Raw genomic sequence first — 57671 nt, forward strand, 5'->3', positions numbered from 1 at the left:
ATGGATGACAATTTAATGATGATATGGCAGAAATGCCTTCAGTTTATGCGTGATAACCTGAACGCAGCTGAAGACAATTCTGACCTGAAAAAACTTGAAAAATCTTTCGATATGTTATTCGATAAGGTTCAGCCGCTTTCATTAGTGGCAAACAACCTTACGCTGATCGTACCGAGCGATTTTTACAAGGAATATATAGAGGACAACTACCTGTCCTTACTTTCAGCTGCCCTGAAGAAAAATATTGGAAAAGGAGTGAAATTATGGTATTCTGTGATGGAAAACAGACCAAAAGGTGAAGAAAAACCAGTTACCATGAACATCAAGGGACAAAGTGTTCCTACTCCGAAAACACAGGAAACAATGCCACAAGGATTCTCTGCTAATATCGTGAACCCTTTTGTCGTTCCTGGAATTAGAAAAGTAAATATAGATTCTAACCTTAAGCCTGACTATTCTTTTGATAGTTATGTAGAAGGAGAAAGTAATAAATTTGCAGCTACTGTAGCCAGATCCATTGCAAAAAGACCTGGAGCAACTGCCTTCAACCCGTTATTCTTATATGGAGGTTACGGAGTTGGAAAAACCCACCTGGGACAGGCAGTGGGACTTGAAGTAAAAAACCAGTTCCCTGATAAAGTAGTTCTTTATCTGTCTTCTGAAAAGTTTATCCAGCAGTTTATCTCTGCTGCCAAAGCGCACAAGCAGACTGAATTTGCGAATTTCTATCAAATGGTAGATGTACTGATTATTGATGATATTCAGTTCTTATCAGGAAAATCAGCTACACAGGATAGTTTCTTCCATATTTTTGATCATTTGCATCAGAACGGAAAACAGATTATCCTTACTTCAGATAAAGCGCCTGCTGATATTATGGATATTCAGGACAGAATTGTTTCCCGTTTCAAATGGGGACTTTCTGCAGAAATCAAATCGCCGGATCTGTCTACAAGAAGACAAATCATTGAAGATAAACTAAGCAGAGACGGAATCGTTCTTCCGGGAGATATGCTTGACTTCCTTGCTGTAGAAACGAAAACCAATGTAAGAGAACTTATCGGGGTAATCAACTCTGTGATCGCTTACTCTACAGTATATAAGAGAGACCTGAGTCTTGAATTGTTAAAAGAAACGATCAACAGAATTGCTGCTAATCAGAAAAAGATCATCAATATTCCTTACATCCAGGAAGTTGTATGTGATTATTTCGGAATCAAAAAAGAACAATTACTGTCAAAAACAAGAAAAAGAGAGATTGCATTACCAAGACAACTTGCCATGTATTTCTCTAAAGAATTCACCAATTCTACCTTTACAAAAATAGGTGAAGAAATGGGAGGGAAAGACCACTCTACAGTAATGTATGCTTGTGATACCATCAAAGACGTATCGAAAATTGATAAAGAAATCAAAAAGTACGTAAAAGACCTTACAGAAAGAATCAAACAATAATAGTTTTGACCAGAAATAAATAAGAAATGAAGGATAGTTTTATTCTTCATTTTTTATTTAGTTTTGTTGTGACAAAAGACTCTTTTTAAATAGATAGAATATGAAAATATTAATGGTTTGTCTGGGAAATATATGCAGAAGTCCTCTGGCAGAAGGGATTATGAAAACGAAGTTGCCGGAAGATTTTGTAGTAGACTCAGCCGGAACTATTTCAATGCATGAAGGGGAACATCCCGACAAAAGAGCCATTAAAACCGCCGCGAATCATAATATTGATATTTCAAAACAGAGATCAAGACCTATCACCAGAAAAGATTTTGAATCCTTTGATAAGATCTACTGCATGGATATTGATGTATTTGAAGATGTGGTTTCCAAAACCAGAAACGAAGAAGAACGTCAGAAAGTATCTTTGTTTTTAGAAGTATTGGGAAATCATGAAAATGCTGAGGTTCCGGACCCTTATTGGGGAGATATGAGCGATTTTGAAAAGGTCTTTCAGCTTTTGGATAAGGGATGTGATGCTATTAAAAACCAAATACCCAAATCATAATCATGAAAAAACTACTGTTACTGCTTCTTGTAAGTTTTAATTTCTCTTTTGCCCAGACTAAAGATGAAACAGAGATCCGTAAAGTAATGGATGACTTTATGGGGTGTATTAAAACCAGAGATGAAGCCAAATATCTCTCTTTATTTCAGGAACCCGTACTTTGGACCGGAATTTACAAAGACAGGACGCAGGCTAAACGTCTTGAGAAAAATCCTAAGGCAGACTACTACTTTGCAGATGACTATAAAACTTTTATCAAAAGTTTTAAAGATGATAAATCTGAAGAGAAATTTGATAATATTAAGATCGTGGAAGATGGAGCAATAGCTTCTGCTAATTTCGATTACAGTTTTTGGTACGACGGTAAAATGGAAAACTGGGGAAAGGAGATTTGGACACTGATGAAGATCAACGGAACCTGGAAGATCACTTCCGTTACCTTTTCTATGGATCTTACAAAATATTTCCCACAACCTTCATTAAACGAAAGAACTAAAAAATAATACAATGCTTTTTTTACTCCCTGCTTACTTATCAGAAAATACTTCTATCAACCACTTTTCGCCTGTTCTGAAAGATTATATCATGCAGACAGACTATTTCTTCGTGGAAAATGAAAAAACGGCCCGAAAGGTTGTTAAATTTTTTGCTCCGGAAAAGAAGCAGGCTGATCTGAAGTTATTTTTATTGGACAAATACACGGAAAATGCGGACATCAAAGAAGCTCAGGAGCTGATGCTGAAAGGGCAGGACTTCGGATTGTTATCAGAAGCGGGATTGCCTTGTATTGCTGATCCTGGAAACCTGATCGTTAAATGGTGTCATGAGAAAAATATTCGGGTGGTCCCTGTTTCAGGACCTTCATCCATTATTTTAGCCTTGATTTCGAGTGGATTCAACGGGCAGGAGTTCACCTTTAATGGTTATCTTCCTATTGATAAAGGAGAGAAAAAGAAACATATCATGAATCTTGAAAGCCTTGTTCAGAAAACCGGATATTCACAGATTTTCATGGAAACACCTTATAGAAACAATCAGCTTTTTGAAGACCTGTGTAAGTTTTTATCACCCAATACCAAGTTGTGTATTGCGGCCAATATCAACGATCCGGAACATGAATTCATCAAGACAAAATCTATAAAAGACTGGCAGAAACAGAAGCCGGAACTTCATAAAATTCCTGCGGTATTTGTACTTGGGAAATAGTAACATATGGCAAAATTGCCGTGATATAGCTATTTCACTTAAAATATTTAACAGCTCTTAACAAGACTATTGCATTATTCTTGTTTTTAAAACTATACTGAAAACAGTTTAAATGTTGATAATGCAGTGAAAACCCGGGCATCAAAGATGCCCGGGTTTTCATATATTAATTTTTATTTTTCTTGCCAGATTTCCATTTCCTCCAAAAGAAAATAATAAATGGAATGATTAAAAAGAATGGCCAAAGAGAGACTATTCCGAGCATAAAGCTTACAAAACTGTTCCAGCCTTCCGTTACCGAATCTACAAACCGGCTTCCAAAACCTATTTTTGAGGTGGCTGAACTTCTCACTTTCTCTTTATATAAATTTAAATTCAGAGTACTGTAATTCACCCGATCATCAATAAAACGAAGTCGGCCTTCTGCCACATCAATTTCATCTTCAAGCTCGCGGATTTTTTCCTGAATTTCAAGCATATCTTTAGTCGTAGCAGCACTTTTAAGCATGTCCCTATACTTTTCGAGATAGATTTTTTTGTTGGCCAGCTTTATCGATACATCAGTATACTCTTCCGTGACATCATTGGATGAAATATTTTTGGATAAAACAGAACCTATTCCATCAGAAAATGAACTGATAAGAGCATCGAAATTTTTATGAGGGACTCTGATGATCAGGTTAAGATTATCATCCATATCCGTATTTTGAAAATCCTCTTTCTGAATATAAGCATTGTTTTTCTTTAAGATATCATTCACCTGGCGCTGAGCTTTTTTAACATCACCCACCTGAATTTTCATATCACCGTTTTTGATGATTTTTCTGGAAATAGTGTCGGTTTTCTTAGAGGTAGAAGGCCCTTTGCTAGATTTGTGTTCGTCTGGAATCAGTTTTTCAGATAGAGAAGGAGGTGGAGATACAGGAGCATACGCTTTATCTTCAGTAATAACTTCCATCAGATCGGCTTTCACTTCTTGTTTGGCCACTCCTGATTTATTACAATTGATAAGAATAAGACCTGATAAAAGGAGAATAATGTTTTTCATGGGATAGTTTTTTTATGGATATGATCAAAAAGTGTGCTCAAAAGTGGTGCTATTTTAGATTTATTTGAATTTTTTAAATAAAATATTAAAACACAGGCAGAAAATCAAAAATTAAATCAAAAGATCTCAAAAACGGCCCGGAAAATTGTTGAAACAGTAAATTATTTCTATTTTTAATTCATGAAAAAAAGTCTTTTAGCATTTATGTTTTCTCCATTTCTGATGTATGCCCAGGAAGTTCCGAAACTTACAGACGAAATGGCGATGAAATTATCCGATAAACCTCTTCACTGTATCAATCAGGAATATCCGAATAAAACAGCGCATATCATCAATAATGCAGGCGAAGTTCCTTTAACTCCAAAAGACCTACACCCTAGTTTTTATGGGTGTTTTGACTGGCACAGCTCTGTTCATGGACATTGGATGCTCACAAGACTTTTGAAAACAAAACCCAATCTCTCCAATGCCAAAGAGATTGAAAAAATACTGGATGAATCTTTCCAGAAGGATAAATTGAAAACAGAAGCTGACTATTTTACAAAATATCAGCTAACAGGAACTTTTGAGAGAACTTATGGCTGGGCATGGATCTTAAAACTGGACGAAGAGCTTACCAACTGGGACCATCCGAAAGCTAAAATATGGCACGAAAATCTGAAACCACTAACTGATCAGATTCTGAAGTCCTGGAAAACGTACCTTCCAAAGCAAACCTACCCAAACAGAACCGGAGTTCACCCTAATACGGCATTTGCAATGTCTTTTGCCATAGATTGGGCAAGAACAAATAAAGACAAAGAATTTGAAGACCAGCTGATGGAAAAGGCTAAATATTTCTTTTTAAAAGAACAGAAAACACCTGCTTATCTGGAACCGGACGGATCGGATTTCTTTTCGCCAAGTCTTGAAATTGCCGATCTGATGCGCAGAGTTCTTCCTCAAAAAGAATTTGTACAATGGCTGAATGCTTTCTACGAAAAAAGAAGTCTGGAAAATGTTGAAAAAATTCCGGTGGTAAGTGATCTTAGCGATTATCAGACCGTTCACCTTGTGGGTTTATCATTTTCAAAAGCATGGTGTATGAAAGGAATTTCCAATGCACTTCCTGTCAATCATCCACTGAAAAAAGATTTCAGGAAAACAGCAGACGTATTTCTTGCCAATGGATTGCCATTGCTTTTCCAGGGGAATTACGGTGGAGATCACTGGCTGGCCAGTTTTGCAGTATACGCTTTGGAAGATTAATATCTGATTCCTGTTTTTTTAAGAATAAAACCTAACAGCCAGATTGGGCCTATAAGCAGAAATTGAAGATCTTTGAGGAAAGACGGCTTTTGTCCTTCTATTTTATGACCTATCAACTGAAAAATCCAGGTAATAACGAATACAGAAAGGTAAACGATCCATGATTGCTTACCGAAACTGATATTGGTCAGATAGATAAAATGCTCCATAATGAGTATAATGACAGCCATCACAATAGCGATCAAAAGAGAAAGTCTGATATAGAAAAAAGTAATAAGAGCAATCACAATAAGGCTGATGATACTGACGCATCCGAAATAGGAAGCGCAGAAATGAGGCGAGGGAATGAGGGATGCAAAACCCAGAATTGTCCAAAAGATTAAAGGCACACAAATCCAGTGAATCAACTTATTGGTAGCGTTTCTATGGCTTTTACTGTATTCTGCAAATAATAGATCAACCTTTCTCATACTGACAGGAAATTGGATTGATGCTAAAATAATAAAATTTTGTAATCACTGGTAAGATTGCTTACATTTGTCTTATGTCTGCCTTAGAAAAGTTCGGAGTTGATATTTTTACGGAACGTAATATTTTCGAGCGAATAGCTGTTGGTAAGCCTTTTCGTCCAGATAATCCTGCCTTTATCTTTATTAAATCAGGAACGATAAAACTCCGGCAGCACTTCAGTGATCTGGAAGTTTCTGCTAATATGTTTATGGTAACCGATCCCCAAACTATTTACGAAGTGGTGGGAGTAACCGATGATTTTCAGTCGAGAATGGTTTCCTATAAAAGAGAATTTATTTCTGCTTTATCCTTGAAATTTAACCGCTTGATTACCTATCGTTATTTCAGGCAACAGATGAATAAAGGAGTCCCTTTTCCTGAAGATGAAATGGAAGTAGTCTGGAAAAGTGTCAATTTTCTGAAATATATCCTGGATTCCGAAACGGAAATGCTGTATAAGAAAGAAATGGTAGAGCATCTTTTCTCTGTTTTCTGCTATCAGATGGCCGGGATTATTTCCAAGGAAGACAATAGCTCTATGAATCAGATGTCAAGACAGGAAGAGATTGTATTTGTCTTTCTTACTGATCTTGCAGAGCATCACCTTACAGAAAAAACCGTTGAGTTTTATGCCGAACGGCAGTCGATTACAACCAGACATCTGTCTTCTGTAGTGAAGACTATCACAGGTAAATCTGCAAGTCAGATCATCGCCCTAATTGTGATTAATGAGGCAAAAGTACTCTTAAACTCTTCCAGTAAACCTGTTTCGGAGGTTTCTGCTATTCTCGGATTTAGCGATCAATACTCGTTTTCTCACTTTTTTAAGAAACATCTGGAGGTAAGTCCTACACAGTACAGACATCTGTTCGAAAGCTAAAATCTTACATTTGAACATCTTTTTCCAAAAATCAAACATTTGATTGATTTTGTTGTTGCCCTAACTTTGCATCTGTAAAACAAGGTAAAATGACAAAGAAAATAAAAACAGCACTATCAGTTTTGATAGCCGCTTTTCCCGCGCTGTTTTTTTCACAACAGATCAAGCAGATGACCGCAGGTGAGGTGGCGGAACTCGCTGTTCAGAACCATCAGCAGCTCAAAGTGTCTGCACAGAATATTGATATTGCAAAACAAAACACGAATGTTGTTAAACTTCAAAAACTGCCCACTATTACAGCTTCTACAAGCCAGTTCTATTTAGGGGATGCAGTAGCAATTGACAAAGATTTTTCAAATTCTACAAAAGTTCCGATGCCGCATTACGGAAGTTCATATGCTGTACAGGCTACACAGCTGATCTTCAAAGGAGGATTGGTGAATAAGTCTGTTGAAATGGCAGGACTTCGTGAGCAGCTTTCTGAACTGGATTTAGAGAAAAATAAGCAGGATGTAAAATTTTTGGTAATTTCCAATTATCTGGATATCTATAAAACGATGAACCAGGAAGAGGTATTTCAGAATAATAAAAAACTGGCGCAGGAACGTCTTAAAAATATTCAAAAATTCTATCAGCAGGGAATGGTGACCAGAAACGAAGTGATTCGTGGAGAACTGGCTATCAAAAATCTGGATCAGGGAATTCTGACACTTTCCAACAATAAGAAAATCCTTAATTATAATTTAAATATTGCTTTAGGTTTATCCTCGGATACAGAAATTATTCCTACAGAAAACTTGGAAAATAAAGAATCGGGGATAGGCATGGATTATTATACAGACCTTGCTCATGAGAAAAACCCATTGGTTAAATCTGCTCAAAAAAACATTGCTGTTGCAGATAAAAACATTGAGATCATAAAAACCGATAATGCACCTACTGTAGCTGGATTTGGAGGTTATACCCTGCAAAGACCGATTACCACCAGAAATCCTGTTTTGGATATGTATTCCGGAGGATGGCAGACAGGAGTTTCTTTGAGCTATAATATCGATACACTCTTTAAAACAAAAGAAAAAGTAAAATTAGGTGAACTGCAAAAGAACCAAGCGAATGATGCCATGACTCTGGTACAGCAGAATGTAGATATGGGAGTGAATGCAGCCTATACAAAATATCAGGAAGCCATCCAGCAGGCAGATATTCTGAATGATTCCAAAAGACTCGCAGAAGAAAACTACAAGATTACGGAAGCCAAATATCTGAATCAACTGGCGGTACAGGCAGAAATGATAGATGCCCAGAACCAGAAACTGCAGTCGGAGCTAGATTATGCCAATGCTGAAATCAATGTTTTGTATCAGTATTATAACCTTTTGAAATCTACAGGAACACTTTAATTTTTAAAACTGAAAATCAACAATGGAAAACAAGGAACAAACCACTCAAAATACAACACCAACTCCTGCTGCAGCAAGCGTAGAGAATAAAAAAAAGAAAAATAAAACCAATAAAATCAGAGCTATTATCTCCAATATTATTGTCTTTCTGGTCATTGGATTTGGATTATTCTGGCTGGTACGCAATTATTTCCATATCGGAAGTAAAACCTATACAGAAGCCGCACAGGTAGAAGAATTTATCAATCCTATTAATACGAGAGTTTCCGCTTATATCAAAGAAATTAAATTCATCGAACATCAGCATGTTAAAAAAGGAGATACCCTGGTTATTCTGGATGACCGTGAAATTATTACCCAGTTGGGACAGGCTGAAGCCGCCTATCAGAATGCTATGGCACAAAAAACGGCAACGAGTTCTTCTGTGAATACCGTTTCCAACAATATCAATGTGATGCAGTCTAATATTGCAGGAGCAAAAGCCAGATTATGGAACGCAGAACAGAACTTAAACAGATACAGAAATCTTTTGGCAGCTGAAGCAGTTACAAGACAGCAATACGATCAGGTAAAAACAGAATATGATGCACAAAAGGCGGCTTATGAAACGCTTGTGAATCAAAAACAGTCGGCAAATCTTTCCACCACTGAAGTGAAAAGTAAACTGGGAATTAATGATGCCGAGATCAAAAGAACGAAATCTGCATTGGATATGGCGAAGATCAATCTTTCCTATACAGTGATTACCGCACCTTATGACGGCGTAATGGGAAGAAGAACTATTTCTGAAGGTCAGCTGATTCAGCCGGGGCAGCAGGTGGCAACCATTGTTCTGAATGGTCAGAAATGGGTAACAGCCAACTTCCTGGAAAGCCAGATGCCAAATATTAAAATTGGTGAGAAAATATCCATGACAGCCGATGCTTTAGGAGGTAAAACATTTGAAGGAATAGTGACTGCTGTTTCAGCCGCTACCGGATCAAGATACTCAAGTGTGCCAACAGATAATTCTACCGGAAATTTCATTAAAGTACAGCAGAGAATTCCTGTAAGAATAGAGTTTACAGCTTCCAACAAAAAAGAAGATCTGGATAAACTGAGCGCAGGAATGAACATGAATGTGAATATTAATAAAGACTAAAAGATGGAAGATATCAGATTCCGGACATATGCTGAGGAAAATTAAGGTTAATGTTGAAAGTCTGCCATCTGATATCTGAAATCTGTTACCTAAAAAATCATGTACAACAAAGGATTATATAGCGATTGGGTACCGAAACCCGTACAGCTGCTGCTGATTGTATTGCTGCTTGCAGTGGTAATGCCTATCGGTGGGGTTTATACAGGAAATATCAGCTATCTGACAGGAGGTACCGGTGCCATGACAGAATACTTCATGTGGGCCAACTATGCTACAACAATAGGAATGGGGGCCTGTATGCCCATTGTTCTCAGAATGAAAATGAGGTTCAAAGTAAGAGACAAGATGGTAGCTTTACTGGTTATTCTCGCATTTCTGAACTTTGTGAATGCAACGACCCTGCAGCCTATGATTTTTGTATTTACTTCTCTGCTTATAGGGTTTATGAAAATGATGATCACGATAGAACTGTTTCTTCCACTGATGATGATGATCGGAAACAGAGGAATGTTTTATGGTCTGTTCTATACATTTGTTTTGGTGATGAACCAGGTCGCGACTTATTATGCCGCTGAAGTGGCCGTTTCTTATAACTGGCAGCAGTTTTATATTCTGACATCGGTTTTATGTATGATATTGGCGCTTATCCACTGGATTTTTATGCATGATAAATATTTTGCCCTGAAAGTCCCATTACATTATATCGACTGGCTGAGTATTCTGCTTTTTATCTCCACATTCATGTTTTCAGCCTATGTATTTTCTTTCGGGAAACAGCAGGACTGGCTGAATTCAAAGAATATTGTCAATGCAAGTATTGCTGCTTTTACAAGTTTTGCATTACTTACCATTCGTCAGTTGACGCTGAAGAGACCTTATCTTTCATTTAAAATATTTGCAAAGAACAATGTACAGCACGGTTTGTTTATGTTGATCTGGCTGGGAATGTTTTTAGGAACGGCATCTATTCAGAATACTTTTGCGGTAGGAGTGCTGGGATATGACTCGGTGACAAATGCGAGACTGAGTATGCTGATGATTCCTGGTATTATTCTGGCAGGAGTGATTGCCGTATTTTGGTTTAAAAAAGAGAAACCACTGAAAATGTTCATCTTTTCAGGATTTGCAGCGATGATGGGTTATGCAATTATCATGTACTTTTCCATGGTACTGGAATTCAGTTATGACAACTGGTATCTGCCGATGTTTCTGAAAGGATACGGAATGTGTGCATTATTTATCTCAGTATGGTTTTATACGTTGGATAAACTTGAAATGGATGATATGCTGGCTGCGATCGGGCTTGTTCTGGTTTGGAGAACTTTCCTTGCGGTAGGTCTTTTTTCAGCAATTTATTCATGGTTTCAGTACCATTTTCAGGTGATTGCCATAGGAGATTTGGCTGTTTATATAGATGGGATGACGATTACACCTCAGAATGTTGCTTCCAATATGAAAGTAATTCAACTGAATGCCATTATTATAGCAGGTAAAAAATTGTTCGGATACATTATTTTGGCTGGTCTTGGTGTATTGATATATGTTCTTACTCATCATTTTGGACGAGAACGTTTCCAGTATTTAAGATTTATCAGAGTTCTTGGCGGTAAATCAGTTATTGCAAGAAGAAGACTTCGTGAAAGGAAAAAATTATTAGAAGAAATAAAAGATGCTGCAGGACCTGCGGTATAAAAGAAACCTTGTTTTTCACTAGTAAAATCCTGGTCCTTCGTTGGGTCGGGATTTTACGTTTTTAAGAAGATGTCGAATTTTAAACTTTTTTGAAACATTAAGATTGTATTAAGGTGTTTAGAGTATTAAGATGAGCTTCGCATTAAGCTTAAAGATCAGAATGATTTATCTTAACTATACTTTATTCCTTCTTCCTTCTTAATGGGTTTTATATATATCCAGATTTATAAAACTTTTCTGTAAAAAGATATTTACCATCATAAAATAAGGGAAAATCTCATATTTCATTATTTTTATTCTTTCTAAATAAGAATTATCTTTGTGAGATTATAAAACTTTGAAGTAGAAAGAATGAAAAAGCAGTATGCATTCATAGGTCTTTTGGTTTCGGGAGTGATGATTTCCCAGACAGTGAAAGATTCTATTGCCTCTAAAGGTATTGAAGATGTGGTGATTGTAGCCTCCAGAAAACCTACAAAAATCTCTGAAGTTCCGGGAACCGTTTGGGTAGTACAGAAAGAAAAGATTCAGGAACAGGCTAAAAGCGGAGTTCCCATCAAAGAAATGTTATCGATTCTTATTCCCTCTATGGATATCGGTCCACAGGGAAGAACCAACTACGGACAGAATATGAGAGGGCGTTCAGCGCTGGTAATGATCGATGGGGTTTCTCTGAACAGCATCCGTGCAATAAGCCGTCAGCTAGATGCCATCGATCCATTTAATATTGAAAGAATTGAAGTTCTTTCAGGAGCAAGCTCAATTTATGGGGGAAATGCTACCGGAGGAATTATCAATATCATTACAAAAACACCTTCCAAAAAAGGAATCAGTGGAGAAACAGAACTGGGAGTACGTACAGGTTTTATGGGGAAGGACGACCATGATTTCCGTGCCGCTCAATCCATTGCTGCCAAGGGTGATAAGTTCTTCGGAAGGCTAGGAGTTGCTTATCAGCAGAACGGAGGTGTGTATGGAGCAGATCAGAAACAGCTTTTTACAGATATTACACAAACCGACCTTCAATACAACCAGTCGATTGACATTTTGGCTACAGGAGGATATCAGTTTAACAATAAACATAAAATAACAGCTTCCCTTCAGTATTACAATTCTAAATTTAATGGGGACAGAAGTTTATTTTTAGGTGAGAATTTAAGTGCTTTCACTACCAAAAATTCATCCCTGCTCCAAATGAGAGATGGTTTCTCATCTGACAAAAATGTAGGTACAGAGCGTTATATGGCAACAGTAGCTTATAATGCAAATGGAATTTTGGGAGGGCAGGACCTTTATGTACAGCTGGCAACCCGTGGTGAAAAATTAGGATTCTATCCATTCCCTGGAAATGTTACGTTACAGACAGGAAGAATACCGTATATGTCCTCTTCACAGCAGGATACTTATTATTCCGGGATTAAAGCTTTACTATCCAAATCATGGCGTGGATTAAACGTTACCTACGGAGCAGATTTTGATTTTGAGAAATTTGAAGGAACACAATCTGTTTACGATATTGCCAAAACAATGTCGAGCGGAGGTCTGATCAATGAGACAAAATACAGCCTAGGAAGATATCCAACCAACCATTCACAAAGCTATGCAGGATATGTTCAGGCAAAATATAATATCCTTCCAAAACTACAATTGAATGCAGGAATCCGTTATCAGCATATCAACGTAAAAATGGATGATTTTGTCGGTTCCGAACAACAGACACAGGTTGCGATGGGATACGGAATTTCAGCATCTGCAATTCCGGGTGGTGAAAGTTCTTATAATGTGACATTGGCCAATGCAGGATTATTATATAAATTCAATGAGCAGCACCAGGTTTGGGGAACTTTTTCCCAGGGAGCAAGTTTAGCCGATCCTGCCAAGTTTTATGGAATCGGGCAATATAAACTTGTGGGAACCAACTGGGATGTTGTATCAAGTATCAATGTTAAAGAACAGCCGCTGCAGGCGATCAAAACCAATCAGTTTGAAGTAGGATACCGTATAAACAAAGGAGGTTTAAGAGCCCAGGTTGCCGGATTCCTGAGTACTTCTGATAAAACGGTTGCCGTAGATAAAAAGACCTTCCAGATTCTCGTGAATGATTTGAAATTAAGAAACATGGGAATTGAAGCTGAGGTTTCTTATTCCTTAAGCAACGGAGTTTATTTCGGAGCAAGCGGACTTTTGATCAAATCTGAAGTAGATAATAAAGGAGAATGGCAGAAACAGGAGATTTATAATGCTTCTCCTTCAAAATTGGTAACCTATATCGGGTATAATATTAAAAACTGGTCATTCAGATTCCAGTCGTTACAGAATTTCAAGCAGAAAGACGAGCTTAATAATGTTGTTGAAGGCTACAATACTTCAGACCTGATGATGGGATACCGATTTAACTGGGGTAAATTCAATTTAGGGATCCAGAATTTGTTTAATACAGATTATCAGACCATTTGGAGCAAGCGTTCCCAGGTATTATATTCTACCTACGGACTTCCGGAATTGTTTAATTATAAAGGAAGAGGAAGAACATTCAACCTTTCTTACACTTTTGAATTTTAAAAGTACGTTTAAGGTTTAAATGCCTTGATCTGAAAATATATTGTATTTAAAATCCGGTTTCTGATACTCATTGGAAAACCGGATTTTAAATATGAATCTTTGATTCAATCCGTAATAAAACTAATTCGTTACCCGTACTAAAAAATTTTGAACTTTGCACCCCGAAAACTTATCTTTGTACTTATGAAAGATTTAATGGGCAGAGCGATCTGGGATTATTACCACAATGAAAATCCGGAGGATCTGCAGACTGAAACATCAATTTCTGAGCTGGATGAACTTCCGGTAGAATATTTATTCCGAGATTTTGAAGACATGAATGATATTGAGCAGAAAGCACTGGAATTATCCGAAGGAAAAGTTCTGGATATCGGAGCTGGAGCAGGTTCTCATTCTTTATATCTTCAGAATGAAAGAAATCTTGAGGTAACCGCATTGGATATTTCACCCAAATCTGTTGAAGTCTGCCAGCTGAGAGGCATTAAAAAAGCAGTTTGTAAAAATATGCTTGACTTTTCCGGAGAGACTTTTGATACGGTTTTATTATTGATGAACGGTACCGGTGTTTTTGAAAGCCTTGCGAAAATTGATACCTACCTTCAGAAATTATACTCTTTACTAAATAAAGGAGGACAAGTTTTGATCGACAGTACAGACATCCTTTATATGTTTGACCGCGATAAAGATGGAGGAGTGTATATTCCTGCGGGAGGATATTACGGAGAACTGGAATATGTAGTGCATTATAAAGGGGAATCCGAAGAACCGATTACATGGTTGTATCTTGATTTTAATACGTTAAAAAATGCTGCCACAAATAATGGTTTCAAAATAGAAAGAGTGTTGAGAGATGAAGATTGTTATTTAGCGAAGCTTACTAAGAGATAACCAGAAAACCATTCGGGGTAACTGATGATAATTGCTAACATTATCAGACTAATAATACCTGGCAAGATATACGGAGCTGCTCTATAGGGTAGCTTTTTTGGTGTAAACAAAACCCAGAATACCAGTAAAATTAAAGCACCTACAGCAGCCATGAAAAATTCCGGACTTTTTCTATAAGTAAAAAAACCTTGTGTACTTTCCTTATATATGAGAGGAACTAAAAAATTCTGAATAGGCAAAAAGACAATTCCGAAAATAAATGTTAGAATTGCTGCTCCATGCTTTTTAAGCTTAATAAAATTCAGTCCTAACAATAAAGCTCCTGGAATAGTTCCCAAAAGTCCTCCAACAAGTAAAATAAGGTCTCTCGGAAAAAGTTTAATAGCATTCGTATCTTCAGTAATATGATCTTTCCAAATTTCACGTTCTTCTGTAAATTTTGCTTCTTCAGCTTCTTGTTTACGCTGAATCAATTGCTGAACAGTTTCCTTTTCCTGTTCACTAAAAACACGTCCTCTTTCTTCCAGAATTTCAAAAGCTGCCTGAACGGCTTCCGGAACAAAGCGGTTGCCTTCTTTTAAATATCCCTCTAATTCCTGATTGGAAAGCTTTCTTAAAACATTTTTATTGACCATAAGCTGTATATAAAAGAAAGGCTGCTTCTAGTGAAACAGCCTGTGATCTTTATAATAAGGTTAATTATCCGATCTCAATCCCGTTTTCAACATTGCTGTCGTCCGGTGTTACGAAAGATAATTTTCCGTCTGGTTTTGTTGTTAATAATAACATTCCCTGAGATTCAATTCCTCTGATTTTTCTTGGAGCAAGGTTTAATAAGATCATTACCTGCTTACCGATTACTTCTTCAGGAGTGAAACTCTCTGCAATCCCGGAAACAACAGTTCTTACATCTACTCCTGTATCTACAGTAAGCTTTAGTAATTTATCTGCTTTTTCTACTTTTTCAGCTTCTGTAATGGTTGCTGTTCTAAGGTCTATTTTAGTAAAGTCATCAAACGTGATCTCTTCTTTCATAGGGTTTGCGTTAGGGTTTGTCTTTTTATTGTTTTGTTTTGTGTTTTCCAGCTTTTGGATTTGAGCTTCAATGACATCGTCTTCAATTTTTGAGAAAAGAAGGGATGATTCATTGATTTTATGACCTGTTTCAATTAATACTGATTGGTTTTCAATCGCATTCCAGTCTTTCTTCTCAACGTTGAACATGTTCAATAGCTTTTCAGAGCTGAAAGGCATAAAAGGTTCACATAACTGAGCTAATGCAACAGCTATTTGTGCTCCAACGAATAAAGATTGAGCCGCTTTTTCAGGATTATCTTTAATCGTTTTCCAAGGCTCTTCAGTCTGAAGATACTGGTTTCCAAAACGGGCGAGATTCATTAATGCTGTTAACGAATTTCTGAACTCATAATTTTCAAGGAATCCGGAAATTTCTTTTGCAGACTTACTTATTTCATTCAGTTCAGGGCTGTTTATATCTCCTTGTGGAACAACTCCATCGTAATATTTATGAATAAGAACTGCAACTCTGTTGATGAAGTTTCCGAAGATACCTACCAACTCAGAATTATTCTTAGTCTGGAAATCCTTCCATGTAAAGTTATTATCTTTTGTTTCCGGAGCCGATGAAAGAAGAGCATATCTTAAAACATCCTGTTGTCCAGGGAAGTCTTCTACATATTCATGAGCCCATACCGCCCAATTTCTTGACGTTGAGATCTTATCGTTCTCAAGGTTCAGGAATTCAAAAGCAGGAACATTTTTAGGCATAATATAATCTCCGTGAGCTTTCATCATGGCCGGGAAAATAATACAGTGGAATACAATATTATCCTTTCCGATAAAGTGTACAAGGTCACTGTTTTCGCTCTGCCAGTAATCTTTCCAGTCTTTTCCGTTCTTCTCAGCCCATTCTTTGGTGAAAGAAATATACCCGATTGGAGCATCAAACCAAACATACAAAACTTTTCCTTCAGCATTCGGAAGGGGAACCGGAACACCCCAGTTCAGGTCTCTGGTCATGGCACGAGGCTTAAGGCCGTCATTCAACCATGATTTAACCTGTCCGTATACATTAGGTTTCCAGTCGTCTTTATGGCCTTCAATGATCCATTCGTTTAAAAAGTCTTCGTATTCGTTTAATGGCAGATACCAGTTTTTTGTTTCTTTAAGGATAGGAACATTTCCGCTAAGCATTGATTTCGGATTGATCAGCTCAGAAGGAGAAAGGGTAGAACCACATTTCTCACACTGGTCACCATAAGCATTTTCGTTACCACAATTAGGACATGTACCTACAATATAGCGGTCAGCAAGGAATTCTCCTGCCTGCTCATCAAAATACTGCTCAGAAACTTCTTCTGTGAATTTTCCTTTTTCGTATAAAACCTTGAAGAAATCCTGGCTGGTTTCATAATGCTTTTTAGACGTTGTTCTTGAATATTCATCAAATGAAATTCCCAGATCAGCAAAAGATTTTTTTATGATCCCGTGATATTTGTCAACAATATCCTGAGGAGTAACTCCTTCTTTTTTAGCTCTTATGGTAATAGGAATTCCGTGCTCATCTGAACCACAGATAAACGCTACATCTTTTCCTAATCTTCTCTGAAATCTTGCGTAAACATCCGCAGGAATATAAACACCTGCCAAATGTCCTATATGAACCGGGCCGTTTGCATAAGGCAAAGCTGCCGTAATCATCTTTCTGTTTGACATTTATAGTAAAGTTTTAACTGCAAAGATAAGGAATATCTGTTGAATACCGCTATTGATGGTGTTATTATGATGTAGAATGCAGTTTTTTTAAGGTTGAATATGAATTTAAGTTAAACAGTTGTTTAACTAAATATTAAATTAATCCAAATATTATGCAATGCATAAGACGTCGCAAATTATTGAAATCTAAAAAACTAACTAAAATCGGTTTCGTAATATACATAATTTTAACTAAAATTATATTAAAATTATGATAATTCTATTTTTTTTTTAAATTGCGAGTCTGGCTACAAGCCAAATTAAGACTGAAAAAACGAAACTATAAAAAAATATGATTGTGAATAATTTTACAACAGTATTGAAAATTGCGCCTGCTTTTTTATTGGCCAGCACAATAATGCATGCGCAGACTAAAGACTCTGTTCCTCAGGAGAAGAAAATTGATGAGGTTGTATTAATCGGGTATGGAAAGCAGAAAAAATCTGATCTTACCGGTTCTATAACTTCTGTTACGGCAAAAGACTTCAACGGAGGAGCAACTTCTGCCGGACAGCTGATCCAAGGAAAAACACCAGGGGTACAGATTACCAATAACAGTGGAGCCCCAGGTTCAGGAACAAAAATAAGGATCAGGGGGACATCTTCTTTAAGTGGTGAAAATTCTCCTTTGATTGTAATTGATGGAGTTCCTCAGGACTTTGTAGGAATGAATGGTGTTTCTGACCCTTTATCATTAATTAACCCTAATGATATTGAAACATTTGATATTCTTAAAGATGCTTCAGCTACTGCTATCTATGGTAACAGAGCTTCCAATGGTGTTATTCTTATTACAACTAAGAAAGGAACAGCAGGAAAGTTCAAAGTGAATTTTTCAACGGTAACTTCTGTTTCTACTAAAATGGGGAAAGTAGACGTATTAAATGCTCAGGAATTCAGAGATTTTGTTAATACTTATGCGCCTGCAGGTTACAAAACCAAACTTGGGAATGCCAATACCGACTGGCAGGATCAGATCTATCAGGCGGCATGGGGAACAGATAATAACGTTGCCCTTTCAGGAGGTATTAAAGGCTTGCCATATCGTTTATCATTAGGTTATAATGAGCAGAACGGGATTGTAAAATCAAATTCTTTCCGCAGAACCTCTGTAGGATTGAACTTAAACCCTAAATTCTTTGATAATCATTTATCAGTGAATGTGAATGCAAAAGGAACATTTACAGATAACAGATTTGTAGATGGGGGAGTTATCAAGGCAGCTACCTATTTTGATCCTACTCAACCTGTATATTCAGGAAACTCTAATTATGGTGGTTATTATGAATGGCTGGATTCCGGATCTGCAACAGGATATAATGTAAATGCCAATTCCAATCCACTTGGGATGATCAATGGTGTAAGAGATGTGTCTTCTGTTCTAAGAGGATTGGGAAATATTCAGTTAGATTATAAGTTTCACTTTCTTCCGGACTTGCATTTCAATGTGAACGCTGGATACGATTATACAAAGAGTGATGGACACAAGTTTAAAGATGCTCGTTTGAGACCAGGTTTTGAAGATAAAGGAAGTTCAAATTTCTATTCTATGGAAAAGAAAAACAAGCTTTTGGAAACTTACTTTAATTATGTGAAAAATATCAGTGCGATTAATACTGGTGTTGATATTACAGCAGGTTATTCCTATCAGGATTTTAACATTTCAATCCCCGGAGCAATAACCTATAGAGGAAATGGTACGACACTACCTCCTGATTTGGATTTTAAAACACAAAATACTCTGATTTCCTTCTATGGAAGAGCTATTTTTACAATAGCTAATAAATATATTATTTCAGGATCAGTTCGTAAAGATGGTTCTTCAAGATTCTTTAACGGAACGAGAGATAATGTATGGGGAGTTTTCCCGGGAGTTTCATTAGCATGGAAACTTAATGAAGAGAGTTTCATTAAAAATATATCTGCTATCAGTACTTTGAAATTAAGAGCAGGATGGGGTAAAACAGGTCAGCAGGAATTGCCGGCGCTGGGAATCAATGGTAATAAGCCTAATAATTACCCGGCATTTGCAGCCTATAATCCTAGTTATCCCGGAGCAGGATATCAGTTCGGAAATGAATTCTATTTTATGTTCAGACCTGCTAATTATAATCCGAATCTTACCTGGGAAACGACTACTACGAAGAACTTAGGATTAGATTTTGGTTTTAATAAAAACAGAATCACAGGATCTATAGATGTCTTCAGAAAAGATACCAAAGATCTTCTTGTGTACGCAGATGAACCTGCAGGAGGCTTAAGTAATGCCAGCTGGCAGAATGTAGGAGATATGAAAAATGAGGGAATTGAAGGAAGTATTACAGTAATTCCTGTTAAAAACCAGAATACTACCTGGGAAGTAAGCTTTAATGCTACTCATTACAAGCCGGTCATTACTAAGCTTAAAGACAGAGCTGATGAATCATTTAACATGGAAGTAGGAGGTATTGAAGGTGGTTCAGGAAACAGAATCCAGGCTCATGCAGTAGGATATGCACCTAATTCATTCTGGGTATACCAGCAGGTATATGATACTAATGGGAAACCTGTTGATGGAGCCTTTGTAGACAGAAACGGAGATGGAGTAATCAATACAAAAGATATGTACTATTATAAATCTACAACACCAGATGCAATTTTAGGTTTCTCTACCAAAGTATCTCATAAGAACTGGGATTTTGCATTAAGTGCAAGAGCTGTGTTAGGAAACTACGTTTATAACAATGCTGCTTCCAATAGTTCCTTACAATCTGCATCTACCAACGAATATCTTCAGAATGTATTCACCACGGCACCTCAGTATAAGTTTGCCGTTCCTCAATACAAATCTGATATTTATGTTGAGAATGCTTCATTCCTGAGACTGGATAATATCAATGTAGGATACAATTTCGGAGAAATCTTCACTAAAGGAAGTAATCTGAAAGTATATGCAATGGCGCAGAATGTTTTTGTGATCACTAAATATTCAGGAGTAGATCCTGAAGTTTTCGGTGGAATAGATAATGGTTACTACCAAATGCCTAAGATTTATTCTTTAGGTTTTAACTTCCAATTTTAAATAAGAATTCAATGAAACTAAATAGAATTAAACTTAAAAATATAGTATTGCCTCTTTCAGTAGTATTTTTATTGACAGCAACTTCTTGTGTGAAAGATCTTGAAAGAGAACCTATCACAGACGTTACTTCAGCCAGTATTTATAAAGATTTTGCCAATTACAAAAACGTACTGGCTAAACTTTACGGAGGACTTGCCATGGGAGGTCAGGTAAGCGGAGATGGTGATCAGCCGGATAGTGATATTAATGGTATCAACGGTGGATTCTCTCAATATACCAGATTGATGTATAATTTGAATGTAGTAACCACGGATGAAGCCGTTATTGGATGGAATGATGGTAATCTTCATACGCTTCACAAAATGACCTGGGATGCTTCCAACGAGTTCATCGCTGCGATGTACTACAGAGTATACACAGAAATTGCTTTTTGTAATGAATTTCTTAGAAATGTAACGGATGAAAAATTAGCTTCCAATAATATTACAGGAGATAATCTTACTCAGGCGAAATTGATGAGAGCAGAAGCTCGCTTCCTGAGAGCACAGTCGTATTACCATGCGATCGATATGTTTGGGAATGTTCCTTTTGTAGATGAATCCTATTTGCCTGGATCTATCAATCCACCACAAAGAATAGAAAGAAAAGCATTGTTCAATTATATAGAGTCTGAATTGCTTGCGATCGCAGGAGAATTAAAAGACCCTAAAACCAATGAATACGGAAGGGCAGATAAAGCAGCTGTATGGTCATTATTGGCAAAATTATATTTGAATGCAGAAGTATATACCGGAACACAGAGAAATACAGATTGTATCACATACTGTAACAAAGTAATTGCAGCTGGCTATTCTTTAAAACCAAAATATGATGATTTATTCCTGGCGGATAATAATATCAATAACCCGGAGCAGATTTTAAGTGTAAACTTTGACGGAATTAATACACAGACCAATGGTGGAACTACTTTCCTTGTTCATGCTGCCATAGGTGGTGATATGAAAGCTGCTGATTTTGGAGTGAATGGTGGATGGAGTGGTTTAAGAACTACAAAAGCATTTGTAGGCTTATTCCCTACTAATGGAAGTGATAAAAGAGGAAGATTCTTTACTGCAGGGCAAAACTTAGAAATTAATGATTTGGGTTCATTCACAGATGGTTATGCATTTATCAAATTTAAAAATGTGAAAAGTAACGGATCTGTTGGAGCTCATACCAACTGGGTTGAAGCTGATATCCCGTTATACCGTTTAGCTGATATTTATCTGATGTACTCAGAAGCTGTTTTAAGAGGAGGCACAGGTGGGAATCAGGCAACTGCAATTGGTTATATCAATCAATTGAGAGAGCGTGCTTATGGAAATACAAGTGGAAATGTATCTTCGATCAATCTTAACTTTATTTTGGACGAAAGAGCAAGAGAGTTATCCTGGGAAATGACCAGAAGAAGTGATCTTATCCGTTTCAACAAGTTTACTACAGGAGATTATCTATGGCCATGGAAAGGGAATGTAAAAGATGGTAAAGCTGTAGAGAGCTACAGAAATCTTTTCCCGATTCCTGCTAAAGATATCGTAGCAAATCCTAATCTGATTCAGAATCCTGGGTATTAATTTTAAATCCTGTTAAAAATGAAAAATTTATTCAAAATATTAGCCCTGGTTTTTACAGGTCTTATAGTTTTTTCCTGTGAAAAAGATGAGGATCAGGCGGTTATTAATGAAACGGCTGCAGGTAAAATATCCGCTGATAAAAGTGCAATAGTTCTTAATGAGCTTAATGCCAATGATGCGATCATTACGTTTACATGGACAAAACCAACATTTAATATTGCGGTAGTTCCCAATCAGAAAGTAGAATTCGGAATCAAAGGTGATGGCTTCAAAAAAAGTGCTGTTATTGATTTTTCTAATGATATGACTTCAGGTTCTGTAACTCATGCAGCTATGAACGCTGCAATGTTTAATATCGGGGCTGTACCGGATGCAGTCAATGATATTGAAGTTAGATTGAAAACTTCGGTAGGATCAGCTGCCTTTTATTCCAATGTAATTGCACTTAAAGTAACGCCTTATACTCCAAATCCTGACTTGGTATATCCTAAGATCAATGTACCTGGAGCCTACGCAGGAGCAGCTGGTTATGCCAACTGGACTCCAGCCAATTCACCAAATCTGTTTTCTCCTGAGAAAAATGATAAGTACAGAGGATTTATCTTTATTAAAGATGCTTCAGGTGATAATGGGAAATACAAATTTGCAATCAATCAGGATTGGCCGGGCAATAAAGGAGATGATGGAACCAATACAGGAAAACTAAAAGTTGATGGGTCAGACATAGTTCCAGCTGCTGCGGGAACCTATTACATGAAAGTAGACTGGGCAGCAAATACTTATTCTGCTGTGTTAGCCAACTTCGGAGTTATTGGTGATGCAACACCTACAGGATGGGGATCAGATACGGACTTTGTATACAATCCGGCAACCAAAACGTATGTCATCAATTCTATTGCCTTATCTAATACAGGAGTATTTAAATTCAGAGCGAATGATGATTGGGCAATAAAGTTCCAACCAAAAGATGCGGATCAGACTTTGGTTTCAGGAACAGGTGTTCAATCCTATTTAAGTTCAGAAGGAACTGTTACAGGAGACCCGGCATATAAAGTGTCACAGGCAGGTAATTATAAAATTGAGCTGGATTTACATAATTCAGCCTATTACAAGCTAACCATTACGAAATTGTAAATCAAACTAAACTAAAATAAAATAAAGCAAAGTGCTGCTTTACCACAGCACTTTATTTATTTTTAAAGTTAATAAATAGTCATTATGAAGAAAATTACAGTTGGAGCGCTTTTGCTCTCAATGATGTTTACAGGTGTGAAAGCCCAATCTTTAAAATCTCCGGATGGAAAATTTGAAATGAATTTCCAGTTGAAAGAAGGAGTACCTTACTATAACCTGAAGTACAACGGTGCAGTAGTAGTTGAAGATTCTAAATTGGGATTGCGATTATTTAAAGACACAGCCATAAAATTCGCTTCTGAGATAGCCAAATCAGAAGATGCAAAATACGACCTGAACAGCGGTTTTGCAAAGACATATGAAAAAAGAGACTCTAAAAATGAAACCTGGCAACCGGTTTTAGGAGAAAAGAAAAATTATATCAATAATTATAACGAACTGGCAGTTACCCTGAATCAGGCTTCTACAGACAGAAGTATTGTGGTAAAATTCAGATTGTTCAATGATGGTTTAGGATTCCGATATGAATTTCCTCAGCAAAAGAATCTGAATTATTTCGTGATCAGAGAAGAAGACTCTGAAATTGATTTCCCTACCGATATGAAGGCATGGTGGATGGTTGCAGATTATGATTCTCAGGAATACCAGTATCAGGAAACAAAAGTTTCTGAAATTCCGGCAAAATGGGATAAAGCGTACGATGCAAACACTTCCCAGTCATTGGTGAAAAATGCAGTTCAGTCTCCTTTAATGCTTAAAAAAGAAGGAAAAGAGCCTTTGTATATCAATGTTGCCGAAGCTGCCGTATTAGATTATCCGGCTTCCCATCTGGAAGTAGATGCTCAGAACTATAAGTTTAAAACGCATTTGACTGCTGACAGACAAGGAGCGAAAGGATATATTCAGACACCGTCAGTAACGCCTTGGAGAACAATTATTGTAGCTCCGAAAGCAGAGCAGGTAATGGATTCTAAAATGATCTTTAACCTTAATGAGCCTACAAAATATACTGATACTTCTTACATTCACCCTACAAAATATATGGGAGTTTGGTGGGAAATGATTATCGGGAAATCACAATGGGCGTATTCCACAGCGGAAAATGTACATTTAGGTAAAACTGATTTCGCCAAATTAACTCCAAACGGAAAACACGCAGCCAACAATACAAAAGTTAAAGAATATATTGACTTTGCTGCAGAAAACGGTTTCCAGGGATTATTGATTGAAGGGTGGAATATTGGTTGGGAAGACTGGTTTGGACACTCTAAAGAATTTGTTTTTGATTTCATCACACCTTACCCGGATTTTGATATCAAAATGTTGAATGAATATGCGCACTCAAAAGGAATTAAACTGATCATGCACCATGAAACTTCAGGTTCTGCAACGAACTATGAAAGATGGGCGGATAAAGCATTCCAGACGATGAACAAATATGGATATGACGCTGTGAAAACCGGATATGTGGGAGATATCATTCCTAGAGGAGAACACCATTATTCTCAATGGACAATTAACCACTTCTATAGAATTGCAGAAAAAGCAAATGACTATAAAATCATGGTCAATTCTCATGAATCTGTACGTCCTACAGGAGAAAGCCGTACATATCCGAACTACATATCTGCAGAAGCAGCACGTGGAACAGAGTATGAAGCATTCGGAGGAAATAAACCTGATCACCAGACGGTTCTTCCGTTCACAAGATGGATGGGAGGTTCTATGGATTATACCCCGGGAATTTTCCAGACGAAGCTAGACTATTATTTCCCTGGAGATAATCGTTTTGTAAAAACTACGCTGGTAAAACAGCTTGCCCTTTATGTGACGATGTACATGCCGCTTCAGATGGCTGCAGACCTTCCTGAAAACTACAAAAAACATATGGATGCATTCCAGTTTATAAAAGATGTAGCGGCAGATTGGGATGATACAAAGATTTTATCCGCTGAGCCTGGTGATTATGTGATCACAGCAAGAAAAGCGAAAGGTACTGAAAACTGGTTTGTAGGTGGTATTACCGATGAAAACAAACGTGAGTATACCGTAGACTTCTCGTTCCTGGATAAAGGAAAAAAATATGAAGCAACGATCTATGAAGATGGAAAAGATGCTGATTATATTGATAATCCTCAAAGCTATAATATCTATAAGAAAGAGATTACAGGAAAATCAAAAATTAATTTTAAGATGGCAAGAAGCGGCGGTTTCGCAATTTCTATCAAGCCAGTAAAATAATTTAAAGATACACTAAGGTGCCCCGGTTCATTGATTTTTTAATGTTCCGGGGTATTTTTTACAGATTATTTATCTCCTGCCTGTTGGTTCAGTTGTGAATATTGATATTCAGTATCGGTTGTCTGTTCCTTTAAGGATGTACTTTCATTTTTTAGCTTTTCTTTATGCTTGTACTCCTTTTGATACTGCTTTACCGTTTTTCCGGTACCATCATGTCTCCATCCCGGTGAATAGAAAAGATACTTTATACGGTCCTTGAAAGAAAGTCCCGGCTGTCTGATATCTTTTCCTATTCTTCGCCATTCATAGAATAGAGTAGTTGCCGGATCTTTAGACTCCATCTTAGGATAGATGCCATATTTCACAGGAACTTCAGGATCTTCTTTTTCAAAAGTTCCAAAAATTTTATCCCAGATAATCAGTCCCATTCCCATATTACGGTCTAGATATTTGATATTGCACGCATGATGTACTCTGTGATGAGAAGGAGTAACCAGAATGTATTCTAAAAATCCCATGCTTTTAATAGATTGCGTATGAACAAAAGTGCCATAAATCTGTATCGCAGAATACGCAACCAGAATATGCCATGGATGAAAGCCCATGAATGCTAACGGGGAGAAAAACAAATACCTGTACAAAGGCTGAAATACAGGACTTCTGAATCCTGTACTGATGTTGAAATAATCAGAATTATGATGCGTAATATGCACAGCCCAGAAGACACGTGAGTGATGATCTACATAATGATGAACATAATAAGCGAAATCCTGAGCAAGGAATACAGCAATCCAATACAAGATTCCTTCTTGCCAGTCGAAAATGCGGTGATGATAAAAAAACATCATGACAAACAAAGAGAAGCCTTTCATGATGATGTCTAATCCATAGTTGAGCAAAGCAAAAAGAACATTGGTTGCTACATCTTTAGTCTCATAAATCTTCTCTTTATTGAAGTGGCTGTAGGCCATTTCTGCAAAAATAATTACAGCAAACACAGGAATAGTCCATGTGTAAACAACATCTGGCCCCTCAGCGTGGAACATACTACTGAAATCAAACATTTTTTCTGTAAAACTAAAAATAAAAAGGGGTATAAATTAACTTTTAGGATGAATTTTTTATGAAAAATTTAAGTTTTTATGTAAAAGTTAAAAAAATGAATGCTAAATTTTGAAAAATTATAGATATCAGGATGGGAAAAGGGACTTTCTGCTATATTTTGAATGTCTATATGAAAATTAAATGCTAAATTGAACACTAATATGAAGACAATATTTGCAGCATTAGCCCTTTCAATAGCTTCTGCCGCCTTTTCCCAAAAAGTGTTGGAAAGGATAGAGCCGGCTTTCTGGTGGAAAGGAATGAAAAACCCCGAACTTCAGATTCTTGTGTACGGAAAAGACATTGCCCATAACGAGATTGTACTTTCAGATGGAATACAGATCAAAGACATCCGGAAAGTTGATAATCCGAATTACGTTTTTATTACAGTCAATACCAATGAAATTGGTGTTCCAAAATTTACCATCAATATAAAAAAAGATAAAAAAAATATCGATTCTTATACTTATGAACTGAAGCAGAGAGAATCCGGTTCCGCCAATCGGGAATCTTTTACATCTAAAGACTTTATGTATCTTATTATGCCTGATCGTTTTGCCAATGGTGATGAGAAGAATGATTCAATGCCCAACCTTACGGAAAAAGCAAATCGTAGTCTACCCAGGGGAAGACATGGCGGAGACCTTCATGGGATCGTTAACAATCTAGATTATCTTCAGAATCTTGGGGTAACAACTGTATGGCTTACTCCCGTAAATGAAAATAATGAAAAAGCTGATTCATATCATGGATATGCTCAAACTGACCTGTATAAAATTGATGCCCGCTATGGCTCCAACGAAGACTATAAGAATTTATCCAAAGAATTGAACAAAAGAAATATGAAACTGGTGATGGATTATGTGACCAATCACTGGGGAAGCTCGCACTGGATGATCAAAGATCTTCCTTCAAAAGACTGGATTCACTGGTTTGAGGAAGGAGAAAATGGTTTTAAACGTTCCAATTATAAAACGACAACGCAGTTTGACACCAATACTTCTGAAATTGATAAAAAATATGCACTGGATGGATGGTTTGATAAATCAATGCCCGATATCAACCAGAAAAATCCGTTAGTTTTAAAATATCTGACCCAAAATGCAATCTGGTGGATTGAATATGCAGGGTTAGGAGGTATTCGTGTAGATACCTATCCATACAATGATAAAGAAGCAATGGCAAAATGGGTCAAAGCAATCACTGATGAATATCCGAAATTCAATATTGTAGGGGAAACGTGGTTGTATACAGCCGCACAAATTGCCGCCTGGCAGAAAGATTCCAAAATTGGAGAAATAGAAGGATACAATTCAAACCTACCCTCGGTAATGGATTTTATGCTGTTTGAAAATATGCCTAAAGCTCTTAAAGAAAAAGAAAGCTGGGACAAAGGTATGATCCGTATTTATGATTCTTTTACCAGTGATTTTCTATATTCGGATCTTAAAAATCTTTTGGTTTTCTTTGAAAATCACGATACCGAAAGATGGAATGAGATTTTTAATGCCAATCCTAATGCTTATAAAATGGCACTCACCCTGATTTCAACAGTAAGAGGAACCCCACAGATATATTATGGATCAGAAATAGGAATGCGCGGAAACAAGAAGAAAAGAGGAGATGGAGATATCCGAAGAGACTTTCCCGGGGGTTGGAGCTCTGATAAACAAAATGCCTTCAATCCGTCTGCTCAGACTCAGGAACAGAAAAAATTTTTCCGGTTTACTCAAAAATTATTAAACTGGAGAAAAGACAAAGACGTGATTCATAATGGGAAAACTAAAAATTTCGTTCCTCAGGATAGTGTTTTTGTGTATTTCCGATACAATGAAAAAGAAAGTGTAATGGTCATCATCAACAATAATGAAAAAGATCAGACGTTAGACTTGAAACGATTTGCGGAATCACTTAATGGATTTACAAAAGGAAAAGAAGTAATTTCAGGAAAAGAAATTTCATTACAAAACAGTATGAATATCCCTGCAAAAACACCATTCATCATTGAACTTGAAAAATAATTTTAATACATATGAAAAAACTAACGACTGCTTATACCTTAATCCTTTTTGTACTGGGATTTTCTTTATTCAACGCTCAGTCAAAAACTCCATTTGAAAAAGAAAAAACGGAAATCAGTACAATGCTTGATGCATTCAATGTAGCGGCTGCAAAGGCGGATTACGCTGGGTATTTTAACCTCTTTGCAGACGAATCTACCTTCATTGGAACAGATGCTACCGAAATATGGAATAAAAAAGAATTCATGGTATGGGCTAAACCTCATTTTGACAAGAAAAAAACCTGGAATTTTAAAGCTCTTAAACGAAATATTTACTTCAGTAAAGATGGAAAACTGGCGTGGTTCGATGAACTATTGGATACGCAGATGAAAATATGCAGAGGTTCCGGAGTGGTAGAAAAAATCAACGGAAGCTGGAAGGTAAAACAATACGTTCTTTCTGTAACAGTTCCCAATGAGGTGGTAGATAAAGTGGTGGTAGAAAAAGCACCTATTGAAGATGCATTAATCCAAAAACTGAAATCATAATGGCAGAAATGGTGGGGAGATATAATTCGGGACCATTTGGACGAAGAGAAAAGCCAAATTTATCCATGCTCCAGATTATTAATATGAGTATGGGATTCCTTGGAATTCAAATGGCATTCGGGTTACAAAATGGAAATGCAAGCCGTATTCTGGGTAATTTAGGAGCTGATGTTCATGAATTATCCTGGTTCTGGCTCGTTGCTCCCGTTACAGGACTCATTGTTCAGCCTATTATCGGGCATATGGGAGACAATACCTGGAGTCCGTTGGGAAGAAGAAAACCTTACTTTTTAATTGGAGCTGTTTTGTGCGCTATAGGGCTGGTACTTCTTCCGAATGCTGCATCTGTTACCCAGATGTTTGCCGCCAATGCTCTTCTGTTAGCAGTGATATTTCTCGCGATGATGGATGCTTCGGTGAATATCGCAATGGAACCTTTCCGGGCTTTGGTAGGAGATATGCTTCCCAAACATCAGGGGACAATAGGATTTTCGGTGCAGACAATCCTGATTGGAATTGGAGCTGTATTGGGCTCTTATCTGCCGGATTGGTTAACGAAAATGGGGATTTCCAACGAAGCCCCGGCAGGATTTGTAGCAGATAATGTGATTTACTCCTTTTATATTGGTGCCGGATTGCTTATCATCTCAATTTTGTATACCATAATGACAACCAGAGAATATTCTCCGCAGGAATTCGCTGATTTTGAAGATGGAAAGGAAGTAGAAAAACAGGAATCTAAGTTTTCAGATATTTTCAAAGATTTTGCAGCAATTCCTACACAGATGAAGAAGCTGGGAATTGTTCAGTTCTTTTCATGGTTTGCCTTATTTACCATGTGGGTATTTACTACCAGTGCGCTGGCAACCCATCATTTTGGACTTTCCCCGGAAGATACCCACTCCAAAGCATTTAATGATGCGGGTGATCTTACCGGAAAACTTTTCGGAATGTACAATCTTTGGGCGATTCCGTTTGCCTTTCTGTTGACACCTATTGCTAAACTTATTGGTAAAAAACAGACCCATGCATTAGCTTTGCTGTGTGGAGGTTTGGGTCTTGTTTCAATGTATTTTATTAGAGATGTCAACAATTTATGGATCTCAATGATCGGTTTAGGGTTTGCCTGGGCAAGTATTCTGGCAATGCCTTATGCTATGCTTATTGAGGTGATTCCACAGAGAAAAATGGGGGTCTATATGGGGATTTTCAATTTCTTTATTGTCATTCCGCAGATCATCAATGGTTTATTCGGAGGTCCGGTAGTAAGTGGTATTTTCGGAAAACAGGCGATGGATTATGTTGTTGTTGGAGGTGTTTGTATGCTGATAGGAGCTGTAGTAACTATGATTTTTGTTAAATCTGAAGATGAAACTCCTAAAGAAATTGAAGAGGAGATCAAGCAAGTACATTTTTAAAAATAAATAATTTTATTGACCTATTCCTTTTGGTAATTCTAGCTTCGACAGGCTCAGCCTGACACTGCTTAAAAATTTCGGTTGGGATTCGGGTTGTCACCCTGAGCCTGTCGAAGGGTTATCAATAAATAAAGGTTTAATTCAAATATCAATAGGAGCGGGCTTTAGCCTGCTTTCTTTTTAGTATTCATCAATGGGCTTTAGCCGAAATTTATTATTTTGTTAATAAGGGAAAAGCAAAATTATTTATCATGAAGCTTAATTTTTTTAATAATTTTTTTTCGACTACAAAACAAAAGGATGAGCCAGAAAATGAAAATATTACTGAAAACTTAGATGTCGGATTTACTGAAGAAGAGTTACTTTAATACGATAAACACGTAGATTTCTATTATACAAATATCATCAACTCATTGATTCTTTATACCTATAATGTAGATCAATTAGATGAAACGGCACCCATTTTAATAGATCCATTGGCGGAATTGTACGAAGAGCTTGATTATGCATTCATTCCTGTTTTATTTGAAACTGTTTTTAGAAATAAACGGATTAATGAATCATTCAAAGAGGATTTACTGCAATTTAAAAAAAATGTAGATGATATTCCTGTAGAAATATGGGATTGGGATTTCTTAGACCAGCATGAAACATGGAAAAATATAAGACTTGAAGCCGAAATGCTTTTAAATAAACTCAATATAGAAACAAGAACTTATAATACAGACTATACTACAAATCTTTTTAAAAAATAATTCAATAGGGACGGGCTTTAGCCCGTCTTCTTTTTATATCTTCATCAATTGGCTTTAGCCAAAACTTAAAATCTATCCTTCATATACTTATCTTATCGGTTTTTTTGACATTCAGAATGTAATAGGCTCCCACAGATTTTCACGGGTAACATAGATGTTTGAGCCTATTCATAGAATTGATTCAATCCGTCAATCTTTGGAAGAAAAATATACAGCATAAATTTTATCGCAGATAAAACCGTCGCGTCTTAAAACATATAGAATAAAACCCCTTGCGCCTTAGCGTTTTCCAACTTCTTTTGATCATAAATTTCCTTTCTTACCCTACATCAACTTTTTTAATCAACCCATACCGTACATTTGTATCATAAATAATCACAGAAATGAAAACAGTATATCATAAAGCAGATTCAAGAGGCCATGCCAATCACGGATGGTTAAATTCTTACCATACATTCAGTTTTGCCAACTATCAAAACAGGGACAGAACCAACTTTGGTGTTCTGAGAGTATTGAACGATGATACCGTTTCTCAGGGAATGGGTTTCGGAACACATCCACACAGAGATATGGAAATTATATCCATTCCTTTGGAAGGAGATCTTGAACACAAAGATTCAATGGGAACTACAGCAGTAATCAGAAAGGGAGAAATCCAAGTGATGAGCGCCGGAACGGGTGTGAAACACAGTGAATACAATAAAAATAAAGATGAAGAGGTAAAATTCCTTCAGATCTGGGTTTTCCCAAGAGAACTGGATGTTGAACCCAGATATGACCAGAAAAGCATTAAGGAAGGTGAAAAGATCAATGGTTTTCAACAGATTTTATCTCCTGATAAAAATGATGAAGGAGTTTGGATTCACCAGGATGCATGGTTTAATATTGCCAACTTTACAAAAGGAAACGGCAAAAATTATATGCTCAACAAAAAAGGGAACGGAGTCTATGCATTTGTTTTAAAAGGAAGTGCAAAAATCGGTGACCGTGTTTTGAATGAAAGAGATGGATTGGGAATCTGGGATACCCAGAGTTTTAATATTGAAGCAGTAGAAGACACTGAAGTATTATTAATGGAAGTCCCAATGGAACTGCCGTCTTATCTTAAATAAAAGACTAAATTTGTAATCTTAAAAAATAAATCTCACCTATGAAAATTTTAGCAATAGCAGGAAGTAACTCAGACGTTTCAATGAACAAGCAGTTGGTTGCATACGCATCAACATTATTTGAAAATGCAGAAGTAGAAGTAGTAGATCTGAATCCTTTCGAAATGCCAATCTATAAGCATGAAAGAGAATTGGCTGGCGGTGTTCCTCAGGAAGCTCATGACTTTGCTGCCAAAATTGATGGTGCCAATGTACTATTGGTGGCTTTGGCAGAACACAACGGAACCTATTCTACAGCATTTAAAAATGTGTTCGACTGGGTATCAAGAATCAAAGACAGAACGGTTTGGAACGAAGTACCAATGCTATTGATGTCTACATCTCCGGGAGGTAGAGGTGGAGCAGGTGTTTTAGAAGCTGCATCAAAGCGTTTTCCTTTTCACGGAGGAAATGTGGTGGAAACTTTTTCACTGCCTTTCTTTAATGATAATTTTGATAAAGCAACTCAAAAGATTTCTAATGAAGAGAAAATCAATGAGTTAAAAGAAAAGATCAAGAAGATTGCGGCTATTGAAACTATCCTTGAAAAATAGAATTTGAATATTCATTTAAAATTACTATTTTTGCAAAAAGAAAAGAGATGAAAATTCAGACCTCCTATAAACAATGTTTTTCTCATAAAGGGAAAGTTGTGGGCTCTGAAATTCTGAGATAAAATAACGGCCGATAATCTGAAAAGATTGTCGGCTTTTTTGTTTTCTAAAATTGAGTATAAAAGTAATTGAAATATTAAAAGATAATAAGACTCCAGAAGCAGTTACTAAATAGTATGAAATCTGAAATCTGATATCTAAAAATCTAAGCAGACATGAGCAACACTTACAAATCAGCAGGAGTAGACAAAGAAGAAGGATACAAAACGGTTGACAAGATCAAAAAAGCGGTCGGTGAAACCCACAATTCCAATGTACTGAATCACTTGGGAAGTTTTGGTGCTTTCTATGAGATCGGTGGATACAAAAATCCGGTTCTTGTATCAGGAACAGATGGAGTAGGAACAAAGCTGAAAGTAGCTTTAGATACTAAAAAATATGACTCCATTGGTGTAGATTGTTTCGCAATGTGTGCCAATGATATCCTTTGCCACGGAGCAAAACCTTTATTTTTCCTTGATTATCTCGCTTGCGGAAAGCTTGATTCAGAAATCGCAGCAGAAATTGTTTTAGGAATGGTGGCTGCCTGTAAAGATAACAACTGTGCATTGATTGGTGGAGAGACTGCAGAAATGCCGGGAATGTACCAGCCTGGAGATTATGATGTTGCAGGATTCTGTGTGGGAATTGTAGAAAAAGATCAGATCATTGACGGTTCTACGATCAAGGCAGGTAACAAAATTATTGCATTACCAAGCTCAGGATTCCACTCGAACGGATTCTCATTAGTAAGAAAAGTATTCCCGAATTTTGAAGAAGAGTTTGAAGGAAAACCATTATATGAAACCCTTTTAGTGCCTACAAGACTATACTATAAAGATATTCATAAAGTACTGGAAGAAGTAAAAGTAAGCGGAATTGCTCACATTACAGGAGGTGGTCTTTACGAAAACGTTCCAAGAATCATTCCTGAAGGACTTTGTGCTTCTATTGACGAATCAAAAATCAGAATTCCTAGCGTGATGCTTGAGCTTGAAAAGAGAGGTGGGGTGAAACGTGAAGAAATGCACGGAACATTCAATATGGGTGTTGGGATGGTAATCGTTGTAGATGCTGAACATGCTGAAAAAGTATTGCACCTTTTGGATGATGCTTACGAAATCGGAGAAATCACTGAAGGAGCAGAGAAAATCAATTTAAAATTTTAGAAGCTTAATCCCGCTTTCCGCTGTATCTTTTTCGCCAATGCTTTTTTACAAAGCCATTTCAAAAAAAGGATGCCGCTTCAATCGGGGCTAGTTAATAACATTCAAAGCCTTGTCAAGGTTTTAAACCTTGGCAAGGCTAATAAAATAAAAATGAAGAACATCGTTGTACTCGTATCCGGTTCAGGAACCAATCTGCAGAGAATCATTGATACCATTGACACTGGGGAAATCCAGAATGCAAAAGTATCTTTGGTAGTGGCAGACAGAGAATGTTTCGGATTGGAAAGAGCAAAGAATCATAATATAGAAAACATACTGATTCCAAGAGGAAAGAATTTCAGCAGTGAATTGGCTAAAGTAATCCCGGAAAATACTGATCTTATCGTATTGGCAGGATTTTTATCCATTTTAAAATCTGAATTCTGTGAAAACTGGAATGGTAAAATAATCAATATTCATCCTGCTTTGCTTCCGAAATTCGGAGGAAAAGGAATGTGGGGAATGAACGTTCATAATGCAGTAATAGAAGCTAAAGAAGTAGAGAGTGGAGCCACTGTACATTTTGTAACGCCGGGCATTGATGAGGGAGAAGCCATACTTCAGAAATCTTTTGAAGTAACCGCTGAAGATACTCCGGAAACATTGGCTCAGAAGGTTCACCAGATTGAATATGAAATATTCCCGATAGCGATCAATAAAGTTTTGGGGAATAAGTAATGTCAAAAATTTTTTTGACAGGGAAACAGAAAAATCTAAGTAAATAAAAGTAAATCCGGAGGTGAAAGACCCGGATACAGTTTGAAATAGCTGTAAAAAGTAAAAAATTGAAAGTAAAATGAGTAAAAAGAGAGTTTTAATCAGTGTTTCTGACAAAAGTGGATTAGTAGAATTCGCACAGTTTTTGGAAGCTCAGAATTATGAGTTGATCTCCACAGGAGGAACGTTCAAACATTTGAAAGACGCTGGTTTAAATCCTATTCAGATTGATGAGGTAACCAATTTCCCTGAAATGCTGGACGGAAGAGTGAAAACTTTACACCCGAAAGTTCACGGAGGATTGCTGGCTGTTCGTAACAACGAAGAGCACATGAAAACCGTTCAGGAACACGGAATTGGTCTGATTGATATGGTGATCGTAAACCTTTACCCTTTCTTTGAAAATGTGAACAAAGACATTTCTTTACATGAAAAGGTAGAATTTATCGATATCGGTGGTCCGTCAATGCTTCGTTCTGCAGCGAAAAACTTTGATTCTGTAACGGTAATTACTGATGTAGAAGATTATGCAGCAGTGAAAATTGAAATGGAGCAAAACGGAGACACGTACATTGAAACCCGTAAAAAGCTTGCAGGAAAGGTATTCAACCTTACTTCTGCTTATGATGCGGCCATTTCAAGAATGCTTTTAGATGAAGAATATCCTACCTACTTAAATGCTTCTTACAAAAAAGTTGCTGACCTAAGATACGGAGAAAACCCTCACCAGACAGCAGCTTACTATGTTTCTACTTTCGAGAATGGAGCAATGAAAGACTTTGAACAGCTTGGTGGTAAAGAACTTTCTTTCAACAATCTTCGTGATATGGACCTTTGCTGGAAAGTAGTTACTGAATTCAAAGAAGAAATGGCTTGTTGTGCCGTAAAACACTCTACCCCTTGTGGAGTTGCTATCGGAACTTCAGCATTGGAGACTTATCAGAAAACATTTGAATGTGACCCGGTTTCTATCTTTGGCGGAATTGTTGCAATGAACTATAAAATTGATGCTGCAACAGCGGAAGAATTAAACAAAACTTTCCTTGAGATCGTGATGGCTCCTGAATTCGACGAAGAAGCTCTTGAAATTTTAAGAAAAAAGAAGAACTTAAGAATCATCAAAATTGTAAACCCTGTTTCTGACAAGCAGACCTGGGTGAAGGTAGACGGTGGTATTCTGGTTCAGGATAATGATACTTACTTCTCTGACGATATCAAAGTGGTTACAGAAGTACAGCCTACGGAAGAGCAGAAAAAAGCATTACTTTTCTCTCAGAGAGTGGTAAAATATGTGAAATCAAATGCTATTGTAGTTTCCAACGGAATTCAGGCATTCGGTATCGGTGGCGGACAGGTAAACAGAATCTGGGCTACACAGCAGGCAATCGAAAGAGCAAAAGAAAAATTCTCCGGAGATTTGGTATTGGCTTCAGATGCGTTTTTCCCTTTCCGTGATGTGGTAGATTTCTGCGCTCAGGAAGGTATTAAGGCGATTATTCAGCCGGGTGGAAGTGTAAAAGATCAGGATAGCGTAGAAGCTGCAAATGAGCACGGTATTCCAATGATGTTTACAGGGGTTAGACACTTTTTCCACTAATTAAAATAGAATTAAAAAATAATTAGGGATTGTATTTTTAGCATTCAAAATTATATATTTGTAAATTAAGACTAGATAATAAATAAAGTATGAGAATATTAATCATAGGTGAAGGCGGTAGAGAATCTGCTTTAGCGGCAAAGCTTCAGAATGACTCAAGAATTTCTAAAATGTTTTTTGCCAACGGGAATGCTACTACCGATGTAATAGGGAAAAATGTTCATTTATCAGAAATCAAAGAACTTAGAGATTTCGCTATTAAAGAAAAGATTGATCTTACGATCGTAGGTCCGGAAGCTCCTCTTGTAGCGGGTATCAAGGACGAATTTAAAAAACACGATCTTAAAGTTTTCGGTCCAACTCAAAAGGTAGCAAGCCTTGAAGGAAGTAAAGCTTTCTCTAAGAAATTTATGCAGACCTATGATATCAAAACAGCTAAGGCGGTAGTATTTGATTCATACAATGATGCTAAAGAATATGTGCAGACACAGCAGTATCCTTTGGTAATCAAAGCCAGTGGTTTGGCAGGTGGAAAAGGTGTTGTTATTTGTGACAACATTGAAGAAGCTGAAGCTACCATACACGACTTTATGATCAGAAGAATCTATGGAGATGCTGGTATCCGTTTAGTTATTGAAGAATTTTTACAAGGTTTTGAAGCGTCTATCATTGCTTTCTCTAATGGTGAAAAACTATTCCCATGTGTAGCGGCAAAAGACTATAAAAAAGCAGGAAACGGTGATACAGGACCTAATACAGGAGGTATGGGATCAGTAGCGCCAAGTCCGGAATTTACTCAGGAGCATTATGCGGATTTTGAGAAAAATATCTTAGAGCCTACTGTTACAGGGCTTAAAGCTGAAGGTTTCGGATTCAAAGGAATCATTTTCTTCGGATTGATGGTGACGAAAAACGGAGCTTACCTTCTTGAATACAATATGAGATTCGGAGATCCTGAAACTCAGGTATTGATGGCACTTATGGAAAACAATCTTTTAGATGTGATCCAGGACTGTATGGAAGGAAAAGACATTGAGCTTAAATTTAAAGACGAAAAAGCTGTTTGTCTGGTAATGTGCTCAGGAGGTTATCCGAGAAACATCGAAACCGGTTTCGAAATTACCGGGGAAGATAAACTGAAACATAGCAAACTGTTATATGCAGGAGCAGTCACTAAAGGTGATAAAGTAGTTTCCAATGGAGGTAGAGTACTGAACATTGTGGCTACAGGAGCTACCTACGATGATGCCCGCAAGAAAGTTTACGAAGATGCAGCTCACGTACATTTCGATTACGGCTTCTACAGAGAAGACATCGGAAAGTTTTAATAAAAATCACGAAAAAAGATTTGGAGCTATTCCAAGTCTTTTTTTGTAAAACAGTTAAGAAGCAATAGGCTTTAGGCTACAGGCAGTATGCTTATTGCAGTATAGAAAGCTTATAGCCTGAAGCTTAAAGCTTTTAAATTAATCATCATTTATCAATTATCAACAATGAACAACGGTATTATTATTTTAGATTTCGGATCCCAGTACAACCAGCTTATCGGAAGAAGAATCCGTGAGATGGGAGTGTACTCTGAAATCTTACCTTACAATACACCATTACAAGATATTTTAGCAAAACAGCCCAAAGGAATCATCCTTTCCGGTGGACCAAGTTCTGTGAATGCAGAAAATGCCCATCTGGTTGAAAAAGAATTGTACGAGCAGGGAGTTCCTGTATTGGGAATCTGCTATGGAATGCAGATGACGGCTCACCTTTTAGGAGGGAAAGTAAACAAAGGAGAAAAAGGAGAGTACGGTAAAGCAAATCTTGAGATCATTAAAGAAAGCTCTTTATTAAAAGGAGTTACTCAGAACTCTGTAGTTTGGATGAGCCACTTTGACGAAGTAGGAGAATTGCCTGCAGGTTTTGAATTAAATGCAAAATCAGGAGTAATTGCTTCTATCTCTAACGAAGAAAGTAAAATCTACTGTGTTCAGTTCCACCCGGAAGTATCTCATACAGAAGAAGGAGGAAAAATGCTTGAAAATTTCGTTTTCGGAATCTGTAACTCAGAGAAAAACTGGAAACTGACAAACTATATCGAGAAAACAGTTGAGGAAATCCGTGAGAAAGTAGGAGACAACAAAGTGATCCTTGGACTTTCAGGAGGAGTAGACTCTTCTGTAGCCGCTGTTTTGATCCATAAAGCAATCGGTGATCAGTTAACTTGTATCTTCGTAGATACGGGATTATTGAGAAAGGATGAAGGCAAAAAAGTAATGGATCAGTATGGAGAGCATTTCCATATGAACATTAAAATGGTGGATGCTCAGGAAAGATTCCTTTCAAAACTAGCTGGAGTAGACGATCCTGAAGCGAAGAGAAAAATCATCGGAAACGAATTCATTCACGTATTTGATGAAGAATCCCATAAAATTGAAGGCGCTAAATTCTTAGCACAGGGAACCATTTATCCTGACGTTATCGAAAGCCAGTCTGTTAACGGACCCTCTGCAGTAATCAAGTCTCACCACAATGTGGGAGGACTTCCTGAAGATATGGAATTCGAGTTGCTAGAGCCGCTAAGAGAGCTTTTCAAAGACGAAGTAAGAAGAGTAGGAGAAGAATTGGGAATTCCTCACCACATGGTATACAGACACCCTTTCCCAGGTCCTGGATTAGGAATCAGAGTATTGGGAGCGGTAGATGCTGAGAAAGTAAGGATCCTTCAGGAAGCTGACGATATCTTCATCGAGGAATTATATAAAAATGACCTTTACGAAAAAGTATCCCAGGCATTCGTTGTACTTCTTCCGGTAAAATCTGTAGGAGTAATGGGTGACGAAAGAACTTATGAATATACAGCTGTAGTTCGTTCTGCCAATACTATCGACTTTATGACGGCAACATGGAGCAGACTTCCTTACGAGTTCTTAGATACCGTTTCCAGCAGAATTATCAACGAAGTAAGAGGAATCAACAGAGTAGCTTACGATATTTCAAGCAAACCACCTGCAACCATTGAATGGGAATAATCTTTGACTTGAATTTAAAATATAAATCCTGCCCGTTTTGGGTGGGATTTTTTTATTTATATTGGAAAATTTGTTTCTAAAAATTTTAAGGCTTCTATTCCATGTTTTGTTTTCTGTAAACAGGAACGGTGAGCTCCTTCATCATTGAATAAGTAAAATTGATGATTCTTGTCTGAGGTAAAAGGTGGAAATAAAACAATATCCTGTCCTTCATCTAAAGTTTTTTTGCAAACTGGGCATTTACTTTGGTTCAGAAAAATTATTGCCATCTCTAATTGATATTTTGGTTAATGTTTTGCTTAGTACTAGGCTATTAAAACAAATTTTCCCTAAATTTAAGTAAAATTACATCAAATGCAAATAGAAACAAGAAACCTGACTCTTCAGGATTATGATGAACTGGCGGAAACGATGAAAAGGGCCTACCCGCAAATGTCGGAATCCATTTGGTCCAAAAAAAGTATTGATAAGCTTACAAAAATGTTTCCTAACGGACAGATTTGTATTACGGTAGACGGTAAACTGGCTGCTGTAGCGCTTTCAATCATTGTCAATTATGATGAATTCGGAGATGATCATACCTATAGTGATATTACAGGAAATTATACATTCAATACCCATACTTCCACGGGAAATGTTCTCTATGGAATTGAAGTTTTCGTAGATCCTGAATTTCGTGAGCTACGTTTGGGAAGAAGACTATACGATGCCAGAAAAGAACTTTGTGAACTATTAAACTTAAAATCCATTGTTCTGGGCGGTAGAATTCCCAATTATCACAAATACAGCCACGAACTTTCTCCAAGAGAATATATCAGAAAAGTCAGAGACAAAGAGATTTATGATCCGGTATTGTCTTTCCAGCTTTCCAATAACTTTCTTCCGATAAAAATCCTGAAGAAATACCTTCCGGAAGATGAAGCATCAAGAGAAAATGCGGTGCTCTTGCAATGGAACAATATCTATTACAGCAGAAAACCAAATACTATGCAGGACAGCATTATCCGTCTTGGACTGGTGCAATGGCAGATGAGGCACTTCAAAGATATTGATGCTTTTTATGAACAGGTGGAATTTTTTGTGAATGTAATGGGAGATTATAAATCAGACTTCGTTCTTTTCCCTGAACTCTTTAATACTCCTTTGCTTGCTCCTTTCAACAATCTTTCCGAAAGGGACAGTATGATAGAGCTGGCAAAACTTACTGAAGATATTAAAAATAAGATTTCAGAACTGGCAATCAGCTACAACGTAAATATTATTTCCGGAAGTATGCCTGTTTTTGAAAACAATGATCTGTACAACGTCAGTTACCTTCTTCACCGTGACGGCCGCGTGGACGAATACCGGAAAATTCATATCACCCCGAATGAAAAAAGATATTATGGAATGAAAGGAGGAAATGAAATCAAAGTTTTTGATACCGACTGCGGAAAAATAGGTCTTGTGATCTGCTATGATGTAGAATTCCCGGAATTGCCAAGGATTTTAGCTGATCAGGGAATGAAAATCCTGTTTGTTCCATATCTTACGGATACCCAAAATGCCTACATGAGAGTACGTCACTGTGCTGCAGCCAGAGCTATAGAAAATGAATGCTATGTAGCGATTGCCGGCTGTGTGGGAAATCTTCCGAAAGTAAATAATATGGATATCCAGTTTGGGCAGGCTGCCGTATTTACCCCTTCAGATTTTGCCTTTCCATCCAATGCGGTAAAAGGTGAAGCCACTCCCAACACAGAAATGACCCTGATTGTTGATGTAGACCTGAATTTATTGAAAGATCTTCATCATAACGGCTCTGTTCAGGTGATGAAAGACCGCAGGAAAGATCTATATGAAACCTATCTTAAATAAAGATGATCTATCTCAAAAGGTCTCAGATAGATTTTTATATCAATATAAGCGGGCTAAAGCCCGCTTATTATGTATTTATCTGTAATAAAGGCTTTAGCCAAAACTTATGGTCTGTTGCCGTTTGATATTGTTTAAAGTTGTAGCCATGCTATAAAAAAGACTGCCCGGAAAGACAGTCTCTTTTTATTTTACCTAAAATTTTCTTTGAGTGAGCAGATTACATGTACTGCGGACATACTACAGCAGGGCAGATCAATTTTGGACATCTTGGTCTACCGTCTGTAGGACAGCATTGGTTTGAGCATCCGATAATGATTCCGTTTCCTGCAATCCCTTTTAATTGCTCTCTTGAAAGTTTGTTGTTACGTAAATTTTTCATGTTGTAATACTTTTGGTTTGTTTTATTTGTACGCTGTAAATATATTAATTTTTATGATAAATGAATGTTTTTGTAATTATTGATGTATTTATTTCTTTAAAACACTGATTACGTGTTACTATTTTTAACTTTGTACATTGGTGTTGTTGCAATAATTCTTTTCATAAAGGAACAGTTTTTGGAGTAAATTGCACCTACTATTGATATACTATGTTTGATAAGCAGCAAAGAAAACTGAAAAGATCCGCAAGACTGATTTCCGTATTGAGTAAATATGGATTTAAAGATATTCTGGCAAGGATGAATGGAGGAAATAAGCAGGAAGAAACTCCCGGCTCAGACGAGATTATTTCAAAAGGAACCGTTTACGAAAGAATAAGACTGGCTCTTGAAGAGCTAGGACCTACTTTTGTAAAATTAGGCCAGACATTCAGTAACAGGGAAGATTTATTACCACCGGAGCTGATTCAGGAGCTGCAGAAACTTCAGGACAAAGTGGAAACAGTAGATATGGATGTAGAAGAAGCACTGGAAAGCGAATTCAATATTTCCGTAAAGGACTATTTCCGCGAAATCCAGAAACAACCTCTGGCCACAGCTTCCATTGCACAAGTGTATAAAGCCGTTTTGCTGGATGGCAGTCCGGTAATTTTAAAACTGAGAAAACCTGATGTACAATCGGTTATTGAGGATGATTTATTGTTGATCAAAGACATTGAAAAGCTGATTTCTGCCTATTCTGAAATAGGAGAAAAACTGAATCTGAAACAGGCGATTTCTACCTTTGAAAGATCTTTGCTCGAAGAGGTTTCTCTGACTAATGAAAGAAATAATATCCTGCAGTTCCGTCTGAACTTTAAGAATAATAAAGAAACCTATGTTCCTAAAGTCTACGAAGAATTTTCCAACAACAATATTCTTTGTATGGAATTTATCGACGGGATAAAGGTTACCGATAAATCAGTGCTGCTGGCAAATGATATTGACCCTGTAAAAGTTTCCGAAGCGGGATTAAGGCTGTTTGTATCACAGATTTTAGACTATGGATTCTTCCATGCAGATCCTCACGCTGGTAATATTTTAGTGAAAAAAGACGGTAAAATAGTCTTCATAGATTTTGGAGCGGTAGGAAAAATTCAGCCTAATGATAAAGAAATTCTTGAAAATCTTATCGTAAGTTTTGTCGCCAAAAACTCCCATAAAATAGTCCGGTCACTCAAAAAAATGGCCATAAGCTATGAAATACCGGACGAAAGACGGTTTGAAAATGATGTAGAGGATATCTTGAATTTTGTTCACAGCTCATCACTGCAGGATATTAATGTTCAGGTGATCATCAACAAGATGAAGGATATTCTAAAGGATAACAGGCTTTATATGCCGGATTACTTCTATCTTTTATTCAAAGGGATCAGCCTGATAGAAGGTGTTGGAAGAAGTATTAATCCTGATCTGGATATCGTTAAAAGTCTTCATCCTTACACGAAAAAGATTTTCACAAAAAAAATAAATCCTAAGAACCTCTTGAAAACAGGGATGGATAGAATGATGAATTTCACGGATAATGTAGATGAAATCCCGAAAGAGCTCCGTTCTGTTCTTCAAAAACTGGATGAAAATAAATTCACCGTTTCCAGCGAAATTAAAAATATAGACAAGACCAACCAGCTGATCAAATCCAGTGTGATCAATCTGATTCTGGCCATGATCTTAGGGGCAAATATCATTGCAACAGCCATCGTTTTTAGTTCAGAATCCGGTCCGAGAATAGGAGAGTTGTCGTTAGTAGCAGTCTTAGGCTTTGTATTTTCAATTATTCTGGTCCTGATACTTTTACTGAGAGTAACAAGAAAGTGATACGCGAATTAAAAATGAAATAATTCCAATAATTTTTCCATTCTGCACTATAACCTCGAATCCCGAATCTCGCAACCCGCATTTAAAAAAAACAAAAACCCACAATGAAAACACTTATTATAACCGCAATCACCTTATTCAGCTCTTATTGTGCTGCTCAGCAGACAGATGAAGATAAACTTCAGGGAGATTTTGACGGAAACGGAACCAAAGAATATGCCTATACAAAAGTCAGTGACTGTGGTGACGAGTGTGAAGGAAAGTGCGAAACAACTATTTACTTCAGTGATAAAAGCATAAAGCCTATTACGATTTCACCAGCCAATCAGGGAAGCCTGTATAATCTGGGAGATCTTAATGGCGACGGGAAAGAAGAAATCGGGTTTTATCCGAATTGGTGTACCAGCTGCTGGCATCCTTTTTATGTATATACTTTAAGTAAAACCGGTTGGAAACAATTATTGCCATCCATTTCAACGCATTGTAACCAGTGGGAAGAAGACAAATTTCCTATCAAAAAAGATCCCAAAAAGAAAGGATACGTTATCGTTACCTCCAGCAAATGGGAAGATGATGACATTAAAATCAAGGTCAATAGCGTAAAAGTAAATTAGGAAATTAATTTGTTGCTGGTTGTTTTTTGTTGCTGGTTTAATGTATTGTTATAAATGTTCCTTGGGTTAATTAAATATAATCAGTGAATCGCTCTTAATAACGAGTTCCTGCAACCTGTTGCCTAATATCTGCAACCCCTAATTTTTAACTTGTAATTAAATACCTATCTTTGCAAAATGGAAAAACTCACTTTTGCAGATTTTGACCTGCCGGTTAAAATTCTTGATGTTTTAGCGGATTTGGAATTATTTGAACCTACACCCATTCAGGAGAAGAGCTTAAAACCTATTCTTTCAGGAAGAGATGTAATGGGAATTGCACAGACCGGAACCGGAAAAACATTGGCTTACCTTTTACCCGTTCTGAAAACATGGAAATACAGCAAGACAGGAAATCCAACTGTTTTGGTTCTTGTTCCTACAAGAGAATTGGTGGTACAGGTAACTGAAATCCTTGAGAAACTGACAGAAAATATTACTGCAAGAGTAATCGGAATATACGGAGGAAAAAATATCAATACCCAGAAACTATTGTTCAACGATGGTTGTGATATTTTGGTAGGAACACCGGGAAGAGTGATGGACCTTTCCATAGACAATGCTATTTCTCTTAAAGAAGTTCAGAAATTAGTCATTGATGAATTTGATGAGATGCTTAACTTAGGTTTCAGACCGCAGCTTACTCACATTTTTGAAATGATGAAACCAAAGAGACAGAACATTCTTTTCTCTGCAACCATGACGGAAGCGGTAGATGAAATGCTGGATGTGTACTTTGCAAGCCCGATTGAAATTTCATTGGCAAAATCCGGAACACCACTTGAAAAAATTGAACAGACTGCCTATAAAGTAGAAAACTTCAATACGAAGATCAACTTACTTGAGTATTTGCTGAAGAACGAAACTGATATGTCTAAGGTATTGATTTTTAACAATAATAAAAGACATGCCGATCTGCTCTTCACTAAAATTGATGAGCTTTTCCCTGGACAGTTCGATGTGATTCACTCTAACAAGTCTCAAAATTACAGACTTAAGGCGATGAAAAGCTTTGAGAATGAAGAGGTAAGAGGTTTGATTACTACGGATGTAATGGCCAGAGGTCTTGATATTTCAAATGTTACCCATGTTATCAACTTTGAGACACCTGATATTCCTGAGCAGTACATTCACAGAATCGGTAGAACAGGTAGAGCAGACAAAGAAGGAAAAGCGGTTACGTTTGTTACCAAAAAAGAAGAACCTTTGATTCTTGATATTGAGCTATTGATGGATAAAGAATTGAAATTTAATGAATTCCCTGAAGGCGTTAAGATCAATCCTAAAAAGATCGCGGCTGAAGAAGATCAGGTGGTGATGAAAAATCCTGCACAGGTAAAACTGAATGATGGAGGAGGAGCATTCCACGATAAGAAAGCTAAAAATACAAAAGAAAACTGGGGTGGTCCTTCCAAAAGAAAAGCACCTAAGAAGTTTGGAGCCAACAGAGCCCAACAGAAAGCAATATCGAAATCGAAAAGAAAGAAATAAAATAGAAAACGATTCCAGTATCAGGAATCGTTTTTTATTTTTAATCGAATTGAATGTTGTTGCTTTTTAAAATTTCTTTAAACTTATCTGCTTTGCCTTCATCTTTCATACTCTTGTAAATGTATCCTATCATTTTTTCAGCATCAGATCGGTACGGTGATTTTTGCTCAGAATAAATCCTGTATGCTTTACAAATATTATCAAGACCTTTCTCATTATTCTTCAGATGGGTAAAGTAGACTTGTCCCATTCCATAATAAACTTCCGGATCACCTGGATATACTTTGTCAAAATCGTTATAGGCATCAATCGCTTTCTGGTATTCTTTTTTATAGACATACGTTATGGCTATATTCTGTAAAGGCATTTTACCTGTCGGATCAGCAGCTAATGACTGTTTATAAGCATTGAGAGCTTTATCATATTCTCCGACTCTTCTGTAACAGATTCCCAGATTGTCCCATGCATAAATAAATTTTGGATCAGCTTTTACGGCCTGTTCATAATTTTGAATAGCTTCTTTCCAGTTTTCCTGTTTGGATGCGTCAATGGCATTCTGATACAAATCAAGAGCAGTTTTATTTTTGGAGAACTTGTCATGATTGGTTTCTGAAGTTGTGGTAGCTCTTTTTACGCTTTCGCAGTTTTGCATCAGATAACGTTCAAGTTCGTTATAGCTGTCTTTGTACTGCTGTGAATTTTTATTCGTATTAAAAGTCAGGTTAATCTGTTTTTTTCCGTTAACGCTTGGTGCGTTTTCAGATTGTTTTTCTGCTCCTTGCAAAAGAGTAGATATTTGAAGCGCTCCGGTGTATTTGTCAATACATTCATGAACATCTTTGATGATATCTTCTTTCTTTCTGTTAGACAGAGAAATAGAATCAGCACATTTACACGCTTTTTCTGAGAGTTCCTGAAGAACTTTTTCATTAGGCTTCTCCTGAGAAAAAGAAAGAGAATACAATAAAACGGAAAATAGAATGGTTATTGTTTTTTTTATCATGGGTTGTAGTTTATTTCAGGTAAGGTGTGATCACTTTGGTCCAGATTTTATATCCCTCCGGCTTAAAATGAAGCATGTCTTCCACAAAAATATCTTTTCTTACATTTCCATTAGCATCTTCCATTGCTTTAGTCACATCAATGAATTCTGCATTGGGTTCTTTTTTCATAAATGCGGCGATCTTTTTGTTGGCAATTTTCATCTGCGGCCAGATCACTTCTCTGCTTGGCGAGTATTTGATAGAGATATAATCCACTTCAATATTGGGAAATTTTTTACGTATTTTTTTATAAAAAGCTTTATATCTGTCAACAACTACTTTTGCTTTTAGCTGATGGTTGTCTGCAAAATCATTTTCACCACAGTAAATAATGATCTGTTTAGGCTGATAAGGGGCTAAAAGATCCTCCGAAAAATCATTAAGGTCTGTAAGTCTTGACCCTCCGAATCCTCTGTTGATGATTTTTTTATCAGGAAAATAATCTGCGATATCAGTCCATTTTGTGAATGATGAACTTCCCAGAAATAAAATCGCATCCTTTGGCGGCGGGTTTTGCTGATCCTTTTTTTTGAATTCCTGGATGTCCTGCCAGAACATCGTTTTTTTTTCCTGAGAAAAGGCAATAGCAAAATACAGCAATAGAAATGCTGATAGAATCTTCTTCATTATATTCAGTTTTAAATTAGATATAAAAATAATAAAAAACTCCCGATTAGCGGGAGTTTTATGATTTATCTTTTGTAAGTAACATAAGTAACTTCAGGAATTTTGTCTCCATCCAGATCAAAATTTCCGAACTGTTGAGCTAGCCTAAGTTCTTTGTTTGTCAGGACATCTACTCTGTAATTTGCCGATGCCTCTTCGTCACCAAGCTTGATTCCCAAAACTTTTGAGTCAGCATCATACGTATACCTTCCCTCACTTTTTTGATCCATTTGACAGTCAGCACCTGTTCCTGTAAATGCTGTATAACTCACGTAATAATCTGTTCTGAAGAAAAGAGTATTTTTAGCTGCACATCCGGTGTTTGGATAAGATTGAAGCACTGTTTTATTATCTTTTCCGGAAATTATTTCCCTTTTAACTTCCTTCCAATCTCCCTTCATGATATCCATTTCGTAAGCTTCAAGATTGTCATCTTTACAAGAAGTAAGCGCCAGGGCAGAAAAGGTAAATAAAAGTAGCTGTTTTTTCATTTTCACAAATTTTAAGAATATGCTAAAATATAAATAAATTTGAAATATTTATAATGAAATAATGATTTTTTAAACGAATGTTTGTAAATTGAATAATTTCGATAGCGTAATCAGTATTTTTAAGCGTAGAAAGCCGTTAAACATAAAAAATTGATTTAAAGAGTATACAACAGATTGGTTGATACTATGTAAAATCAAAAGAAGCGGACCAAAACCCGCTTCCCTATAAATAAATTGCCATTCTTTTGCCTCAGTCAAAACTTAGAAGTTCAGTATAGTCTTAAACTTTAAACCTTACATTTTGAACTTTGAATGATTAGTAGCTCATCTCTACAATCTTATAAGCATCCTGCGGAGTTAATTTTTTATACTCTCCAAGACCTAGCCATTTTCTGTCTGTAAAGGCCTTCTCAACCTTTTCAGCGGTTCCTTTAAAGTCTTCTGTATACTCAGAAAGTTTCGTTTTGATATGAAGGCTGTGGAAGAATTCTTCCATTTTTCTGATACCCAGCTCTGCTTTTTCTTCTACACTTCCGTCTTTTATTCCCCAGACTCTCTCTGCATATTGTGCCAGTTTTCCTTTTTTATCATCAAAGTTATAACGGTAGTGGGATGGAGCGATAATTGCCAGCGTTCTTGCGTGATCAATACCGAAATAAGCCGTCAGCTCATGACCCATAGCATGTACTGCCCAGTCTGTAATCACTCCTTTCTGGATCAGGCCGTTCAGAGCCATTGTACAACACCACATGAAGTTTCCGGCAGCATCATAATTGAAATCATCGGCCAATACTTTAGGAGCGGTTTCCTGAAGACTGATCAGGATGCTTTCTGCAATTCTTTCCTGAAGATCAGCAGAAGAAGGAGCAGTCATGTATTGTTCCAACACGTGAGTGTAGGCATCTGTAATTCCGTTCACAATCTGGTTTTTTGGAATTGATCTGACTACTTCCGGATCCAAAACAGAAAACTGTGGGAAAAGTCCGGGGCCTCCTGAAGATAATTTCTCATTGGTTTCCCTTCTTGAAATAACATACCCTGAGTTCATTTCAGAACCGGTTGCAGGTAACGTTAAAATGCTTCCGAACGGCATTCCCTGTCCTTCAAAAGTTCTTACAGAATTTCTAAGGATATCCCATGGCTCACCATCATAATTGGCTGCTGCAGAGATAAATTTTGTTCCGTCAATTACAGATCCGCCACCAACAGCAAGAAGATAAGTGATATTCTTTTCTTTAATAAAGCTTAAGGCATTGATTAAAACCTCATATTCAGGATTGGCTGGAACTCCGCCAAATTCATATACTTCATGATCTTTTAAAGCTTCTTTTACCTGATCGTAAACACCATTATTTTTGATGCTTCCGCCTCCGTAAATCATTAATATTTTGGCATCTTTAGGAATTTCTTTGGAAATTTTAGCAATTTCACCTTTCCCGAAAAGTATTTTTGTTGGATTTTTAAACTCGAAATTAAGCATTGTTCTAAATTTATTTTACCCAAATTTACGGAATGGAAAAAGAAAATTGAGTTAACGAAATTTTAAAATTGCTATTATTATATTTTATGAAAGCTATGGCTTCATGAAGCAGATTAAACTTCAGATGAGAGATAGGCTTTAGCTCTTCTGATAAAAGCTTCTTTATCCTTTTTAATCTCTTCCAGTAGTTTTTTCCGGTCATCGGGAATAGTGAGGTATTGGTCTCCCCAAAGATTGATTTCAACGATTACCGGAATAAGATCAATGCCTTTCTGAGTCAGAAAATAGAGAATTTTCAACTTGCTGTCTGGATGGTCTTTTTTATCAATAATTCCGTTGTCCAGAAGATTTTGAAGTCTGGAAGCCAGAATATTGGTGGCTATTTTTTCATCAGCCTTCAGGAAGTCTCCATAAGTACATTCCTTTTTCAGCATAAGATCTCTTATGATTAGCAGGGACCATTTATCACCCCACATTTCCAGGGAACAGCTGATCGGACAGTCTGATCTTTTTTTGCTCATATTGTTAATTTTAAAATAATGCTTGCAAAATGAAAGTGTTTGTTTTAATTTTGCTTTTATTTTGCAAGTAAATTTAATCATAAAAATTAATAAATCAAATGGATCATTATGACATTGCCGTAATCGGCTCAGGACCCGGAGGATATGTAGCTGCAATAAGAAGTGCACAGCTGGGTTATAAAACTGTAATTATAGAAAAGTATGATACATTGGGAGGAACATGTACCAATGTAGGATGTATCCCAACTAAAGCTTTACTGGACAGTACCCATCATTATGCAGAGGCACACCATCAATTCAGTGAACACGGAATAAAACTGGACAAGATTGAACTTGATTTTCAGCAAATGTACAGGAGAAAAGCAGAGGTAGTCTCCAAAAATACCGGAGGTCTTGATTTTTTAATGAATAAAAATAAAATTACTCGACTGAAAGGAACAGCAGGTTTTGTTAATAATTCTACGGTGAAAATTGTAAACGGATCTGAAACAAAAGAAATTACAGCTCAGCATTATATCATCGCGACAGGATCAAAGCCAGCAAGTATCCCGGGAGTGGAAATTGATAAGAAAAGAATCATTACCTCTACAGAAGCATTGTCTTTACAGGAAAAACCGGAATCCATGATAATTATTGGCGGTGGAGTCATTGGAGTAGAAATGGCGTCTATTTTCAACCGTATCGGAACAAAAGTGACCATTTTGGAATATGCTGATCATCTGATTGCTGCGATGGATCACGAACTGGGAAAAAATCTACAGAAAATCCTGAAAAAAGAAGGAATTGATATCCGTCTTAATCAGGCTGTTTATAGAACTGAGAATTCGGGCTCTGGAGCCAAAGTGTTTTTTAAAGATAAAAACGGGGTAGAAGGAGAGTTGGATGCAGACTATGTTTTGGTAGCGGTAGGAAGAAGTCCTTATGTAAAAGGTCTCGGTCTTGAAAATACAGATGTACAGCTTGATGAGAGAGGATTTATTAAAGTGGATGAAAATAACCGCACATCAGCTTCCAATATCTATGCGATTGGCGATGTTATCGGTGGGGCAATGCTGGCTCATAAAGCGGAAGAAGAAGGTGTCTTTGTAGCAGAAACCATTAACGGACAAAAACGCCACGTTCATTATAACCGAATTCCTTCTGTGGTGTATACTTGGCCTGAAGTAGCTTCAGTAGGATATACCGAAGAATATCTGAAAAAAGATAATATTGCTTACAACATTGGAAAATTTCCGTTTTCTGCCAGCGCAAGGGCCCGGGCTTCAATGGATATGGAAGGTTTTGCAAAAGTCCTGGTAGATCCGAAATACGGAGAAGTGCTGGGAGTTCACATCATTGGGGCCAGAGCAGCAGATTTGATCGCTCAGGGTGTTATCGCCCAGGAATATGAAGTAACGGCAGAAGATATGTTCAGAATTTCTTACGCCCATCCAACGTATTCCGAAACCCTGAAAGAAGCTTACCTGATTGCCTCAGGACAGGGAGCTATTAATATATAAGATTAATATATTTAAATTAAACCATTAAGGTTAATGAAGACAATAAGCAGAGTTAAGACCCATCTGTGATAGAAGAATATGCATACCGCTAAAAAATAGCTTTAGCTATTCACCTTAACTATTCTTATCAGCTTAAAAAATCTTAATGGTTTAAAATATGAGATTATCAATTTTATCGCAGATAAAATCCTTGCGTCTTAAAATATGAAGTATATAAAGCTGTTTTGCGCCTTGGCGTTTTCCAAAAAAATTATAAAGCAGAACAGTTTTCATCCTTTGCATAGATTCCATTACTTTTTGCCTCCAACTTTCCGGTTTTTCTATTGATTTTAACCAAAAAAGATTCTTTCACAACCGGACAGCCCTTAGACTGCATAAGATACATAGAGATATGACGATCCTCAATTTTATAAGCTCCGGTAAAACGGTTACTCGTATCCACTGAATATCCATATGTTTTTGCCAGCAGAATAGCTTCCGGAAGATTGTCCACAGTTCCGATAAAATCTCTTAACTGCTGTTCATTGGAAAAATAAACAGATCTTTCATTTTTGCATGCAAGGATATATGAAAAGCAGTTGTTGCCCATACATTTCTGGAAAAAACCTCTTTCCGGAACAGGTTCGTTAATCGTCATAAAATCGGGAGTCTGACTTTCATAGATTACTGCTTTTTCATAATCAGTGTCATTGCTGAGCACGCGCCAGTAGGCATAGTCTTTATCAGGAATAACGAAAGGATAGAGATAATCTACGGTATCAAGGATATCAGGAATTTTTTTATAATCATCAGGAACCTTGATCTGGCCAAAAAGCAGATTGGAAAAGATCAGGGAAAAAGTGATGATGAGTTTCATAGAAAAGGTGTTTTGCAGTGCAAATGTAAAGAGAATTATTCCAATACAATTTTATAATATCCTTTTTCATCAGTTACATCAATATCTATACCCGTAAAAGTCAGTTTATTGATTTGATACCCATCACAAGCACCTTTAAACTCCGATGACTGTATTGCAAAATCAAGGTTTTTGATATTAGAATAAAATTTATAATTTTTTGTTCCGTTATAGGCACCTACATTTTCTACAATAACCTTGTTGTCTGATGTTTTGGTTAATTGGACATTAGCATTGTTTTCATCCTGAACCGAATAGGTGGTCAATGTTCCGTTGGCAATAAGATTTTCATTATTGGAATTTACGAACTCAAAAATGATGGGTAACGGTGGATTGTAACAATCTTTTTCACAAGAAATGAACAGAATTGCTAAGAGTAAAAAAGTAAATGTTTTTTTCATGGATTATGGATGTTATACGAGTAAAATTAATGAAAATTATATTAAAATGACTCCTAGGTATATCTCAAGAATTAGTCGAGCATATATTCCACAAACGGGACAATTCTGTTATTCTCAATTTTTCCTTTGATATAAACAGAATCACCGTTCTTGAAAATATATTCATTGACAAGAAGATTGTTTAATCCTCCAGGTTCAAAAAAAGACTGAATCCAGGGATGCTGGTCTTTTAATAAAGAAATTTTTTGAGTTCCTTTGGGTTTATAATCTTGCAGATAGTAGGGTGTTCTATCGCTGGTTGTGTAAGTTTCGTAGACAAACGGTATATTTCTTTGATCCGGATTTTTTATGATACACTTATTAAAATCAATAGGATATAGTTGCCCATTGATTAAAAGTTGAGCTCCTTTGGAATAACCTGCTGGCATAACGTAATCGAATTTTTCGTAAATTTCTTTAGATCGTTTGTTTTGTTTGACGGTACCCACGCGCAGCAGATAGAATGCCGCATCTTTTCCTGATAGAGGAGCTGAGATCGTTTGGTCTGTATAAACGGTGCATTTAAGAACAGGTAATGAGTGAATGGCATCTACCTGCTTATTGTACTCATCAACTCTTTCCTGCATTGATTCCATACTGCCAAACACAAAAGAGCTAAAAGCTATTGCTGAAAAAACAAAGACCAGCATAAACACTCCAAATATGATTAAAATAGTTTTCAGTCCCTTTTTGTCAAGCTGGGTTCCGTTGGTTTTAATATTTACATTGGCGTTGAAATTGAATTTGATCATGGTTCGTTTAAATAGCTTTCAAAACTAATTAATTCCTGAATAAAAATTAATATAATTTTTTGCTTTTACTCCGTTAATTTTTTGTCATTTGTCAACCCAACTCATTCCAAAATCACTTACATTTGTTATTATGATACACGACCAACGCGCAGAAAAATTCAGGCAGATCGTGGAAAATAAATTCCAGATCTACAATTCATTATTTATGAGCCTGCCATATGATAAAATGACGAATATCGGAATGTTGCTTCCGTTTCTTTATGAGGAAAGCAGAACCGGCTATGAAGCAGGAAAAACTCCCGAAAATATTGTTGAAGAATTTTTTAAAAACCATACCGATCTTCAGACTGAGGAGCAGAAACTGGAACTGCTTTTCAAGATCATTCAGTATATAGAAAGACAGGTAGTTTTGTTTGACAGTATTGAAGATGCTGCTTTTCCCAATCTTCACTCCGAAAGTGACAGCGGGACTGTAACCAATCTCTTTGAACGTTCTTTTCAGGATCATAAAATTGAAAAAGTACGCGAAAAATTAAAAGATTTTAGTGTAAAAGTTGTGTTTACGGCGCATCCCACTCAGTTTTATCCAAGCTCAGTACAAAGGATTATACAGGATTTAAGAGGAGCTATTACCAGTGATTCCGTTACTCAGATTGATATGCTTCTGCAGCAATTGGGGAAGACTCCTTTTGTCAACAAAGAAAAACCTACTCCTATAGATGAAGCTTTAAGCATCATTTCATACCTTAGATATGTGTATTACGATACCATTGGCGAATTGTTTACGAAGATCAAAAAGACATTCGGAAACGGACATTTTCACCTTCATGAAGATATTATCCAGCTTGGATTCTGGCCTGGAGGAGACAGGGACGGAAATCCGTTTGTAACAGCACAGGTAACGAAAAGGGTAGCAGAAGAACTTCGTTCAGCCATTCTGAAGTCCTATTACAGTCATTTGAAATTCATCAGAAGAAGATTGAGTTTCAGAGGAGTTTCTGAAGTTTTAACCCAATTAAGTGAAGCGTTGTATGCTGCCATTTTTGATGGAAAAACTATTACAGCTGAAGATATTTTAAAGAAAGCTGCAGAAGCGGAAAAAATATTAGTCAATGAGCATAACGCTTTGTTTTTAGATCTTCTGGCCAATTTCAGAGATCGGGTGATGATCTTCGGAACTCACTTTGCCACGTTGGACATCCGCCAGGACAGCAGGATTCATCAGAAAGTGATTGATGAGGTTTTTGCAAAAGTATCCGGGAATGAAGATGCTGATTACGAACAAAAATTCAATAAACTGATTCAGATTTCGGAAAGCGTAAACCCCGAAGATTTTGAAGATATTGTGAAAGATACATTGTTAACGGTTTCACAGGTTACAGATATTCAGAATCTGAATGGGCTGAGAGGAATGAACCGTTATATCATTTCCAATTCCGATGCAGTGAAAGATGTGATGAATGTCTATGCATTCTTTAAGATCTGCGGGTACAAAGACGAGGATATCAATATGGATATTGTCCCACTTTTTGAAACGATGGAAGGACTTGCCAACGCAGAAAATGTGATGAATGAACTGTATCATAATCCTGTCTACAAAAAACACCTGGAAAAAAGAGGAAACCAGCAGACCATTATGCTTGGATTTTCTGATGGAACCAAAGATGGCGGATATTTAAAAGCCAACTGGGAAATTTATAAAGCAAAAGAAGTATTGACCAAGCTTTCCGAGCAAAACAATATCAAAGTTGTATTCTTCGATGGCAGAGGAGGACCTCCAGCCAGAGGAGGTGGAAAAACCCACGATTTTTACGCTTCTCAGGGAAAAACTATTGCTAATAATAAGATTGAACTTACGATTCAGGGGCAGACCATAACCAGTATTTTTGGAAATAAAGAACAGGCAAAATATAATTTTGAACAGCTTCTGACCGCCGGTGTAGAAAACGATGTATTCAAAAATGCCAAAAAAGAGCTTACGGAAAAAGAAAGAGCCTTGATCATCGAATTGGCGGATATCAGCTATGGAAAATATTCAGACTTAAAAGCCCATCCTATGTTTGTTCCTTACCTTCAGGAGATGAGTACCCTTGAATATTACGGAAAAACAAATATCGGAAGCCGTCCTTCAAAAAGAGGAAACGGAAGCGAACTGAAGTTTGAAGATCTGAGAGCGATTCCGTTTGTAGGTTCATGGTCACAGCTGAAACAGAATGTTCCCGGGTTCTTCGGTTTTGGATATGCCATGCAAAAGATGAAAGAACAGGGAAGATTTGAAGAAGTGAGGGAACTGTATAAAGGGTCGGATTTCTTTAAAACGTTAGTATTGAACTCCATGATGAGTATGAACAAATCCTATTTCCCACTAACTTATTATATTAAAAATAACCCTAAGTTTGGCGCATTCTGGAATGTTCTTTTTGAAGAATATGAGCTTTCAAGAGATATTATGCTGGAACTGACCGGTTTCAAAATGCTTCAGGAGGAAGATCCTTTGTCAAGAAAATCGGTGAAGATCCGTGAAAAGATCGTACTTCCATTATTGAGCATTCAACAATATGCGTTGATGAAAATACAGAAAGGTGAAGGTAATAAAGAAGCTTATGAAAAGCTGGTAACACGTTCACTATTCGGGAATATTAATGCAAGTAGAAACTCTGCTTAAGATATTTTTAAACAATCATTTTGTATAACATTGTACAATGGTATATCAATAGAAACGGGCTTTAGCCCGTTTTTTTATTATCAACAATCCATGAGCTTTAGCTCAAACTTATATTTTAAGTTATAAAATCATTTATTCCTTTAAGAATTTATCATAATAAACTTTATCCTTCATCTGAATTTTCAGATAATAAGTTCCTTTTGCAAAATCCTCCACTTGTATAGATTTCTGATGGCTGCTTTTTCTGATCAGTCTTCCCAGATTATCATAGATTTCCAAAGAAAGAACTTCCTGCTCTGATGCTATATTCAGAATGTTTTTAGCAGGATTCGGGAATATAGAAAACTTTTCCTTTTTTACCATTTCAGAAGTATTCAGAACCATATTGTACAGACTTCCGAAGTTGAGAATACCATATCCTATCTGATCTGAATGGCCGGGATAAAGCGAAGCTGTTTGTCTTAACTTTGTTCTCATCTGTTCTCTGTCCATCGTTGGAAATGCCTGGATAAGACACGCCACACCTCCTGCAGCAATAGGAGTCGAAATGGACGTTCCGTTCACAACTGTAGTAGCATTGTCATACACTGTAGTGGTAGCAGTTCCCTGAGTACTTCCGTCAGGTTTTACCACTCCAAGAGAATTAGGACCGAAAGAAGAAAATCCGGATGCATTTCCTGCAGAATCTACAGAACCGATAGAGAATACTTTAGCATTGTCAGACGGGGTCATCAGATAATGCCATGGCTGTAGCCCTGAATTTCCGGCGGCAGCAAGAACAAAAATTCCTTTTTCAGCAGCAATACCCGCTCCACGGGCAATGAAAGAAGTGCTTCCGTTCATATCTGCATAGGTATAATTGTAACGGCTCTCATCAAAAACATTGTATCCCAGTGATGAGGTGATGATTTCTACCCCTTTTCTGTCTGCTTCCTCAGCAGCTTCAATCCAATATAGCTCTTCTTCAGGAACTTCTACATTGGCATTTTCACTTCGGTAAAGATAGAAATCAGCATCCGGGGCCGCACCAACAAATATGTTTTCAATATATCCGCCGATAGCTCCTAACACAACAGAACCGTGCGGACTGAGCGCGGTATTGTAAATGTTTCCGGTTTTAGTGACGAAATCATAGGCCGCTTTTATATGATTACCGCTCCATAATCTTGAAAAAGCACTTCCCGTATTCACTGTTGGGAATCCGGCATCAATGACTGCTATAGAAATTCCTGTTCCGGTATAACCCGCCAGGTGAAGAGGGCGGATATTAACCTGATCAATTTGGCCGGCACCGGAACCATAATTAAAAGTGGTGAGTATTTTATTGAGACTGGCATCATCTTTCCATTTTGTGGGCACAGTTTTTACAGTGGTTGAACTGTTTCTGGCAAAACTTTCAAC

General features: G+C 37.0%; 47 protein-coding genes (1 of these 47 running past the window's edge). 32 read left to right on the top strand and 15 right to left on the bottom strand.

Annotated elements, in window-relative coordinates:
- The 4 genes from dnaA (at position 1) to DYR29_RS00020 (ending at position 3214) form a co-directional block, all read left to right on the top strand.
- The gene (gene dnaA / locus DYR29_RS00005) at positions 1-1455 is read left to right on the top strand and encodes a chromosomal replication initiator protein DnaA (protein WP_047376841.1); all 1455 of its coding nucleotides are present in this window, start codon (positions 1-3) and stop codon (positions 1453-1455) included.
- A 100-nt stretch (positions 1456-1555) separates the two neighbouring features.
- A complete protein-coding gene (locus DYR29_RS00010; protein WP_213278657.1) occupies positions 1556-2008 on the top strand; it encodes a low molecular weight protein-tyrosine-phosphatase in 453 nt (150 codons plus the stop codon).
- A gap of 2 nt (positions 2009-2010) precedes the next feature.
- On the top strand, positions 2011-2511 hold the full coding sequence (locus tag DYR29_RS00015) for a nuclear transport factor 2 family protein (protein ID WP_213278658.1): 501 nt from the start codon (positions 2011-2013) through the stop codon (positions 2509-2511).
- 4 nt (positions 2512-2515) lie between these two features.
- Positions 2516-3214: an SAM-dependent methyltransferase gene (locus DYR29_RS00020; RefSeq protein WP_213278659.1), complete on the top strand. Its 699-nt coding sequence runs from the start codon at positions 2516-2518 to the stop codon at positions 3212-3214.
- Between the two features lie 166 nt (positions 3215-3380).
- Here DYR29_RS00020 and DYR29_RS00025 read toward each other — a convergent pair whose 3' ends face one another.
- Complete coding sequence (locus DYR29_RS00025) at positions 3381-4262, bottom strand: DUF4349 domain-containing protein (RefSeq protein ID WP_213278660.1); 882 nt, start codon at positions 4260-4262, stop codon at positions 3381-3383.
- A gap of 180 nt (positions 4263-4442) precedes the next feature.
- Between DYR29_RS00025 and DYR29_RS00030 the strand changes: the two genes are divergently transcribed.
- Positions 4443-5510, top strand: coding sequence for a DUF2891 domain-containing protein (locus tag DYR29_RS00030; RefSeq protein ID WP_213278661.1), 1068 nt, complete (start codon positions 4443-4445; stop codon positions 5508-5510).
- On the opposite strand, the gene DYR29_RS00035 is transcribed toward DYR29_RS00030, so the two are convergent.
- Complete coding sequence (locus DYR29_RS00035) at positions 5507-5980, bottom strand: DUF962 domain-containing protein (RefSeq protein ID WP_213278662.1); 474 nt, start codon at positions 5978-5980, stop codon at positions 5507-5509. The genes DYR29_RS00030 and DYR29_RS00035 overlap by 4 nt on opposite strands.
- 74 nt (positions 5981-6054) lie before the next feature.
- Between DYR29_RS00035 and DYR29_RS00040 the strand changes: the two genes are divergently transcribed.
- The 6 genes from DYR29_RS00040 to DYR29_RS00065 all read left to right on the top strand — a co-directional run bounded on the left by DYR29_RS00040 (position 6055) and on the right by DYR29_RS00065 (position 14583).
- Positions 6055-6900 carry a helix-turn-helix domain-containing protein gene (locus DYR29_RS00040; RefSeq protein WP_213278663.1) on the top strand — a complete coding sequence of 282 codons (846 nt, stop codon included), beginning with the start codon at positions 6055-6057 and terminating at the stop codon, positions 6898-6900.
- A gap of 89 nt (positions 6901-6989) precedes the next feature.
- Complete coding sequence (locus DYR29_RS00045) at positions 6990-8300, top strand: TolC family protein (RefSeq protein WP_213278664.1); 1311 nt, start codon at positions 6990-6992, stop codon at positions 8298-8300.
- A gap of 22 nt (positions 8301-8322) precedes the next feature.
- Entirely contained in the window at positions 8323-9441 is a 1119-nt protein-coding gene (locus tag DYR29_RS00050) for an HlyD family secretion protein (RefSeq protein WP_213278665.1), read from the top strand.
- Between the two features lie 99 nt (positions 9442-9540).
- The gene (locus DYR29_RS00055) at positions 9541-11133 is read left to right on the top strand and encodes an MFS transporter (protein ID WP_213278666.1); all 1593 of its coding nucleotides are present in this window, start codon (positions 9541-9543) and stop codon (positions 11131-11133) included.
- Between the two features lie 351 nt (positions 11134-11484).
- Positions 11485-13695, top strand: a complete 2211-nt coding sequence (locus DYR29_RS00060) for a TonB-dependent receptor (protein ID WP_213278667.1) — start codon at positions 11485-11487, stop codon at positions 13693-13695.
- 183 nt (positions 13696-13878) lie between these two features.
- Entirely contained in the window at positions 13879-14583 is a 705-nt protein-coding gene (locus tag DYR29_RS00065; RefSeq protein ID WP_213278668.1) for a class I SAM-dependent methyltransferase, read from the top strand.
- On the opposite strand, the gene DYR29_RS00070 is transcribed toward DYR29_RS00065, so the two are convergent.
- Together DYR29_RS00070 and metG are read right to left on the bottom strand one after the other, a co-directional pair.
- A complete protein-coding gene (locus tag DYR29_RS00070) occupies positions 14556-15218 on the bottom strand; it encodes a hypothetical protein (RefSeq protein ID WP_213278669.1) in 663 nt (220 codons plus the stop codon). The two genes, DYR29_RS00065 and DYR29_RS00070, sit on opposite strands and share 28 nt — an antisense overlap.
- Positions 15219-15282: 64 nt before the next feature.
- Entirely contained in the window at positions 15283-17319 is a 2037-nt protein-coding gene (gene metG, locus DYR29_RS00075) for a methionine--tRNA ligase (RefSeq protein WP_213278670.1), read from the bottom strand.
- 337 nt (positions 17320-17656) lie between these two features.
- Between metG and DYR29_RS00080 the strand changes: the two genes are divergently transcribed.
- From DYR29_RS00080 to DYR29_RS00095, 4 genes are all read left to right on the top strand, one after another.
- Positions 17657-20419 carry a SusC/RagA family TonB-linked outer membrane protein gene (locus tag DYR29_RS00080; RefSeq protein WP_213278671.1) on the top strand — a complete coding sequence of 921 codons (2763 nt, stop codon included), beginning with the start codon at positions 17657-17659 and terminating at the stop codon, positions 20417-20419.
- 11 nt (positions 20420-20430) lie between these two features.
- Positions 20431-22032, top strand: a complete 1602-nt coding sequence (locus DYR29_RS00085; protein ID WP_213278672.1) for a RagB/SusD family nutrient uptake outer membrane protein — start codon at positions 20431-20433, stop codon at positions 22030-22032.
- Positions 22033-22050: 18 nt separating this feature from the next.
- The gene (locus tag DYR29_RS00090; RefSeq protein ID WP_213278673.1) at positions 22051-23166 is read left to right on the top strand and encodes a SusE domain-containing protein; all 1116 of its coding nucleotides are present in this window, start codon (positions 22051-22053) and stop codon (positions 23164-23166) included.
- Positions 23167-23250: 84 nt separating this feature from the next.
- The gene (locus DYR29_RS00095) at positions 23251-25407 is read left to right on the top strand and encodes a glycoside hydrolase family 97 protein (protein ID WP_213278674.1); all 2157 of its coding nucleotides are present in this window, start codon (positions 23251-23253) and stop codon (positions 25405-25407) included.
- A 65-nt stretch (positions 25408-25472) separates the two neighbouring features.
- On the opposite strand, the gene DYR29_RS00100 is transcribed toward DYR29_RS00095, so the two are convergent.
- Entirely contained in the window at positions 25473-26471 is a 999-nt protein-coding gene (locus DYR29_RS00100) for a sterol desaturase family protein (protein WP_213278675.1), read from the bottom strand.
- 201 nt (positions 26472-26672) lie between these two features.
- On the opposite strand from DYR29_RS00100, the gene DYR29_RS00105 reads away from it, so the two are divergent.
- The 12 genes from DYR29_RS00105 to DYR29_RS00160 all read left to right on the top strand — a co-directional run bounded on the left by DYR29_RS00105 (position 26673) and on the right by DYR29_RS00160 (position 41438).
- Entirely contained in the window at positions 26673-28532 is a 1860-nt protein-coding gene (locus DYR29_RS00105) for a glycoside hydrolase family 13 protein (RefSeq protein ID WP_213278676.1), read from the top strand.
- Between the two features lie 11 nt (positions 28533-28543).
- Positions 28544-29062: a nuclear transport factor 2 family protein gene (locus DYR29_RS00110; RefSeq protein ID WP_213278677.1), complete on the top strand. Its 519-nt coding sequence runs from the start codon at positions 28544-28546 to the stop codon at positions 29060-29062.
- Positions 29062-30480, top strand: a complete 1419-nt coding sequence (locus DYR29_RS00115; protein ID WP_213278678.1) for an MFS transporter — start codon at positions 29062-29064, stop codon at positions 30478-30480. Before DYR29_RS00110 ends, DYR29_RS00115 begins: the two co-directional genes overlap by 1 nt.
- Positions 30481-30893: 413 nt before the next feature.
- On the top strand, positions 30894-31235 hold the full coding sequence (locus tag DYR29_RS00120; RefSeq protein ID WP_213278679.1) for a hypothetical protein: 342 nt from the start codon (positions 30894-30896) through the stop codon (positions 31233-31235).
- Between the two features lie 383 nt (positions 31236-31618).
- The gene (locus tag DYR29_RS00125) at positions 31619-32347 is read left to right on the top strand and encodes a pirin family protein (protein ID WP_213278680.1); all 729 of its coding nucleotides are present in this window, start codon (positions 31619-31621) and stop codon (positions 32345-32347) included.
- A gap of 38 nt (positions 32348-32385) precedes the next feature.
- On the top strand, positions 32386-32937 hold the full coding sequence (locus DYR29_RS00130; RefSeq protein WP_047423382.1) for an NADPH-dependent FMN reductase: 552 nt from the start codon (positions 32386-32388) through the stop codon (positions 32935-32937).
- A gap of 275 nt (positions 32938-33212) precedes the next feature.
- On the top strand, positions 33213-34205 hold the full coding sequence (purM, locus tag DYR29_RS00135; RefSeq protein WP_047423380.1) for a phosphoribosylformylglycinamidine cyclo-ligase: 993 nt from the start codon (positions 33213-33215) through the stop codon (positions 34203-34205).
- Positions 34206-34355: 150 nt separating this feature from the next.
- Positions 34356-34922: a phosphoribosylglycinamide formyltransferase gene (gene purN / locus DYR29_RS00140; protein WP_047423808.1), complete on the top strand. Its 567-nt coding sequence runs from the start codon at positions 34356-34358 to the stop codon at positions 34920-34922.
- Between the two features lie 118 nt (positions 34923-35040).
- Positions 35041-36558: a bifunctional phosphoribosylaminoimidazolecarboxamide formyltransferase/IMP cyclohydrolase gene (gene purH / locus DYR29_RS00145; protein ID WP_213278681.1), complete on the top strand. Its 1518-nt coding sequence runs from the start codon at positions 35041-35043 to the stop codon at positions 36556-36558.
- An 89-nt stretch (positions 36559-36647) separates the two neighbouring features.
- Complete coding sequence (purD, locus tag DYR29_RS00150) at positions 36648-37886, top strand: phosphoribosylamine--glycine ligase (RefSeq protein ID WP_047423378.1); 1239 nt, start codon at positions 36648-36650, stop codon at positions 37884-37886.
- 165 nt (positions 37887-38051) lie between these two features.
- Complete coding sequence (gene guaA, locus DYR29_RS00155; RefSeq protein WP_213278682.1) at positions 38052-39581, top strand: glutamine-hydrolyzing GMP synthase; 1530 nt, start codon at positions 38052-38054, stop codon at positions 39579-39581.
- Between the two features lie 354 nt (positions 39582-39935).
- Positions 39936-41438 (top strand): carbon-nitrogen hydrolase family protein, encoded by a 1503-nt coding sequence (locus tag DYR29_RS00160; protein ID WP_213278683.1) that lies wholly within the window; start codon positions 39936-39938, stop codon positions 41436-41438.
- Positions 41439-41655: 217 nt separating this feature from the next.
- Here the strand turns inward: DYR29_RS00160 and DYR29_RS00165 are convergent, their stop codons facing one another.
- Entirely contained in the window at positions 41656-41817 is a 162-nt protein-coding gene (locus DYR29_RS00165) for a hypothetical protein (RefSeq protein ID WP_167498792.1), read from the bottom strand.
- A gap of 210 nt (positions 41818-42027) precedes the next feature.
- On the opposite strand from DYR29_RS00165, the gene DYR29_RS00170 reads away from it, so the two are divergent.
- From DYR29_RS00170 to DYR29_RS00180, 3 genes are all read left to right on the top strand, one after another.
- The gene (locus DYR29_RS00170; protein ID WP_213278684.1) at positions 42028-43674 is read left to right on the top strand and encodes an ABC1 kinase family protein; all 1647 of its coding nucleotides are present in this window, start codon (positions 42028-42030) and stop codon (positions 43672-43674) included.
- Between the two features lie 104 nt (positions 43675-43778).
- The gene (locus DYR29_RS00175) at positions 43779-44288 is read left to right on the top strand and encodes a hypothetical protein (protein ID WP_213278685.1); all 510 of its coding nucleotides are present in this window, start codon (positions 43779-43781) and stop codon (positions 44286-44288) included.
- A 177-nt stretch (positions 44289-44465) separates the two neighbouring features.
- Positions 44466-45818, top strand: a complete 1353-nt coding sequence (locus DYR29_RS00180) for a DEAD/DEAH box helicase (protein ID WP_213278686.1) — start codon at positions 44466-44468, stop codon at positions 45816-45818.
- 40 nt (positions 45819-45858) lie between these two features.
- Here the strand turns inward: DYR29_RS00180 and DYR29_RS00185 are convergent, their stop codons facing one another.
- The 5 genes from DYR29_RS00185 to DYR29_RS00205 all read right to left on the bottom strand — a co-directional run bounded on the left by DYR29_RS00185 (position 45859) and on the right by DYR29_RS00205 (position 50019).
- Positions 45859-46821, bottom strand: a complete 963-nt coding sequence (locus DYR29_RS00185; protein ID WP_213278687.1) for a tetratricopeptide repeat protein — start codon at positions 46819-46821, stop codon at positions 45859-45861.
- 10 nt (positions 46822-46831) lie between these two features.
- Positions 46832-47488 carry a GDSL-type esterase/lipase family protein gene (locus DYR29_RS00190; RefSeq protein ID WP_213278688.1) on the bottom strand — a complete coding sequence of 219 codons (657 nt, stop codon included), beginning with the start codon at positions 47486-47488 and terminating at the stop codon, positions 46832-46834.
- Positions 47489-47553: 65 nt separating this feature from the next.
- Positions 47554-48018, bottom strand: a complete 465-nt coding sequence (locus DYR29_RS00195; RefSeq protein WP_142716295.1) for a lipocalin family protein — start codon at positions 48016-48018, stop codon at positions 47554-47556.
- A gap of 316 nt (positions 48019-48334) precedes the next feature.
- Positions 48335-49498 carry an iron-containing alcohol dehydrogenase gene (locus DYR29_RS00200; protein WP_047423365.1) on the bottom strand — a complete coding sequence of 388 codons (1164 nt, stop codon included), beginning with the start codon at positions 49496-49498 and terminating at the stop codon, positions 48335-48337.
- 113 nt (positions 49499-49611) lie between these two features.
- On the bottom strand, positions 49612-50019 hold the full coding sequence (locus DYR29_RS00205; protein WP_213278689.1) for a winged helix-turn-helix transcriptional regulator: 408 nt from the start codon (positions 50017-50019) through the stop codon (positions 49612-49614).
- 98 nt (positions 50020-50117) lie between these two features.
- Here DYR29_RS00205 and lpdA point away from each other — a divergent pair, with 98 nt between their 5' ends.
- Positions 50118-51518 (top strand): dihydrolipoyl dehydrogenase, encoded by a 1401-nt coding sequence (gene lpdA / locus DYR29_RS00210; RefSeq protein ID WP_213278690.1) that lies wholly within the window; start codon positions 50118-50120, stop codon positions 51516-51518.
- 250 nt (positions 51519-51768) lie between these two features.
- Here lpdA and DYR29_RS00215 read toward each other — a convergent pair whose 3' ends face one another.
- From DYR29_RS00215 to DYR29_RS00225, 3 genes are all read right to left on the bottom strand, one after another.
- On the bottom strand, positions 51769-52374 hold the full coding sequence (locus DYR29_RS00215) for a hypothetical protein (protein WP_213278691.1): 606 nt from the start codon (positions 52372-52374) through the stop codon (positions 51769-51771).
- A 35-nt stretch (positions 52375-52409) separates the two neighbouring features.
- Complete coding sequence (locus DYR29_RS00220; RefSeq protein WP_213278692.1) at positions 52410-52814, bottom strand: hypothetical protein; 405 nt, start codon at positions 52812-52814, stop codon at positions 52410-52412.
- Between the two features lie 71 nt (positions 52815-52885).
- The gene (locus tag DYR29_RS00225) at positions 52886-53605 is read right to left on the bottom strand and encodes a hypothetical protein (protein ID WP_213278693.1); all 720 of its coding nucleotides are present in this window, start codon (positions 53603-53605) and stop codon (positions 52886-52888) included.
- 130 nt (positions 53606-53735) lie between these two features.
- Between DYR29_RS00225 and DYR29_RS00230 the strand changes: the two genes are divergently transcribed.
- Positions 53736-56270, top strand: a complete 2535-nt coding sequence (locus DYR29_RS00230; protein WP_213278694.1) for a phosphoenolpyruvate carboxylase — start codon at positions 53736-53738, stop codon at positions 56268-56270.
- Between the two features lie 132 nt (positions 56271-56402).
- Here the strand turns inward: DYR29_RS00230 and DYR29_RS00235 are convergent, their stop codons facing one another.
- On the bottom strand, positions 56403-57671 hold the 3' portion of the coding sequence (locus tag DYR29_RS00235; RefSeq protein ID WP_213278695.1) for a S8/S53 family peptidase. The gene runs 333 nt beyond the window's last position; only the last 1269 of its 1602 coding nucleotides appear in the window; its start codon lies beyond the right edge, outside the window — the gene reads right to left on this strand; its stop codon occupies positions 56403-56405.

The organism is Chryseobacterium indologenes, assembly GCF_018362995.1.
GTDB classification, from domain to species: domain Bacteria; phylum Bacteroidota; class Bacteroidia; order Flavobacteriales; family Weeksellaceae; genus Chryseobacterium; species Chryseobacterium indologenes_G.

Bases quoted from the DNA above. Each gene is read 5' to 3' on its own strand.
- dnaA (WP_047376841.1), top strand. From the start codon at position 1: ATGGATGACAATTTAATGATGATATGGCAGAAATGCCTTCAGTTTATG.
- DYR29_RS00010 (WP_213278657.1), top strand. From the start codon at position 1,556: ATGAAAATATTAATGGTTTGTCTGGGAAATATATGCAGAAGTCCTCTG.
- DYR29_RS00015 (WP_213278658.1), top strand. From the start codon at position 2,011: ATGAAAAAACTACTGTTACTGCTTCTTGTAAGTTTTAATTTCTCTTTT.
- DYR29_RS00020 (WP_213278659.1), top strand. From the start codon at position 2,516: ATGCTTTTTTTACTCCCTGCTTACTTATCAGAAAATACTTCTATCAAC.
- DYR29_RS00025 (WP_213278660.1), bottom strand. From the start codon at position 4,262: ATGAAAAACATTATTCTCCTTTTATCAGGTCTTATTCTTATCAATTGT.
- DYR29_RS00030 (WP_213278661.1), top strand. From the start codon at position 4,443: ATGAAAAAAAGTCTTTTAGCATTTATGTTTTCTCCATTTCTGATGTAT.
- DYR29_RS00035 (WP_213278662.1), bottom strand. From the start codon at position 5,980: ATGAGAAAGGTTGATCTATTATTTGCAGAATACAGTAAAAGCCATAGA.
- DYR29_RS00040 (WP_213278663.1), top strand. From the start codon at position 6,055: ATGTCTGCCTTAGAAAAGTTCGGAGTTGATATTTTTACGGAACGTAAT.
- DYR29_RS00045 (WP_213278664.1), top strand. From the start codon at position 6,990: ATGACAAAGAAAATAAAAACAGCACTATCAGTTTTGATAGCCGCTTTT.
- DYR29_RS00050 (WP_213278665.1), top strand. From the start codon at position 8,323: ATGGAAAACAAGGAACAAACCACTCAAAATACAACACCAACTCCTGCT.
- DYR29_RS00055 (WP_213278666.1), top strand. From the start codon at position 9,541: ATGTACAACAAAGGATTATATAGCGATTGGGTACCGAAACCCGTACAG.
- DYR29_RS00060 (WP_213278667.1), top strand. From the start codon at position 11,485: ATGAAAAAGCAGTATGCATTCATAGGTCTTTTGGTTTCGGGAGTGATG.
- DYR29_RS00065 (WP_213278668.1), top strand. From the start codon at position 13,879: ATGAAAGATTTAATGGGCAGAGCGATCTGGGATTATTACCACAATGAA.
- DYR29_RS00070 (WP_213278669.1), bottom strand. From the start codon at position 15,218: ATGGTCAATAAAAATGTTTTAAGAAAGCTTTCCAATCAGGAATTAGAG.
- metG (WP_213278670.1), bottom strand. From the start codon at position 17,319: ATGTCAAACAGAAAGATGATTACGGCAGCTTTGCCTTATGCAAACGGC.
- DYR29_RS00085 (WP_213278672.1), top strand. From the start codon at position 20,431: ATGAAACTAAATAGAATTAAACTTAAAAATATAGTATTGCCTCTTTCA.
- DYR29_RS00090 (WP_213278673.1), top strand. From the start codon at position 22,051: ATGAAAAATTTATTCAAAATATTAGCCCTGGTTTTTACAGGTCTTATA.
- DYR29_RS00095 (WP_213278674.1), top strand. From the start codon at position 23,251: ATGAAGAAAATTACAGTTGGAGCGCTTTTGCTCTCAATGATGTTTACA.
- DYR29_RS00100 (WP_213278675.1), bottom strand. From the start codon at position 26,471: ATGTTTGATTTCAGTAGTATGTTCCACGCTGAGGGGCCAGATGTTGTT.
- DYR29_RS00105 (WP_213278676.1), top strand. From the start codon at position 26,673: ATGAAGACAATATTTGCAGCATTAGCCCTTTCAATAGCTTCTGCCGCC.
- DYR29_RS00110 (WP_213278677.1), top strand. From the start codon at position 28,544: ATGAAAAAACTAACGACTGCTTATACCTTAATCCTTTTTGTACTGGGA.
- DYR29_RS00115 (WP_213278678.1), top strand. From the start codon at position 29,062: ATGGCAGAAATGGTGGGGAGATATAATTCGGGACCATTTGGACGAAGA.
- DYR29_RS00125 (WP_213278680.1), top strand. From the start codon at position 31,619: ATGAAAACAGTATATCATAAAGCAGATTCAAGAGGCCATGCCAATCAC.
- DYR29_RS00130 (WP_047423382.1), top strand. From the start codon at position 32,386: ATGAAAATTTTAGCAATAGCAGGAAGTAACTCAGACGTTTCAATGAAC.
- purM (WP_047423380.1), top strand. From the start codon at position 33,213: ATGAGCAACACTTACAAATCAGCAGGAGTAGACAAAGAAGAAGGATAC.
- purN (WP_047423808.1), top strand. From the start codon at position 34,356: ATGAAGAACATCGTTGTACTCGTATCCGGTTCAGGAACCAATCTGCAG.
- purH (WP_213278681.1), top strand. From the start codon at position 35,041: ATGAGTAAAAAGAGAGTTTTAATCAGTGTTTCTGACAAAAGTGGATTA.
- purD (WP_047423378.1), top strand. From the start codon at position 36,648: ATGAGAATATTAATCATAGGTGAAGGCGGTAGAGAATCTGCTTTAGCG.
- guaA (WP_213278682.1), top strand. From the start codon at position 38,052: ATGAACAACGGTATTATTATTTTAGATTTCGGATCCCAGTACAACCAG.
- DYR29_RS00160 (WP_213278683.1), top strand. From the start codon at position 39,936: ATGCAAATAGAAACAAGAAACCTGACTCTTCAGGATTATGATGAACTG.
- DYR29_RS00165 (WP_167498792.1), bottom strand. From the start codon at position 41,817: ATGAAAAATTTACGTAACAACAAACTTTCAAGAGAGCAATTAAAAGGG.
- DYR29_RS00170 (WP_213278684.1), top strand. From the start codon at position 42,028: ATGTTTGATAAGCAGCAAAGAAAACTGAAAAGATCCGCAAGACTGATT.
- DYR29_RS00175 (WP_213278685.1), top strand. From the start codon at position 43,779: ATGAAAACACTTATTATAACCGCAATCACCTTATTCAGCTCTTATTGT.
- DYR29_RS00180 (WP_213278686.1), top strand. From the start codon at position 44,466: ATGGAAAAACTCACTTTTGCAGATTTTGACCTGCCGGTTAAAATTCTT.
- DYR29_RS00185 (WP_213278687.1), bottom strand. From the start codon at position 46,821: ATGATAAAAAAAACAATAACCATTCTATTTTCCGTTTTATTGTATTCT.
- DYR29_RS00190 (WP_213278688.1), bottom strand. From the start codon at position 47,488: ATGAAGAAGATTCTATCAGCATTTCTATTGCTGTATTTTGCTATTGCC.
- DYR29_RS00195 (WP_142716295.1), bottom strand. From the start codon at position 48,018: ATGAAAAAACAGCTACTTTTATTTACCTTTTCTGCCCTGGCGCTTACT.
- DYR29_RS00200 (WP_047423365.1), bottom strand. From the start codon at position 49,498: ATGCTTAATTTCGAGTTTAAAAATCCAACAAAAATACTTTTCGGGAAA.
- DYR29_RS00205 (WP_213278689.1), bottom strand. From the start codon at position 50,019: ATGAGCAAAAAAAGATCAGACTGTCCGATCAGCTGTTCCCTGGAAATG.
- lpdA (WP_213278690.1), top strand. From the start codon at position 50,118: ATGGATCATTATGACATTGCCGTAATCGGCTCAGGACCCGGAGGATAT.
- DYR29_RS00215 (WP_213278691.1), bottom strand. From the start codon at position 52,374: ATGAAACTCATCATCACTTTTTCCCTGATCTTTTCCAATCTGCTTTTT.
- DYR29_RS00220 (WP_213278692.1), bottom strand. From the start codon at position 52,814: ATGAAAAAAACATTTACTTTTTTACTCTTAGCAATTCTGTTCATTTCT.
- DYR29_RS00225 (WP_213278693.1), bottom strand. From the start codon at position 53,605: ATGATCAAATTCAATTTCAACGCCAATGTAAATATTAAAACCAACGGA.
- DYR29_RS00230 (WP_213278694.1), top strand. From the start codon at position 53,736: ATGATACACGACCAACGCGCAGAAAAATTCAGGCAGATCGTGGAAAAT.